Annotated in this window: 36 protein-coding genes; 19 read left to right on the forward strand and 17 right to left on the reverse strand. The window is 65.0% G+C overall.

Annotated features, from left to right (window positions below; translation table 11 throughout):
* Positions 1 to 1,794, reverse strand: a 1,794-nt coding sequence (locus AC1KVE_RS20515; protein WP_481093109.1) for a TonB-dependent receptor, incomplete at its 3' end; no start/stop codon positions are given.
* A gap of 195 nt (positions 1,795 to 1,989) precedes the next feature.
* On the opposite strand from AC1KVE_RS20515, the gene AC1KVE_RS20520 reads away from it, so the two are divergent.
* Entirely contained in the window at positions 1,990 to 2,850 is an 861-nt protein-coding gene (locus AC1KVE_RS20520; RefSeq protein ID WP_481092493.1) for an acid phosphatase, read from the forward strand.
* Between the two features lie 161 nt (positions 2,851 to 3,011).
* Here AC1KVE_RS20520 and mnmE read toward each other — a convergent pair whose 3' ends face one another.
* From mnmE to rpmH, 5 genes are all read right to left on the reverse strand, one after another.
* Positions 3,012 to 4,352: a tRNA uridine-5-carboxymethylaminomethyl(34) synthesis GTPase MnmE gene (gene mnmE, locus AC1KVE_RS20525; protein ID WP_481092494.1), complete on the reverse strand. Its 1,341-nt coding sequence runs from the start codon at positions 4,350 to 4,352 to the stop codon at positions 3,012 to 3,014.
* Positions 4,353 to 4,372: 20 nt separating this feature from the next.
* Positions 4,373 to 7,075 (reverse strand): polysaccharide deacetylase family protein, encoded by a 2,703-nt coding sequence (locus AC1KVE_RS20530; protein WP_481092495.1) that lies wholly within the window; start codon positions 7,073 to 7,075, stop codon positions 4,373 to 4,375.
* Positions 7,076 to 7,168: 93 nt separating this feature from the next.
* Positions 7,169 to 8,890 (reverse strand): membrane protein insertase YidC, encoded by a 1,722-nt coding sequence (gene yidC, locus AC1KVE_RS20535; protein ID WP_481092496.1) that lies wholly within the window; start codon positions 8,888 to 8,890, stop codon positions 7,169 to 7,171.
* Between the two features lie 15 nt (positions 8,891 to 8,905).
* Positions 8,906 to 9,352, reverse strand: a complete 447-nt coding sequence (rnpA, locus tag AC1KVE_RS20540; protein ID WP_039512801.1) for a ribonuclease P protein component — start codon at positions 9,350 to 9,352, stop codon at positions 8,906 to 8,908.
* A gap of 38 nt (positions 9,353 to 9,390) precedes the next feature.
* Positions 9,391 to 9,531: a 50S ribosomal protein L34 gene (gene rpmH, locus AC1KVE_RS20545; RefSeq protein ID WP_002805908.1), complete on the reverse strand. Its 141-nt coding sequence runs from the start codon at positions 9,529 to 9,531 to the stop codon at positions 9,391 to 9,393.
* A gap of 242 nt (positions 9,532 to 9,773) precedes the next feature.
* Between rpmH and dnaA the strand changes: the two genes are divergently transcribed.
* From dnaA to AC1KVE_RS20605, 12 genes are all read left to right on the forward strand, one after another.
* On the forward strand, positions 9,774 to 11,102 hold the full coding sequence (dnaA, locus tag AC1KVE_RS20550; RefSeq protein ID WP_024939149.1) for a chromosomal replication initiator protein DnaA: 1,329 nt from the start codon (positions 9,774 to 9,776) through the stop codon (positions 11,100 to 11,102).
* 277 nt (positions 11,103 to 11,379) lie between these two features.
* Positions 11,380 to 12,480 (forward strand): DNA polymerase III subunit beta, encoded by a 1,101-nt coding sequence (gene dnaN / locus AC1KVE_RS20555; RefSeq protein ID WP_016901842.1) that lies wholly within the window; start codon positions 11,380 to 11,382, stop codon positions 12,478 to 12,480.
* A gap of 1,088 nt (positions 12,481 to 13,568) precedes the next feature.
* The gene (gene recF, locus AC1KVE_RS20560; RefSeq protein WP_481092497.1) at positions 13,569 to 14,675 is read left to right on the forward strand and encodes a DNA replication/repair protein RecF; all 1,107 of its coding nucleotides are present in this window, start codon (positions 13,569 to 13,571) and stop codon (positions 14,673 to 14,675) included.
* 114 nt (positions 14,676 to 14,789) lie between these two features.
* Positions 14,790 to 17,234 (forward strand): DNA topoisomerase (ATP-hydrolyzing) subunit B, encoded by a 2,445-nt coding sequence (gene gyrB / locus AC1KVE_RS20565; protein ID WP_016901840.1) that lies wholly within the window; start codon positions 14,790 to 14,792, stop codon positions 17,232 to 17,234.
* Positions 17,235 to 17,301: 67 nt separating this feature from the next.
* Entirely contained in the window at positions 17,302 to 18,138 is an 837-nt protein-coding gene (locus AC1KVE_RS20570) for a CPBP family intramembrane glutamic endopeptidase (protein WP_102255252.1), read from the forward strand.
* Between the two features lie 62 nt (positions 18,139 to 18,200).
* Entirely contained in the window at positions 18,201 to 19,007 is an 807-nt protein-coding gene (locus AC1KVE_RS20575) for a M48 family metallopeptidase (protein ID WP_016901838.1), read from the forward strand.
* Positions 19,008 to 19,159: 152 nt separating this feature from the next.
* The gene (locus tag AC1KVE_RS20580) at positions 19,160 to 20,356 is read left to right on the forward strand and encodes a tetratricopeptide repeat protein (RefSeq protein ID WP_481092498.1); all 1,197 of its coding nucleotides are present in this window, start codon (positions 19,160 to 19,162) and stop codon (positions 20,354 to 20,356) included.
* Positions 20,357 to 20,509: 153 nt separating this feature from the next.
* On the forward strand, positions 20,510 to 21,181 hold the full coding sequence (locus AC1KVE_RS20585; protein WP_046345197.1) for an energy transducer TonB: 672 nt from the start codon (positions 20,510 to 20,512) through the stop codon (positions 21,179 to 21,181).
* A gap of 85 nt (positions 21,182 to 21,266) precedes the next feature.
* Entirely contained in the window at positions 21,267 to 22,028 is a 762-nt protein-coding gene (gene exbB, locus AC1KVE_RS20590) for a TonB-system energizer ExbB (protein WP_005912445.1), read from the forward strand.
* Between the two features lie 45 nt (positions 22,029 to 22,073).
* On the forward strand, positions 22,074 to 22,496 hold the full coding sequence (locus tag AC1KVE_RS20595) for an ExbD/TolR family protein (protein ID WP_011035268.1): 423 nt from the start codon (positions 22,074 to 22,076) through the stop codon (positions 22,494 to 22,496).
* 3 nt (positions 22,497 to 22,499) lie between these two features.
* Positions 22,500 to 22,910, forward strand: a complete 411-nt coding sequence (locus AC1KVE_RS20600) for an ExbD/TolR family protein (RefSeq protein ID WP_011035269.1) — start codon at positions 22,500 to 22,502, stop codon at positions 22,908 to 22,910.
* Between the two features lie 354 nt (positions 22,911 to 23,264).
* A complete protein-coding gene (locus AC1KVE_RS20605; RefSeq protein WP_184614941.1) occupies positions 23,265 to 23,672 on the forward strand; it encodes an ExbD/TolR family protein in 408 nt (135 codons plus the stop codon).
* Between the two features lie 127 nt (positions 23,673 to 23,799).
* Here the strand turns inward: AC1KVE_RS20605 and AC1KVE_RS20610 are convergent, their stop codons facing one another.
* The 3 genes from AC1KVE_RS20610 to cls all read right to left on the reverse strand — a co-directional run bounded on the left by AC1KVE_RS20610 (position 23,800) and on the right by cls (position 26,382).
* Positions 23,800 to 24,567, reverse strand: a complete 768-nt coding sequence (locus tag AC1KVE_RS20610; RefSeq protein WP_184614939.1) for a pyridoxine 5'-phosphate synthase — start codon at positions 24,565 to 24,567, stop codon at positions 23,800 to 23,802.
* Between the two features lie 10 nt (positions 24,568 to 24,577).
* Entirely contained in the window at positions 24,578 to 24,847 is a 270-nt protein-coding gene (locus tag AC1KVE_RS20615) for a hypothetical protein (RefSeq protein ID WP_024939143.1), read from the reverse strand.
* A gap of 74 nt (positions 24,848 to 24,921) precedes the next feature.
* Positions 24,922 to 26,382 (reverse strand): cardiolipin synthase, encoded by a 1,461-nt coding sequence (gene cls / locus AC1KVE_RS20620; RefSeq protein WP_046345200.1) that lies wholly within the window; start codon positions 26,380 to 26,382, stop codon positions 24,922 to 24,924.
* Positions 26,383 to 26,517: 135 nt separating this feature from the next.
* Here cls and AC1KVE_RS20625 point away from each other — a divergent pair, with 135 nt between their 5' ends.
* Positions 26,518 to 27,612, forward strand: coding sequence for a PA0069 family radical SAM protein (locus AC1KVE_RS20625; protein ID WP_481092499.1), 1,095 nt, complete (start codon positions 26,518 to 26,520; stop codon positions 27,610 to 27,612).
* Between the two features lie 85 nt (positions 27,613 to 27,697).
* Here AC1KVE_RS20625 and AC1KVE_RS20630 read toward each other — a convergent pair whose 3' ends face one another.
* Positions 27,698 to 28,402 carry a 2OG-Fe(II) oxygenase gene (locus AC1KVE_RS20630; protein WP_481092500.1) on the reverse strand — a complete coding sequence of 235 codons (705 nt, stop codon included), beginning with the start codon at positions 28,400 to 28,402 and terminating at the stop codon, positions 27,698 to 27,700.
* Positions 28,403 to 28,522: 120 nt separating this feature from the next.
* Positions 28,523 to 29,863, reverse strand: a complete 1,341-nt coding sequence (locus tag AC1KVE_RS20635; protein WP_024939140.1) for an outer membrane protein transport protein — start codon at positions 29,861 to 29,863, stop codon at positions 28,523 to 28,525.
* Positions 29,864 to 30,080: 217 nt separating this feature from the next.
* Here AC1KVE_RS20635 and AC1KVE_RS20640 point away from each other — a divergent pair, with 217 nt between their 5' ends.
* The 3 genes from AC1KVE_RS20640 to AC1KVE_RS20650 all read left to right on the forward strand — a co-directional run bounded on the left by AC1KVE_RS20640 (position 30,081) and on the right by AC1KVE_RS20650 (position 32,171).
* Entirely contained in the window at positions 30,081 to 30,773 is a 693-nt protein-coding gene (locus AC1KVE_RS20640) for a rhomboid family intramembrane serine protease (protein ID WP_024939139.1), read from the forward strand.
* Positions 30,774 to 30,864: 91 nt separating this feature from the next.
* On the forward strand, positions 30,865 to 31,185 hold the full coding sequence (locus tag AC1KVE_RS20645; RefSeq protein WP_016901574.1) for a DUF1820 family protein: 321 nt from the start codon (positions 30,865 to 30,867) through the stop codon (positions 31,183 to 31,185).
* The gene (locus AC1KVE_RS20650; RefSeq protein WP_481092501.1) at positions 31,185 to 32,171 is read left to right on the forward strand and encodes a D-2-hydroxyacid dehydrogenase family protein; all 987 of its coding nucleotides are present in this window, start codon (positions 31,185 to 31,187) and stop codon (positions 32,169 to 32,171) included. Before AC1KVE_RS20645 ends, AC1KVE_RS20650 begins: the two co-directional genes overlap by 1 nt.
* A gap of 203 nt (positions 32,172 to 32,374) precedes the next feature.
* On the opposite strand, the gene AC1KVE_RS20655 is transcribed toward AC1KVE_RS20650, so the two are convergent.
* Positions 32,375 to 33,883 carry a S41 family peptidase gene (locus AC1KVE_RS20655; protein ID WP_481092502.1) on the reverse strand — a complete coding sequence of 503 codons (1,509 nt, stop codon included), beginning with the start codon at positions 33,881 to 33,883 and terminating at the stop codon, positions 32,375 to 32,377.
* Positions 33,884 to 34,024: 141 nt separating this feature from the next.
* The gene (locus AC1KVE_RS20660) at positions 34,025 to 35,323 is read right to left on the reverse strand and encodes a murein hydrolase activator EnvC family protein (RefSeq protein ID WP_180969530.1); all 1,299 of its coding nucleotides are present in this window, start codon (positions 35,321 to 35,323) and stop codon (positions 34,025 to 34,027) included.
* Positions 35,324 to 35,420: 97 nt separating this feature from the next.
* Here AC1KVE_RS20660 and AC1KVE_RS20665 point away from each other — a divergent pair, with 97 nt between their 5' ends.
* Positions 35,421 to 36,077 (forward strand): DUF4097 family beta strand repeat-containing protein, encoded by a 657-nt coding sequence (locus AC1KVE_RS20665; protein ID WP_046345204.1) that lies wholly within the window; start codon positions 35,421 to 35,423, stop codon positions 36,075 to 36,077.
* 60 nt (positions 36,078 to 36,137) lie between these two features.
* Complete coding sequence (locus AC1KVE_RS20670) at positions 36,138 to 37,934, forward strand: M28 family metallopeptidase (RefSeq protein ID WP_102250631.1); 1,797 nt, start codon at positions 36,138 to 36,140, stop codon at positions 37,932 to 37,934.
* A 362-nt stretch (positions 37,935 to 38,296) separates the two neighbouring features.
* Here AC1KVE_RS20670 and AC1KVE_RS20675 read toward each other — a convergent pair whose 3' ends face one another.
* The 4 genes from AC1KVE_RS20675 to AC1KVE_RS20690 form a co-directional block, all read right to left on the reverse strand.
* Positions 38,297 to 38,746, reverse strand: coding sequence for a PepSY domain-containing protein (locus AC1KVE_RS20675; protein ID WP_065033291.1), 450 nt, complete (start codon positions 38,744 to 38,746; stop codon positions 38,297 to 38,299).
* Positions 38,747 to 39,083: 337 nt separating this feature from the next.
* The gene (locus AC1KVE_RS20680) at positions 39,084 to 40,145 is read right to left on the reverse strand and encodes a glycoside hydrolase family 5 protein (RefSeq protein ID WP_054591745.1); all 1,062 of its coding nucleotides are present in this window, start codon (positions 40,143 to 40,145) and stop codon (positions 39,084 to 39,086) included.
* Between the two features lie 513 nt (positions 40,146 to 40,658).
* Positions 40,659 to 41,648, reverse strand: coding sequence for a glycoside hydrolase family 5 protein (locus tag AC1KVE_RS20685; RefSeq protein WP_481092521.1), 990 nt, complete (start codon positions 41,646 to 41,648; stop codon positions 40,659 to 40,661).
* Positions 41,649 to 42,450: 802 nt separating this feature from the next.
* On the reverse strand, positions 42,451 to 43,515 hold a 1,065-nt coding region (locus tag AC1KVE_RS20690; protein ID WP_481093110.1), incomplete at its 5' end, for a glycoside hydrolase family 5 protein.

Genomic DNA, 43,515 nt, shown 5'->3' on the forward strand with positions numbered 1-43,515 from the left:
GCGCGTGGTGCAGGCCGGCGTGGTGCCCTGCTGGATGCTGGCGCAGGGATTGAGCGAGAGCAGGCGGTTGTCGAAGGTCACGTCGTAACCCACCAGCGAGGCTTCGAAGCGGTCACGCACGAAGCGGTAACCGGCTTCCACGGTGCGCGACTTTTCCGGCTCCAGGGCGCCGACGCTGGCATCGAAGGAGGCCTGCGTCACCAGCAACGGACCACCGGCGCCGCCGCCCTGGAACGCGGCGATGTTTTCCGCGTACGAGGCGAACACTTCCTGCCCGTCTGCGATGCGATAGCCCAGACCGACCTGCGGCAGCACCGACTCGCTGGCCTTGATCGAACCGGTCGCCACCGGCGCTTCCACCGCCAGCCCCGGCGTTTCGCGCGCGGTCATTTCGGTGCTCGGGCTCTTGATGCCCAGATCCACGCTCAGGCGCTCGTCGAGGAACTTGAAGTTGCCCTGCACGTAGAACTGCCGCGTGGTGATGATGTAGTTCTGCGAGAACAGCCTGCGGTCGGGATCCTGCAGGAACTTGTCGTCGCTGACCGGCCCGTCTATCCAGTAGAAATTGCGCTCCACATCGTGGTGATTGCGCTCGTACCACAGCCCGGCTTCGAGGTGATGCGGGCCCAGGTTCCAGCCGAGCGAGGCGATGCCGCCGGTGCGGTTGATCCAGTAATTGGTGCTGCGGATGGAGATCGGCAATGCCTGCGGCGTGCCCGGGTTGGACGCCTGGCCCGGCGACCACCAGTGGCCCTGACCCTTGTTTTCGTGGTGGTAGACCTGGGTGTGCAGGCTGATCGCATCGTTGGGCTGGAAGTCGCCGGCCACATAGAACAGATCGTCGTCGCGCAACGCGCGGCTCTGGTAGTACGCATCGTCGATGTTGTCCACGCCGCCGCTGAAACCGCAGCGCGCCGCATTGCGCGTGGCCGGTGCGCAGTACGCCGCGGCCAACGCCCGGTTCCAGTCCGGTGCGTACAGGTTCCAGTCCCAGCCCAGGCCACGCGCCATGCCGCTCTTGGACAGATACGAATAATCGGCCTGCGAGGTCCGCGAGGTGTCGGCGAACGCGGTCAGCTTGCCGCCATCGAACTGGTACACGCCCTTGGCATTGAACTGGCGCGTGGTGGTCGGCGACTCCGGACGCGCCCACATGTCGGCTTCGGCATTGATGCCGGACAGATACGCCGAAAACCCGTTGTAGTCGCCGGTGTCCACGCGCAGGAAGGTGCGCCGGTTGGCATCGGAGCCCACCGTCTGCGACAGCTGCCCGCCGAACACGCTGGACGGATCGGCCGAGTAGTACTGGATGGTGCCGCCCAGGTTGCTGGTGGACGCGGTGCCCAGTGCGCCGATGCCCGATGCCAGCTCCACGCCGCCGAAGTTTTCCGCAATCAGGGCGCGGCTGATATTGAGGCCGTTGTAGTTGCCGTAGGCGTTGTCACCCAGCGGCAGGCCGTCGAGCGTATAGCCCAGGCGCGTGCCGTTGAAGCCACGCAGGCTGATCGTCTGCGACTCCTCGTTGGCACCGAAGGCATCGTTGGATTGCACGTTGACGCCCGGCATGCGGTTGAGCAGCTTCTGGATGCTGGTGCCCGGCGGCAACACCGGAATGTCCTGCTGGGTGATGCGCTGCACCTGACGCGTTTCGCCCTGGCCGATCACCGAGACCGCGTCGAGTTGCTGCACGGTCGTGCCGGTATCGGCAGTCACCTCGGGATCGGCGGCATGCGCGGCCGGCGACAGCACGAGCGCGGTAAGGACGGCGGCACTTAACAGATGGGTCTTGGGCATGAGCGGCAGGGGGGACGAGTCAAAAGATGACGGCAAGCGTGCGACAGCTGTCTTGCGTCGATGCGACCGGGACATGACAGTGCTGCGACAGCTGCTGCGCATTCCGCGCCGCAGCTGCGTTGCGCTGGCATGCAGATGTCATCTGCGCGTCGTAATCTGCGCCCTCATCCATCCGTGTTGTCCGAGGGTTGCTGCATGTCCGATCGCATTGCTCGCGCTTGTTTCCGGACGCTGACCAGCGTCGCCATCGTGGTGCTGGCATGGGGATGCGGCAGTGCGAGCGCCCGCGACAAGGCGGCTCCGGCGGGCTCGGTGATCGCCACCGATGCACACGGCTACCTGGAAAAAGCACAGGTGCCCGACAGCCTGCGCCTGGTACCGCCACCGCCACAGGACGGCAGCGCCGCGCTCGCCAACGATCAGGCCATCGCCACATCCATGCTTGCCCTGCGCGGCACACCACGCTGGGACCTGGCCACACAGGACGCTGCGCTGAGTTTCCCGGCGGCCGCCAATCACTTCAGTTGCGCGCTCGGCATCCAGATCGACCAGGCGCACACCCCGCACCTGCTGCGCCTGCTCGAACGCAGCATGCGCGACGCCAGCACCAGCACCAGCGCAGCCAAGGCCCGTTACCAGCGGCCACGCCCGTTCATGCGCAACGAACAGCCGATGTGCACGCCCGACGACGACGCGGCGCTGCGCAAGAACGGCTCCTACCCCTCCGGCCACACCGCCATCGGCTGGAGCTGGGGCCTGATCCTGGCCGAGCTGGCCCCCGCCCAGCGCGACGCCCTGCTCGCCCGCGGCCGCGCCTTCGGCGACAGCCGCCTGGTCTGCAACGTGCACTGGCAGAGTGACGTCCTGCAGGGCCGCATCATGGGCGCCGCCACCGTCGCCGCGCTGCACGACAACCCCGAGTTCCAGAAGGATCTAGCCGCTGCGCGCCGCGAGATCGACAAGGCACGTGCGAAGCAACCTGCCACCGCCGCGGCATCGCCAGCCTGCGATGCCGAGAACGCGGCGTTGCAGACGGTGTTGCCGGGTGTGATGTGACGCGTTTTGCGGCGCAGTTGCGGGCGCTCGCTTCGAGTTTCGGTATCGGCATGTGGCCCGCTGTACAAGCGTTGCGCTTGTCGCCGTCCCTGATCCTTGATGCAGAACACCAATAGCCAGCGTCTGCATCGGCTCGTCATGCGTCGCGGCAGGTAAGCGGTCTACTTGCCGATACAAAAACTCGAAAAGATCTTGCCCAGCAATTCGTCGGCGCTCAGCTTGCCGGTGATCTCGCCGAGTGCTTCCTGTGCCAGGCGCAATTCTTCGGCGGCCAGTTCGAGCTGTTCGAAGCCCAGCTCCAGATCCGCTGCGTCTGCATGCTGTTCGGCGCGGCGCAATGCCTCGACATGCCGCGTGCGTGCGGAGAATTCGCCTTCCACGCTGTCCACTCCGTCGCCCAGCGCAAGCTCGCGCAACCGGGCGTGCAACTGCTCCAGTCCCAGCCCGGTCACCGCCGAGACCGCGACCGCGTCGCGATCGAGCGCTGTGGCTTCGGCCAGCAGATCGCATTTGTTGTGGATCCACAGCTGACGCGGCACCGTATCGATGGCATCGCCGATCGCATCGCGCGCGGCTTGCGGGTCGCGTGCATCCAGTACCACCAGCGCCAGGTCTGCGCGCTGCAACTCCGCACGCGCGCGCCGCATGCCCTCGCGCTCGATCGCATCACCGCCTTCGCGCAGGCCGGCGGTGTCGACCAACACGAGTTCGAAACCATCGAGCTGGATGGCTTCCTGCAAGGTATCGCGCGTGGTGCCGGCGACATCGGTGACGATGGCGCGCTCGCTACCGGCCAATGCATTGAGCAAGGAACTCTTGCCGGCATTGGGCGGGCCGATCAGCACCGCGTGCAGGCCGTCGCGCAGCTTGCGCCCGCGCTCGGCATCGCGCAGCAGTTGCGCCAGCAATGCGCGCGCCTGCTGTAGCCCGTCGCGCACCTGCGCCCCTCCCAGGGTGTCGAGCGGCTCGTCGGCAAAGTCGATTGCCGCTTCCACATGGATGCGTAGCCGGGTGAGGCTGTCGCTGAGCGCATCGACCCGTTGCGAAAACACACCGTCCAAGGATCTGCGCGCAGCGCGTGCCGCGCGCAGATCGCCGGCGGCGATCAGATCGGCGATGGCTTCGGCCTGCGCCAGATCGAGTTTGCCATTGAGAAAGGCGCGCTCGCTGAACTCGCCCGCGCGTGCCTGCCGCGCGCCCAGCGCAATGCAACGCGCCACCAGCTGCCGCAACAGCACCGGGCTGCCGTGTCCCTGCAGTTCCACCACCGCCTCGCCGGTGAAGCTGTGCGGCGCCGGAAACCACAAGGCAATGCCATCGTCGATCACCCCGCCCTGCGCATCGCGAAAGCGCGCGTAGCGTGCCTGCCGTGGCTGCAGATTCGGGACACCCAGCTCGGCGGCGATCTGCGCCGCCTGCGGCCCGGACAGGCGCACGATGCCGATGCCTCCGGTTCCGGCGGCGCTGGCGATGGCAACAATGGTCGATGGCGAAGAAGACATAGGCAGACAGGTTGCGCGGATCAGAGACGTTGCAGTTGCGTGCGTGCCTGCTCGGCGCCGCTGCCTTGCGGCTGCAGTTCCAGATAGGTGGCGTAGGCCTTGCGTGCCTTGTCGCGATCGCCGGCTTTTGCGTAGGCATCGCCGAGATTGAGATAGGCCACCGCACGCGACGGATCGATTTTCAAGGTATTTTCCAGCCAGCGCGCCGATTCGGCAAAGCGTTCCTGGCGGTAGTACACAAAGCCCAGGTTGTTGGCGGCCAAGGCGAAATCCGGGCGCAGCTTCAAGGCTTCGGCAAACTGCTCGGCCGCTTCGGCGTAGCGTTTTTCCTTGTACAACTGCAGGCCGCGCTCGTTGGCCAGCTGCGCACGTTGGCGGTCGCTGCTCTTCACCGCGGTCGGCAAGACCAGCCTGGCTTCGCCGCCTTGCAGCGTCTTGACCGTCACCGGCGCCGCAGCTGTTGCAGCACCGCTGGTGGTGGCGGCAGGACGCGCCGCATCCACGCGGCCGTTGAGTGCGATCGCATCGGCAGACAACTGCGCGGTACCGGCGGTCAGGAACTCCTCGCCACTCGGTACCTGGAACACGAACTCCCCGCCCTGCGAGCCGGGCAGGCTGCCGAATGCCGGGGTCTGCGCCGACACTGCCGACACTGCCGGTGCGACATAGGCCGCCAGTTCGGTCCCGGTGATCAGGCCATCGCCATTGAGGTCGCCCTTGCCCGCCAGCGCCTGCAGCAGCACCCAGGTAAATACCGAATGCCCGTTCGGGCCGCTGTCGGCCACCTGCTGATCGGCACCGCCGGCAGTGAGCATCTGGCGGGCGATGCGTCGCGCGTTCTCGCGCAGGTAGGCGCCGGACGTCGGCCCGCCGCGCGTCAGCCCCAATCCGCTATAGCAGGCATCCATCACGAACAGCACATGCTTGGCCTGCAGGCTTTCGGCGATGTTCTGCAGGTCGCTCATCGCGATCGCATCGCTGGCCAGTTGCTGCGGATCCGAGTCGACCGGAATGATGTAGCCCAGGTCGCGCCCGGATGCCAGCCGGCGCGTGGCGCCGTGCCCGGCGAAGAACACGAACACACGGTCGTTGGTCTGCGCGCGTCCCTCGCCGAGGCGATCGTGGAATGCCGCAAGAATATTGTTGCGCGTGGCCTGCCCGTTCTTGAGCACGATCACCTGCGAGGACGGAAACCCCAACGGGCCGGTCAAGGTGCTGGCGATGGCCTGCGCGTCGTTGGCGGCATATTCGAGCTTGGGCCAGTGCGCGTAGTCGTCGATCCCGATCACGATCGCCCAGGAGTTGGCGTAGCCGGTGGTCACGGTTGCCTCGGCCGCCGCGCTGGGCGCGTGCGCCACCGAAAACTCGCGGCCATTCCAGCCGGCGAACTGGTAGCCATCGGCGATCAGGCGATCCAGGATCTGCGGCAGCGCCTTCACTGCACGGTCGTGGATGTCATGGAACAACACGATGCCGCGCTGCTCCTTGTTCACTTGGTCGAGCACGCGCTGCACGATCGACTCGGGTACCGGGTCGGCCCAGTCCATCGAGTCGATGTTCCACATGATCGACTTCAGGCCTGCCTCGCCCAGCAGCTGCAAGCCTTCGGCATTGCGCGCCCCGTACGGAAACCGGAACAACGGCGCACGCTTGTCGTCCACCGCCCGCAACAACGTGTCGGTGTCCAGCACCTGGCTGCGCAACGCATCGCCAGTGGTCTTGGACAACTGCGCATGGGTCAGGCTGTGGTTGCCCACCGCATAACCTTCTTCCATCAGCGCGTGGCTGATCTTGGATAACGGCGCGAGTGTCGGCTTGCCCTGCGCGTCCAGGCTGCCCAGGTTGCGGCCCACTTCGAAGAACACGCCCGGCACGTCGTAGCGTTTGAGGATGGCCACGATCTCCTCGGTATAGGCCTTGTGCGGGCCGTCGTCGAAGGTCAGCACCACCGTCCTGGGCGGCAGGTCGCGGCCGAAGATCTCACTGTCGCTATCGCGTGCGGAGAACGGGTACGGCTCCACCACGCCATGATCGCGCAGGATCTTTTCGCGCGTGTACACGCTGCGCAGATGCGCCACGTAGTCGTCCCACTTCTCGCGCTTGGGCACGATCGCGCGGCTGCGATCGAAGCGGCTGAAAATCTGCGTCAGTTCCTTGTTGTAGCTGCGCTCGATCTCGTCCAGCGCTTCCAGATCCTCGCCGATGCGCTGATGCAGCTTCACCGCCGGCAATGCCGAATCGCGGCCAATGCGTGCGTGCAGGTCGCGCAACACTTCGGCAAACGCCAGGCGGTCGGCATCGTAGAGATCCGGTGCCGATTCGATCTCGTCCAGCACCGTGGCGATCGTTGCGAAGCGACGCGCTGCGTTCGACGTCAGCACCGTCTCGAATCGCGCAGCGATGCGCTCGCGCTGCTGGAGGTTTTCATGGAACAGCTGCTGCCCCACGCTGCTGGAGGTGGCGCGGTCGCGTGGCGTCTGGGCATCCGCATCGGCCAGCAACACGATGATGCGGCGATGCCGGTCCAGTTGCTCGCGCAGCTGCGCGATCAGTGCGCGTGCGTCGTCGCTGTCGGTTTCGGCTGCCGCACCAGTGGCTGCAGGCGTAGCGGTGCTGGCAGCAGACGCTGCCTCGCCGGCGGTCTGCTTGCCGCAGCCGGCCATCGCCAGCATTCCGGCGCAAGCGGCGCACAGCCACAGGCGATACAGCGGCGATGACATCACGACGGCGTCCTTGGCGATGAAGACAACAGGGCAGACAGCAACTGCGGCGACATGCAGAAAGCCCGCCTTGCGGCGGGCTCTGTGCAACTGCGCTTACTTGGCGTTGGCCTGGATGATCTTGCTCGGCTTCTCGCCGTGCTGGCGGATCATCCACCACTGGATCAGCAGACCCAGGCCGCCGTTGACCACCCAGTACAGCACCAGGCCGGCCGGCATGAAGGCCATCATGACGCCGAACACCAGCGGCATGAACTGCATCATCTTGGCCTGCATCGGGTCCATGCCCGGGGTCGGGGTCAGCTTCTGCGTGGCCCACATGATGGCGATGTTGAGCACCGGCAGGATGAAGTACGGGTCGCGCGCGGTCAGATCCTGGATCCAGCCCAGCCACGGCGCCTGGCGCAGTTCCACCGATTCCACCAGCACCCAGTACAGCGCGAAGAAGATCGGCATCTGGATCAGCAGCGGCAGGCAGCCGCCCATCGGGTTGATCTTTTCCTTCTTGAACAGCTCCATCGTCGCCTGCTGGTACTTGACGCGATCGTCGCCGTAACGCTCCTTCAGCTGCGCCAGGCGCGGCTGGAAGCGGCGCATCTTGGCACCGGACTTGTACTGCGCAGCCGACAGCGGATACAGCGCCAGACGCAGCAGCACCACCAGGCCGATGATGGCCCAGCCCCAGTTGTGCAGGAAGCTGTGCAGATGGCTCAGCACCCAGAACAGGCCCTGGCCGATGATGGCCATGATCGAGAAGCGGCTGTAGTCGACCACGCGGTCCAGCCCCTTCACGTCTTCCTTGGCGATCAGGCTGACCAGCTTCGGGCCCACCCACAGGCGCGCTTCGGTGGTCGCGGTCTGGCCCGGCGCCACGGTGAAGGCCGGGCCACGCAGTTCGGCCACGTCGCGCGGGCCGTCCTGGTTCAGCACGTACAGCGAGGCCTGGTCCTTCTGCGGAATCCACGCGGTAAAGAAGTGGTGCTGCAGCAACGCCACCCAGCCGGCGGTGATCTGGCGATTGAGGCCGCCGTCGTCCATGTAGTCCTTGAACGCGCGACGCTCGTAGCCTTCCTGCGGGCTGTACCAGGTCGCTCCGTTGAAGCTGAAGGAATCCGGGTTGGTCATGCCGCGGCTGAGGATGGTCGGCACCCGGCTCAGCTTGCGGAACACGTAGCCGTTCCACGGCGCGCCACTCTTGTTGATCACCTCGTCCTTGATCGAGATCGCATAGCGACCGCGCTCCAGGGTGAAGGTGCGGCGGATTGACACGCCGTTGGGGCCATTCCACACAAACGGCACCACCAGGGTGTTCTGGCCCTTGGCCAGTTCGAACGCGGTGCCCGGCTGTTCGGCGCGGAAGCCGCCCACGCCCGGTACCGGCGAATGCTCGCTGGCCCAACCGCTGGTGGCGTTATAGGGATGCGCGGCATCTTCGGTCAGCAGGCTGACCGGCGCGGTGCCGTCCTTGGTCTGCGGAAACTGCAGCAGTTCGGCATCGAGCACGCTGCGGCCGTCCAGCTTCAGGCGCAGCACGTCCGAGGTCAAGGTGATCACCGGCGCAGCACCGGCAGCGGCCGGCGTCGCGGCAGTCGTGCTGGTCGCCGGTACGGCGCCCGGCACACCCGCCTGCGGAATGGCCTGGGCCGCCGGCACATTGGCCGACGGTGCCGCAGCGTCCAGATCGCGCGCAGCCGGCACCGACTGCGTCGCCGCAACCACCGGCGCATTGGCGGCGGCCTTGTCCTTGCCCCACTCCATCCACAGCAGCGCCGCGACCATCAGCCAGGCAAAAATCAGGAAAACACGGGTCTGGTTCATCGGGCAGCAACTCGCTCAGTCGGAACTGGGTTCCGGCTCTGTCGGGGAAAGGGAGGATGGGTGCATCGTCCTGGCGGGCGGCATTGTGCCGGGCGCAGCAGGCAGGGGCAATGCGCCGGCACGGCGCAGCAGACGCAGGAAAGCGTCGCGAATCTGTGGATTGGTCGCTTTTGCGGCTGCGGAGCGCGCCACAATCACGTAATCGCCGCCGGCAAGCTCGGGCAGCAGATGCCGCATGGCATCGCGCAATACGCGTTTGATCCGGTTACGTCCCACCGCACGCGTGTCGACCTTGCGCGACACCGCCATGCCCAGGCGCGGCGGCGTATCGCCGGTCCGCCAGTGCAGGCTGAGCAACGGGTCCGAGGTACGACGTGCAGTATCGAAAACGACCGTATATTGCGCACGCGTACGAACCCGCGCAGAGCGAGGAAATCGCCTGCACGGGTTGGATGCGTTCACGTTAGGGACTGCCTCGGCCGCAGGGAGCGGCGCGGCAATCAAGCGCTCAGGCGCTTGCGGCCCTTGGCGCGGCGGCGAGCCAGGATCTTGCGGCCGTCGGCAGTTGCCATACGTGCGCGGAAGCCATGGTCGCGTGCTCGCTTGAGGTTGCTGGGTTGGAAAGTACGCTTGGTGGCCATGGGGCCCTCTGCATGAATGGAGACGAATAGAACCGGCAATTCTATAGGGCCATCAGGGGCCGGGTCAACTCCCCGCAGATGTTAGCGGAGGTGATGGCGGTCAAGCCCTGTGGATGGACCTGTGAATAAGTCTGGGAAAACCCTGTCCTCGGTGCTAGTCTGGCGCATCCTCTTTTCACTACCGGGCTGCGAGCACGGCGCTTTTCTGCGCGCCGCAGCCAGCAACAGATGATCATACTTTGATGGATGCTTGGCCCCGCTGTCTGGAACGTCTCGAAGCCGAATTCCCGCCCGAGGACGTCCACACCTGGTTGAAACCCCTGCAAGCCGAAGACCGCGGCGACAGCATCGTGCTGTATGCGCCGAACGCCTTCATCGTCGACCAGGTCCGCGAGCGCTACCTGCCGCGGATCCGCGAGCTGGTGGCGTATTTCGTCGGCAACGGCGAAGTGGCGCTGGCGGTCGGCTCCCGCCCGCGTGCGCCGGAACCGCAGCCGGCACCGATGGCCACGCCCAGCGCACCGGTTGCCGCGCCGATCGTGCCGTTCGCCGGCAATCTGGATTCGCACTACACCTTCGCCAACTTCGTCGAGGGTCGCAGCAACCAGCTTGGTCTGGCCGCCGCGATCCAGGCAGCGCAGAAGCCGGGTGACCGCGCCCACAACCCGCTGCTGCTGTACGGCAGCACCGGCCTTGGCAAGACCCACCTGATGTTTGCCGCCGGCAACGCGCTGCGCCAGGCCAATCCGGCCGCCAAGGTGATGTATCTGCGCTCGGAACAGTTCTTCAGCGCGATGATCCGTGCGCTGCAGGACAAGGCGATGGACCAGTTCAAGCGCCAGTTCCAGCAGATCGATGCGCTGCTGATCGACGACATCCAGTTCTTCGCCGGCAAGGACCGCACGCAGGAGGAGTTCTTCCACACCTTCAACGCGCTGTTCGATGGCCGCCAGCAGATCATCCTGACCTGCGACCGCTATCCGCGTGAGGTCGAAGGCCTGGAGCCGCGGCTGAAGTCGCGCCTGGCCTGGGGCCTGTCGGTGGCGATCGACCCGCCCGATTTCGAGACCCGCGCGGCGATCGTGCTGGCCAAGGCGCGCGAGCGCGGCGCCGAGATTCCGGACGACGTGGCGTTTTTGATCGCCAAGAAGATGCGCTCCAACGTGCGCGACCTGGAAGGTGCGCTCAACACGCTGGTGGCACGCGCCAACTTCACCGGCCGCTCGATCACGGTGGAATTTGCCCAGGAGACGCTGCGCGACCTGTTGCGCGCCCAGCAGCAGGCGATCGGCATCCCCAACATCCAGAAGACCGTGGCGGACTACTACGGCCTGCAGATGAAGGACCTGCTCTCCAAGCGACGCACCCGCTCGCTGGCGCGTCCGCGCCAGGTGGCGATGGCGCTGGCCAAGGAGCTGACCGAACACAGTCTGCCCGAGATCGGCGACGCCTTCGCCGGCCGCGACCACACCACCGTGCTGCATGCCTGCCGGCAGATCCGCACGCTGATGGAGGCCGACGGCAAGCTGCGCGAGGACTGGGAAAAGCTGATTCGTAAGCTCAGCGAGTAAGCCGGCAACGGTCTTGACGGCCCGCTTGGAGAAAAGCGTGGAAACGTTGGGGTCAAATGCGGGAGAATCTGTGGATAACGTTGCCTCGCAGGTCGGGCGGAAAACTATCCACAGGTTTTACCGCCAGACCAGGGGCACTAGTCCAACGACTTTCAGGCGCTAATTTGTCTTTGGAAACAAACAGTTATGGTGGTTATCCGCTGAAAACGGCCCTACCATCACCACCAAGCTTTTGATTTATTCCATTATCTTTTAAAGCATAGGGGCACGGAACCACATGCGTTTTACACTGCAGCGCGAAGCCTTCCTCAAACCATTGGCCCAGGTGGTCAATGTGGTCGAACGCCGTCAAACCCTGCCGGTTCTGGCCAATCTGCTGGTGCAGGTCAAGGACGGGCAGGTCTCCTTGACCGGTACCGACCTGGAAGTGGAAATGATCTCGCGCACGATGGTGGAAGACGCGCAGGACGGCGAAACCACGATTCCGGCGCGCAAGTTGTTCGACATCCTGCGCGCCCTGCCCGACGGCAGCCGCGTCACCATCTCGCAGACCGGCGACAAGGTCACGGTGCAGGCCGGGCGTAGCCGCTTCACCCTGGCCACGCTGCCTGCTAACGATTTCCCGTCGGTGGACGAAGTCGAAGCCACCGAGCGCGTTGCGGTGCCAGAGGCGGCGTTGAAGGAGCTGATCGAGCGCACCGCGTTCGCCATGGCCCAGCAGGACGTGCGCTACTACCTCAACGGCTTGCTGTTTGATCTGCGCGAGGGTTTGCTGCGGTGCGTAGCCACCGATGGCCACCGTCTGGCACTGTGCGAGACCGAGCTGGAGAAATCCGGCGGTGCCAAGCGCCAGATCATCGTGCCGCGCAAGGGCGTGACCGAGCTGCTGCGCCTGCTAGAAGCGGCAGACCGCGAAGTGGAGCTGGAAGTCGGTCGTAGCCATATCCGCGTCAAGCGTGGCGATGTGACCTTCACCTCCAAGCTGATCGACGGCCGCTTCCCGGATTACGAGGCGGTGATCCCGATCGGCGCCGATCGCGAGGTCAAGGTGGACCGTGAAGCGCTGCGTGCATCGCTGCAGCGTGCGGCAATCCTGTCGAACGAGAAGTACCGTGGCGTGCGGGTGGAAGTGTCACCGGGTCAGCTGAAGATCAGCGCACACAACCCGGAGCAGGAAGAAGCTCAGGAAGAAATCGAGGCCGACACCAAGGTCGACGATCTGGCCATCGGCTTCAACGTCAACTATCTGCTCGACGCGCTGTCTGCACTGCGCGATGAGCACGTGGTCATTCAGCTGCGCGATGCGAACTCGTCGGCACTGGTCCGTGAGGCTAGCAGCGAGAAGTCGCGTCATGTGGTGATGCCGCTGCGTCTCTGACGCCGCGTTCCACGTGGAACACGAAGAGCCCGGCGAAAGCCGGGCTTTTTCGTTTTCAAGATTGAGAGTGCTGAAGTCGTTGCGGTGTAAGGCTTTGGGAGGCTTGAGCGTCCTTGGGCATCCGCTCTGCGCTGGTATTGGGTGCCCAGATGCGTCGGTGCCTTACCCGGAGCTACTTTGCCTTCGGGCATGAGCCTCAGAGCATCAATGCCGCACGTTTACCAAGCCAAGAACGGTTCGATAGACGCCACTCACGGATAGTCAGACTTCGACGACCGGACAAGGGCATTGGTTCGTTTGCTTGGATTGACGAGCGTGAGTAGGAACACGAGCGATATCAAAAAACTGGCATCAGCCCGGTGCGCTGCTGTCGTCAGCACGGATACTTTGCCCATCTGTGTTTCAGACATGCCCAAGGATCAGTGAGCTGTCTTGCCTAGGGAACGCGCCGCGTGCGATCGCTGCGCTCTGGGCAAGCAGCCAAACCCAACCGCGACCTGTCGAGTTACGAAGGCGTTGTTGGCAGGTCCACGGGATACACGTGGAACAACGTGCTTTCTCCTCGTGTCACTCACCGCATTGGGGCAAGCTGGTTTTGTGGCAGCTCCCGTGAGATTAGTTGGTCATACACGTTGCGGTTTGTCGTCCAGCGAAGTCGCACTGACTGGAGCCAGCCTGAATCAGTTCATAAAAGACACCGTGGTCCGCTCCGAACGAGTACGTACAGCTGCGTCTGGCGTGAGCGTCCTTGAGCCGGTTTTTGAGTTATGCACATCGCGCTTTGCTTTTAAATCTATAAATAATTTAAGAGCTTGGTGGTGATGGTAGGGCCAGATTTCGCCGGAAAATACCCTATGTGTTTGTTTTTAAACTACTTTTAGGCCTCGAAACCCTGTGTCTAGACCCGTGTAGAGAGGTCCGCAACCTGTGGATAAGCGGGAGCGGCTGCTCTGGCCTGGTTTTTATCCACAGGTTGTCCCCTGCCTGTCCCTAGGGTCGCCTCACGTCTGCACGGGCAGGATCCGCATCGATCACGTATCCTCCGCTCCGACCGGGATGCCGGATCACAGCGCAGAGCAGACCGATCGATGCACGTAGTGCGGTTGTCCATCCATCGACTTCGTCGTTTCGAGACCGTCGACCTCCACCCCGCCAGTTCCTTGAACCTACTGACCGGCGATAACGGCGCGGGCAAGACCAGCGTGCTGGAAGCATTGCATCTGATGGCCTACGGCCGCAGCTTTCGTGGCCGTGTACGCGACGGGCTGATCCAGCAAGGTGCCAGCGATCTGGAAGTCTTCGTGGAGTGGCGCGAGGGAACCGCCGCGATTGGCGAACGCACGCGGCGGGCGGGGTTGCGCCATAGCGGCCAGGAATGGACGGGGCGGCTGGATGGCGAAGATGTCGCCCAGCTGGGTGCCTTGTGTGCCGCGCTGGCTGTCGTGACCTTCGAGCCCGGCAGCCATGTGTTGATTAGTGGCGGCGGTGAGCCGCGGCGGCGCTTCCTCGATTGGGGGCTGTTCCACGTGGAACCTGACTTCCTGGCGCTGTGGCGGCGCTACGCGCGAGCGCTCAAACAGCGAAATGCCTTGCTCAAACAGGGCGCACAACCGCGCATGCTCGATGCCTGGGATCATGAACTCGCCGAATCCGGCGAAACGCTCACATCGCGTCGTCTTCGCTACCTGGAGCGCCTGCAGGAGCGACTGATTCCGGTCGCCACCGTAATCGCTCCGTCGCTCGGGCTATCCGCGCTGACGTTCGCACCGGGCTGGAAGCGCCATGAGGTGTCGTTGGCCGACGCGCTGCTATTGGCACGCGAGCGTGATCGCCAGAACGGCTACACCTCGCAGGGACCGCACCGAGCCGATTGGGCGCCAGCCTTCGATGCATTGCCGGGCAAGGATGCGCTCTCCCGCGGCCAGGCAAAGCTCACCGCCCTCGCCTGCCTGCTGGCGCAGGCCGAAGACTTCGCCCATGAGCGCGGCGAATGGCCAGTGATCGCTCTGGACGACCTGGGTTCGGAGCTGGACCGCCACCACCAGGCACGCGTGTTGCAGCGCCTCGCGTCCGCGCCAGCGCAGGTGTTGATCACCGCAACCGAAATGCCGCCCGGTCTGGCCGAATCCGGCAAGCTGCTGCATCGGTTCCACGTGGAACACGGCAATGTGGCCGTGCTGACGCCCTCCGCGTAACCGTCGGCGGCGCAGGTGGGCCGACTGGTATAATTTCCGGGCTATCCCCCTTTTCCCACGGTGCGATGCGGCTCCTGCCGCCTGCGCCCGTGTTGTGGAGCTAACGGCACACGCATGACCGACGAACAAAACACCTCGCCCACCCCCAACGGCACCTACGACTCCAGCAAGATCACTGTGCTGCGTGGCCTGGAAGCCGTCCGCAAGCGCCCCGGCATGTACATCGGCGATGTCCATGACGGCACCGGCCTGCATCATATGGTGTTCGAGGTGGTCGACAACTCGGTCGACGAAGCCCTGGCCGGCCATGCCGACGACATCGTGGTCAAGATCCTGGTCGATGGATCGGTTGCGGTGTCCGACAACGGCCGTGGCGTGCCGGTCGACATTCATAAGGAAGAAGGCGTCTCCGCGGCGGAGGTGATCCTCACCGTTTTGCATGCCGGCGGCAAGTTCGACGACAACAGCTACAAGGTATCCGGCGGCCTGCACGGCGTGGGCGTGTCGGTGGTCAATGCGCTGTCCGAGCACCTGTGGCTGGACATCTGGCGCGACGGCTTCCACTACCAGCAGGAATACGCGCTGGGCGAGCCGCAGTACCCGCTCAAGCAGCTGGAAGCCTCGACCAAGCGCGGTACCACGCTGCGCTTCAAGCCATCCGTGGCGATCTTCAGCGACGTCGAGTTCCATTACGACATCCTGGCGCGCCGCCTGCGCGAGCTGTCGTTCCTCAATTCGGGCGTCAAGATCACCCTGATCGACGAGCGCGGCGACGGCCGTCGCGACGATTTCCACTACGAAGGAGGCATCCGCAGCTTCGTCGAGCATCTGGCGCAGCTCAAGTCGCCGTTGCACCCGAACGTGATCTCGGTGACCGGCGAGCACAATGGCATCGTGGTGGACGTGGCCCTGCAGTGGACCGACGCCTACCAGGAAACCATGTACTGCTTCACCAACAACATCCCGCAGAAGGATGGCGGCACCCACCTGGCCGGCTTCCGCGCCGCGCTGACGCGTGTGCTGAGCACCTACATCGAGCAGAACGGCATCGCCAAGCAGGCCAAGGTCGCGCTCACCGGCGACGACATGCGCGAAGGCATGATCGCGGTGCTCTCGGTCAAGGTGCCCGACCCCAGCTTCTCCTCGCAGACCAAGGAAAAGCTGGTCAGCTCGGATGTGCGTCCGGCGGTGGAAAACGCCTTCGGTGCGCGCCTGCAGGAATTCCTGCAGGAGAATCCGAACGAAGCCAAGGCCATCACCGGCAAGATCGTCGACGCCGCCCGTGCGCGCGAAGCCGCCCGCAAGGCGCGCGACCTGACCCGCCGCAAGGGCGCGCTGGACATCGCCGGCCTGCCCGGCAAGCTGGCCGACTGCCAGGAAAAAGACCCGGCGCTGTCCGAACTGTTCATCGTCGAGGGTGACTCGGCAGGTGGCTCGGCCAAGCAAGGCCGCAACCGCAAGAATCAGGCGGTGCTGCCGCTGCGCGGCAAGATCCTCAATGTTGAACGCGCGCGTTTTGACCGCATGCTGGCCTCCGACCAGGTCGGCACGCTGATCACCGCGCTGGGCACCGGCATCGGCCGCGACGAGTACAACCCAGACAAGCTGCGTTACCACCGCATCATCCTGATGACCGACGCCGACGTCGACGGCTCGCACATCCGGACCCTGCTGCTGACCTTCTTCTACCGGCAGATGCCGGAGCTGATCGAGCGCGGCTACATCTACATTGGCCTGCCGCCGCTGTACAAGCTCAAGCAGGGCAAGAGCGAGCTGTACCTGAAGGACGATGCAGCGCTCAATGCCTACCTGGCCAGCAACGCGGTCGAAGGCGCGGCGCTGATCCCCGCCACCGACGAGCCGCCGATCACCGGCGAGGCGCTGGAAAAGCTGTTGATGCTGTTCACCAGCGCCAACGAGGCGATCGCGCGCAACGCACACCGCTACGACCCGGCGCTGCTCACCGCGCTGATCGACCTGCCGCCGTTGGATGTGGACAAGCTGCAGGCCGAAGGCGAGGTGCATCCCACCCTGGATGCGCTGCAGGCGGTGCTCAACCGCGGCACCCTGGGTACGGCGCGCTACCAGCTGCGCTTCGACCCGGCCACCGATGGCGCCTCGGCGTCGCTGGTGGCGGTGCGCAGGCACATGGGCGAGGAATTCACCCAGGTATTGCCGATGGGCGCGTTCGAAAGCGGCGAGCTGCGTCCGCTGCGTGAGGTCTCGCTGGCCCTGCACGATCTGGTGCGCGAAGGCGCGCAGATCGTGCGCGGCAACAAGACCCACCCGATCACCAGCTTCGCCCAGGCGCATGCCTGGCTGCTAGAAGAGGCCAAGCGCGGCCGCCAGGTACAGCGCTTCAAGGGCCTGGGCGAAATGAACGCCGAACAGCTGTGGGAAACCACGGTCAATCCGGACACGCGTCGCCTGTTGCAGGTGCGTATCGAAGATGCCGTGGCCGCCGATCAGATCTTCAGCACCTTGATGGGCGATGTGGTCGAGCCACGCCGCGACTTCATCGAGGACAACGCGCTGAAGGTGTCCAACCTGGACATCTGAGCCACCGTTGCCCGTCGGCGCACCGCTCAGGCGTTGCGTCGACGCCTGCGGTTTTTTCAGGACGACGATGAGCGCAGATCCTTCCCCGCGGCCGGTACCGACGCCGGCCGCCGGCACCGCCCCGCTGTTGCCGCCATTGCTCGGCTTCGGCATCGATGTGCTGATCGCCACCGGCCTGCTGCTGTCGCTGAGCGTGGCCGGGTTTGCGCTCTGGGGCGTGTTCCGCGGCGTCAGTGCCGTGCAGGCTGCCAAGGCGCAGGGCCTGACGCTGTCCTCGAGCGAGATCATGGCCACCATCGGCCAACCCGGCGTGCTGGTGCAATTGCTCACCGCGTTGGTCAGCACCGCCTCGCCGGCGCTGCTGCTGTATTACTGGCGCCGCCGTGCGACCGCAGACGAACACCGGGCCTCGCGCGCCGCCGCGAGGCGTGCCTCCACCTGGGGTTGGACCGCGCTGATCGCGGTTGGCGTGTTCCTGCTCAGCAATCTGGTCAGCGTCGCGGCGTCGGCGTTGGGCATCAAACCGGTGCCGACCAACCTGCCGCTGATGGAAGAAGCCATCAGGCAATGGCCGCTGGCGCTGGTGGTGTTTGCCGTGGCGATCGCCCCGGCGTACGAAGAATTGCTGTTCCGTCGCGTCTTGTTCGGCCGCCTGCTCGCCGCCGGCCGGCCCTGGCTGGGCATCGCGCTGAGCAGCGCGATCTTTGCGCTGGTGCACGAAGTGCCTGGCGTCAGCGGCAACGGACCGGCTGCCATCGCGCAGCTATGGCTGGTGTACGGCGGCATGGGCGCGGCGTTCGCATGGCTGTACTGGCGCACCGGCACGCTATGGGCACCGATCGTGGCGCATGGCGTCAACAACGCCACCGCCCTGGCGGCGCTGTACTTTTTTGGCATCGGCTGAGCCGTTTGACGAAAAGTTAAGACGAGCCTGCCAAAATGCCCCCAGAGTTCAAGGGGGATTGAATGAAAGCCAGGCTGTTGATCGTTGTCGCCGTCTTTGCACTGACGGCATGTGCCACCACAACCTCGCCGACCGGCCGCCGACAGGTGGTGGGAGGCGTCACGCAGGACCAGCTCGACAAGCTTGGCGCCGAATCGTTCGCGCAGACCAAGGCCAAGGAAAAAGTCAGCACCGACGGCAAGCAGAACGCCTACGTGCAGTGCGTGGTCAATGCGCTGGTGGCGCAGCTGCCGCCGCAGTGGCGCGAAACCCGCTGGGAAACCGCGCTGTTCGTGGATAACGAAGCCAACGCCTTTGCGCTGCCCGGTGGCAAGGTCGGCGTGAATACCGGAATCTTCACTGTCGCCAAGACGCAGGATCAGCTGGCTGCCGTGCTCGGGCACGAAATCGGGCATGTGATCTCCCGCCATCACGAAGAGCGCATCACCCGCCAGCTCGGCGCGCAGACCGGCCTGGGCATCATTGGCGCGCTAGCTGGTGCGGCCTACGGCGACGGCGCCGCTAGTGCGGTCAACCAGGTCGGCGGGATGACTGCCCAGACCGTGTTCCTGCTGCCCGGCTCGCGCACCCAGGAAAGCGAGGCCGATGTGGTCGGCCAGCGCCTGATGGCCCAGGCCGGCTTCGACCCTGCCCAGGCAGTCACGCTGTGGCAGAACATGATGGCCGCCAGCGGCAATCGCCAGCCGCAGTGGCTGTCCACCCACCCCGACCCCGCCAATCGCATCCGCGAACTGCAGGCAGACGTCAATCAACTCGAACCGGTTTACCAGCAGGCGCGACAGGACGGGCGCGTGCCGCGTTGCGGCTGATATCGCAGCGCTCACGTACCGAATGTCGCAACACAGCATGGAAACCGTTTTCGGGAACTGAGACTTTCTGCTAAGTTTGCCGGCTCAGATTTTTCGTACAGCGTTTATTCCGCTTTTCGTACCGCCCGACGGCGGCTCGTCCGAGGTGAAACATGAAACTGCTCAACCGCAAGCAAGCCCTGTTGTCCCTGTTCATCGCCGCGTCCCTGGGCGGGGCTGTCGTCACCGACGCGGTTGCGCAGTCGGATCGGTCGTCCGAGCGTGCCAGCCGCAAGTCCAAGAACAGCGGCAAGGCCGAAGAGTTGTATCCGCAGTCCACCCGCGCCGCGCCGACGATCAAGCCCTCCTCCAAGATGGGCAGCAAGCTGCAGAAGCTGATCGAAACCTTCAACAAGGGCGAAGACTTCCCGGCCGTGCGCAGCCAGGCCGACGAGATCCTCGCCAATGGCTCGGCCAACGAAGCCGATAAGGCGCTGGCGTCGCAGCTGGCCGCCCAGGCGGCGTACAACATGGACGACACTGCTGCTGCCAAGAAGTACCTGCAGCAGGCGATCGGCCTGAATGCGCTGGACAACAACGGCCAGTTCCAGTCGATGCTGATGCTGGCGCAGTTGCAGATGCAGGACGACCAGCAGGCCGAAGGCCTGGCCACGCTGGACAAGTATCTGGAAGAGAGCAAGTCGCAGCGCCCGGAAGACCTGATCCTCAAGGGCCAGGCGCTGTACCAGGCCGAGCGCTACAAGGAAGCCATTCCGGTGCTGAAGCAGGCCATCGCCGCCTCGCCCGAGCCGAAGGACACCTGGAACCAGTTGCTGATGGCGTCCTACGCCGAAGCCGGCCAGGCCGGTGAAGCGGTGGCCGCTGCCGAAGCGCTCGCCGCCAAGACCCCGAACGACAAGAAGGCCCAGCTCAACCTGGCCAGCATGTATATGCAGGCCGACCAGATGGACAAGGCCGCCGCAGTGATGGACAAGCTGCGCGCTGCCGGGCAGTTGACCGAAGAAAAGGAGTACAAGCAGTTGTATTCCATCTACGCCAACACCGAGAACAAGGAAAAGGACGTCATCGCGGTCATCAATGAAGGTATGCAAAAAGGCATCCTTAAACCCGATTATCAGACATACCTTGCGCTGGCACAGTCGTATTACTACAGCGACGACGTGCCCAAGGCGATCGAGAATTGGCAAAAGGCCGCACCGCTTTCCAAGGACGGCGAGACCTATCTGAATCTGGCCAAGGTGCTGCATTCGGAAGGTCGCATCCCGGAGGCCAAGCAGGCCGCGCAGCAGGCAATCGCCAAGGGTGTCAAAAAACCTGATGACGCCAAGAAGATCATCAATCTGAAGTAAAAAAGAAAATAAACCCCCGAAATCCCTGTGTTTTTAGTGGTTACAGGACTCGGGATTGGTATAAGCTTGGGGGTTCCTGCGGTGTCAAAGCCGTCCGAAAACCTGGGGATCATCACAGTGATCCGGGGCCCCCACTGAAAGAGCCATTGGCGCATGACGGAACAACTCGTTATCCACAGGCATGACTATGATGCCGGGAACCAGGGTCTGAGCTGGGCCCGCATTATCGGCATTGCTTTCGTAATTGCCTTGCACCTCACTGCACTGATGATGTTGCTGATCCCTGCAGTGGCGCCGAAGGCTCCGGCAGAGAAGGAGCGCACCACCATGGTTACCTTGGTGGATGCACCGCCTCCTCCCCCGCCGCCGCCGCCGCCGCCGCCGCCGGAAGACAAGCCGCCACCGCCGGTCAAGAATCTGTCGCCGCCGAAGCCGTCACCGGTTCCGCCGCCGCCGGAAGCTCCGGTTGTCGATGTTCCCGAACCGCGTCCCAGCGATATCGTCACGCCGCCGAGCCCGCCGGCTCCGCCGCAACCGCCGAGTGACATCGGCGCCAGTGTCGATATCTCGTCCAAGAACATGAACCCGCCGAAGTACCCGCCGGCTGCATTCCGTGCCGGTGTCCAAGGTGAGGTCATCCTGATCGTGGATGTGGATGCCAACGGCAACGTGACCAATGTGTCGGTCGAAAAGTCCAGCCGCAACCGCGACCTTGACCGTGCCGCGATGGACGCAGCACGCAAGTGGAAGTTCAACGCCTCCACTGTCAACGGGCAGAAAGCCGCCGGACGTGTCCGCGTCCCGGTCAACTTTGCTCTGAACTGATCCCACGGGCCGGCCACGGTCGGCCCAGGATCCTGTCTTCCTTTCGCTCCACCCTTCATCACCACACACAACAAAGGTAAGCGTCATGCTGCAGGAATTCTTTATCGCCGCCGCTGCAGGGGGCTCCAATCCGTCGGCCGCCCTGTCGCAGATGGGCTTCGAGCACTTGATCACTGAAATGACGTCCAGCCCCGGCGATTTCGCCGTGTCCTGGGTCGTTCTGATCACCCTGATCGCCATGTCCGCTGCCTCCTGGTACTGGACTGTCATCAACATCTTCCGTGCCACCCGTCTGAAGAGCGCGGCTGACCGCGTCACCACCGCGTTCTGGGATGCCCCGAATGCACAGGACGCCATCCGCGCCATGGAAGAGCAGCCGGCTTCCGAGCCGTTCTCCAAGATCGCACTGGACGCAGCGCAGGCTGCTGCTCACCACCAGCGCGCCGAAGGCAGCACCGGTGGCCTGGGCGAGAGCCTGAGCCGTTCGGAATTCGTCGATCGCGCCCTGCGTCAGGCCGTGACCCGCGAAAGCACCAAGCTGCAGTCGGGCATGACCCTGCTGGCCACCGTCGGTGCGACCGCGCCGTTCGTCGGTCTGCTCGGTACGGTGTGGGGCATCTACGGCGCGCTGATCAAGATCGGTGCAACCGGTTCGGCCTCCATCGACGCCGTTGCCGGCCCGGTGGGTGAAGCGCTGATCATGACCGCGATCGGTCTGTTCGTCGCCATCCCGGCCGTGTTCGCGTTCAACTTCTTCTCCAAGGTCAACAGCTCGGTGATCGCCAAGTTCGACACCTTTGCCCACGACCTGCACGACTTCTTCGCCACTGGTTCGCGCGTTCGCTAATCCGTAGTAAAGAACGACTTCGCAACGATTTAGACGGAGCCCGTTATGGCCTTCAGTAGTGGAAACAGCGGTGGCCCGATGGCCGACATCAACGTGACGCCCCTCGTGGACGTGATGTTGGTGCTGCTGATCATCTTCATCATTACGGCACCGCTGATGTCCCATAAGGTCAAGGTGGAGCTGCCAGAGGCCAACCTGATCCAGAAGGAAGATGCGGAGAAACGCGCCGCGCCGATCACCCTGGCCGTCAAGGAAGACGGGTCGCTGTACTGGAACGACGAGCCGATTTCCAAGGAAGCCTTGGAATCGCGCCTGTCCACCGCCGCACAGCAGACACCGCAGCCGCCGCTCAATTTGCGTGGCGACCGCACGACCAAGATGCGTACGATCAACGAGATCACCAAGATCGCGCAGGGTCAGGGCATGTTGGACGTCGGCTTCGTCGCAACCAAAGAGAAGGGGCAGTAAGCCATGGCATTCAGTACCGGTGGAAACCGCGGCCCAATGGCCGACATCAATGTCACGCCCCTGGTGGACGTGATGTTGGTGCTGCTGATCATCTTCATCGTGACCGCGCCGATCATGACCTACCCGATCGCCGTGGATCTGCCGCAGCGGGTGCTCAACCCGCCACCGCAGACAACCGAACCGCCGCCGCCGATCGAGTTGCGGATCGACGCCAGCAACCAGGTGTTCTGGAACAACAGCCCGACCCCGGTCGCGCAGTTGCAGCAGAAGATGGAAGAAGTGGTGCAGGCCGATCCGACCAATCAGCCGGAACTGCGCATCGACGCCAATGAAGATGCGGAGTACGAAGTGATGGCCAAGGTCCTCGCTGCGGCGAAGAACTCGCAGATGAAGAAAATCGGCTTCATGCAGTAAGACATCGCAAGACCGCAACACAACAGTCATGACGCGACTGCAACGCCACCGGAAACGGTGGCGTTTTTTTATGCTCGATCAATGGGATGGTTGCTGCCGCTATGTTCGACGCGCATGCATGCGGCCGGCTGTTTGCCAGGACGCGATATCCGTTTCCCGGGTACCGGGCGAGTGATGCATGCAGTGACCCGCAGGTCGTCCGCGCAAGCAAACCGCCGGAGCTGCAGCGGCAAGTCGCAACGGCATGCTTCGGAGCTCTGCCCGCCAGAGGCGTCTGCCCTGCCCTTCCCTGACTGCCGACCAGGTGTATGCTCTGAGCGCACAGCACCCACGCTCATAGCACAGGAGGCAGTCATGGCTTTCAGTACGGCAGGCAATCGGGGACCGCTGGCGGAGATCAATGTCACGCCGCTGGTGGATGTCATGTTGGTGTTGTTGATCATCTTCATCGTCACCGCTCCGATGCTGGCGCGGCCAATCACGGTGGACCTGCCACAGCGCAGCGAGCAGGCCCAGTCACGCAGGGACCCGCCTGCACCGATCGGGTTGCGTGTGGACGCCAGCGGGCAAGTGTTCTGGAATGCCAGCCCGATAACGCTGCAGCAATTGCAGCCCAGGTTGATCGAACAGATGCGCCAGGCAGCCGGCAATCAGCCAGAGCTGCGCATCACCGCCAGTGCGGATGCCGAATACGCGGTGATGGCCAAGGTGCTGGCTGCAGCCAAGAATGCGCAGGTGGATCGCATCAGTTTTGTGCAGTAAATGGGTGATTAACCAGCCTGGTAAATCAGCTGTAAGTTATCGATAACGATTGAAACGGGGCAGAGACCCTGCCCCGTTTCAATATCCGATAATCAAGCAACGCATTGACATCATCGACTTGATTATCTCAAGCGCTGATCGATGCGCCGCGCAGTATCTCCAGATACGCGCGCACGGTCGCATCCAGGCCTTGATACAAGGCTTCGCTGATCAATGCATGACCGATCGAGACTTCGAGCACGCCGGGGACAGCGATCAGAAAGTCGCCGAGATTGGCCTGCGACAAATCGTGGCCGGCATTGATGCCCAGACCTGCGGCCGCGGCGCGCTGCGCTGCGTGGGAAAACAGCTTGAATGCAGCATCCGGCTGGCCGCTCAGATGTGCCTGCGCATATGGGCCGGTGTACAACTCGATCCGGTCTGCGCCGAGTGCTGCCGCCTGCGCGATAGCGGGATTTTCGGCATCGACAAACAGGCTGACGCGAGCACCGATGGCCTTGAACGAGGTGATCAGCGTGGCCAGTTGGGCGGTGTCCTGGGCAAAATCGAAACCGTGGTCGGACGTCAGTTGTCCATCGCCATCCGGCACCAGGGTGACCTGTTCGGGGCGGGTGGCACGACATAGTTCCAGCAGGCCCGGATAACCGTCGCGCGGCGGTGCGAACGGGTTGCCTTCGATATTGAATTCGACGCCGTGCTCGCGTGTCAGTGCGCTCAGCGCCAGCACATCGTCGGCGCGGATATGCCGCTGGTCCGGGCGCGGGTGCACGGTGATGCCGTGTGCACCGGCGGCAATGCAGGTGCGTGCGGCCTGCACCACATCCGGATCGTGGCCGCCGCGCGAATTGCGCAACACCGCGATCTTGTTGACGTTGACGCTGAGCTGGGTGGTCACTGCGTCGGTCTCAGGCCTGCGGCTCGCCGTCGCGCGTGGCGTTGAGGGCGGCCGCCTTGCGGGCTTCGGCGATCTCGCGCAGGCGGCGCAGCTCGGCCGGGTCGATCAGGCTACTGGTGTCGCGCTGGGTATCGCCCATGCGCGAGGCGAACCAGCCGCGCGTCCACAGCAACAGCAACAGCAGTGCCACCAGCAGCGAGGCCACCAGCAACCACACGTGCGGCGTGCTGAACGCCAGCACCAGCGCACCCAATGCCATAAGCAGAAACAGCCAGTGCATGACGAGCTCCCCGATCAGTGGCGGCAGTGTAGCGCCGCGCCCGGCATGGTTCCACGTGGGCGCGGCGATGCGGCTCAGAGCAGCGGTGACAGCAGCCGTGCGCAGGCTTCGGGCAGCCGCGATCGCCACAATGGCCGGTGGCGGGCGAAGCGCACTTCCTGCGCCTGCTGCAGGTCGGCGTCGATCAAACCGGCCAGCTCGGCGGCCACCGCCTGGTCGCGGAACAGCATCGACAGCTCGAAATTCAGGCGAAAGCTGCGGCTGTCGAAATTGGCGCTGCCGACGATGCAGACCTCGTCGTCGGCCAGCAACGCCTTGGTGTGCAGCATGCGCGGGCCGTATTCGTAGATGCGCACGCCGGCCTCGAGCAGCTCGTCGAAATACGAACGCGCCGCGTAGGTGACCAGACGCGAGTCGCTGACACGCGGCACCAGCAGGCGCACGTCCAGTCCGCCCAGTGCGGCCGAGGTCAGCGCCATGCGCGCGGCCTCGCCGGGCACGAAATACGGCGTGACCAGCCAGACCCGATGCCGGGCTTCGTGAATCGCAGCGACCATCAGCCGGTGGATGGACTCCCACGACGAATCCGGGCCGGAGACCAGCACCTGCGCGTCGACATCGCCCTGCGCACGGCTCGGCACGTCCTCGGGCCATAGCTGCTGGCCGTGGAAGGCCGCGCGGCCCTGCCCGGTGGCGTACAGCCAGTCTTCCAGGAACACCAGCTGCAGGCTCCGCACCACGTGGCCCTGCAGGCGCATGTGCAGGTCGCGGTAGGCATCGCTGCGGACCTGCTCGTTCTCTTCGTCGGTGACGTTGATGCCGCCGGTGAAGCCGATCCTACCGTCGACCACGACCACTTTGCGGTGGGTGCGCAGGTTCAACCACGGCCGCTTGAACGGCTTGAGCAGCTGGGATGGATGGAACCAGGCGGTCTCCACCCCGGCCGCGCGCAGCGTGCGCAAGCTGCGCCGGGTCATCGCCGACGAACCCACCGCGTCCATCAGCAGACGCACCTTGACCCCGGCGCGTGCGCGCTCCATCAGCGCATCGCAGATCGCGGTGCCGCTGTGGTCGGGCTGGAAGATGTAGTACTGCAGATGGATATGGTCGCGCGCACCGCGGATGGCCTCGATGATGGCCGCATAGGTGGCCGCGCCATCGACCAGCCAGTGCACCTCGGTGGCGCTGCTGGGGGCCAGCCCGGTGGTGGACTGGGCGATCTTGGCCAGCTCGGTGCAGTCCGCATCCGGCGGGCAGACGCTGCTGTAGCTCTCCATGCCCGAGCGCGAACGGCCGCGCCGTAGCCGTTGGCGTTTGACCTTCTGCGGGCCGAGCCAGTAATAGATCAACAGGCCCAGGTACGGCAGCGCCGCCAGCGACAGCACCCAGCTGAGCGTGGCCACCGGCTCGCGCTTCTGCAGCACGATCCAGCTGGCGATCCACAGCAGGTACAGCACGTAGGCGGCGAGGAGAAGCGCTTCGAGGTGGGGAATGGTGGCCAGCCACTCCCAGGCGCCCTGTACGGATGCGAGCATGCGCGGATTCTACGGGGCGCACGCACCACTGCGGTGAGCGTGGGGACGATGCGATCGCCGCGCCGGGTCTGAAAGCTTCATCGTGGCGCGCCCCTGGTCGCATCGATTGAGACCCGCCGGCCGTACGATGCGGCGATGGCAACTGCGATCAAGGGCCGTGGCACGACCGGCCATCTGCCCGGACGCTTCGAAACCACCACCCAACAACCGGTGGACGATGGCTGGTACGCCGACGACGGCGAGGAGTTCGCCGCGCCGGCATTGCGCACCCAGGTCACCGAGGAAACCGCGCGCAGCATCATCAGCCGCAATCAATCGCCGGACATCGGCTTTTCGCAATCGGTCAATCCGTATCGTGGGTGCGAGCATGGCTGCAGCTACTGCTTTGCGCGGCCTTCGCATGCCTATCTCAATCTGTCGCCCGGGCTGGATTTCGAGACCAAGCTGTTCGCCAAGACCAACGCGCCGGAGCTGTTGCGCCGCGAATTGTCGCGCCCGGGCTATGTGCCCAGCCCGATCGCACTGGGCATCAACACCGATGCCTACCAGCCGATCGAGCGCAAACGCGCACTGACGCGGCGCCTGATCGAGGTGCTGTGGGAGACCCGGCACCCGTTCACGCTGATCACCAAGAATGCGTTGGTCACCCGCGATCTGGACCTGCTCGCACCGCTGGCACGCGAGGGCCTGGTCAACGTGCATTTTTCGGTGACCACGCTGGACCCGCATCTGTCGGCCAGGCTGGAACCGCGCGCGTCCGCACCGCATGCCCGCCTGCGCGCGATGCGGGCACTGCACGAGGCCGGCGTGCCGGTCGGGGTGATGGCCGCGCCGGTGATCCCGTGGATCAACGACCATGAGCTGGAAGCGATCCTGCAGGCCGCGTCCGATGCCGGCGCGCACAGTGCCGGCTATGTGTTGTTGCGGCTACCGCACGAAGTGGCGCCACTGTTCCGCGACTGGTTGCAGACCCATCACCCGCAACGCGCCGGGCACGTGATGAGCACGATCCAGCAACTGCGCGGCGGCAAGGATTACGACAGCGCCTTCGGCACACGCCTGCGCGGCCAGGGCGTCTACGCGGAGTTGCTGGCACGCCGCTTCGCCCTGGCCCACCGCCGCAGCGGTTTCGACGCACGCGACATGCCGGCATTGGACACGACCAAGTTCCGCCGCCCCGCTCCGCCGGCCAAGCCGGTGCCGCAATCGCCGCAAGGCAGTCTGTTCTAGGGGCGGGGATTGGGGATTTGGGATTGGGGATTCGTAACAGCAGACGCACTGCAATGACCGGCCCTTACCAATCCCCAATCCCCAATCACGAATCCCCGCCGTACAAGGCACTCGCCGACTGGAACAGGATCCAGCTGGTGGCGATGAACTTGTCGCCGCCGACCGGGCGGTTGCCGCGGTGGGTGTGGGTGAAGGCGGTGGGGGCGATCAGCAGGCTGCCGGTGCGCGGGCGGGCCTTGCGCTGCTGGAACAGGAATTCGGTCTCGCCCTGTTCGAACTCGTCGTTGAGGTACAGCGTCCACAGCAGATGCCGGTGCAATGTGTCGGCGCTGGCATCGCGTGGATACAGCTCGCAATGCCAGTAGGGATAGCCGCCCTGGTCGGCGGTGTACCACTGCAGGTTGATCGCGCCCGGGCGCAGGCAGGTACGGGCCAGGTCGCCCAGCGCCTGGTCGCTCATCTGCGCGATGTCCTCGGCCACCAGCCGGTGCGGGCTGCCGTCGGCAGTGGTGACCTGCAGCATCAGCGGTGAGATCAGGGCTTGTGGATAATGCCGCAGATAGGTCAGTACGCCTTCGAACACCGCTTGCTGCAGGCGGTTTTCCACCGCCGCCCACTCGGCTACACCGCTGATGCGCAGGTCGCGGCTGTGTTTGAGTTCGGGAAACACGCCGCCACCGATACGGCCGGGATGCAGCTGCTGGCTGTCGCGCATGCGTTGCACGATGGCGGCGCAATCCTCGCGCGAGACGGCGCTGTCGGTGATCTGGATGAAGTCGGGTTGGCTCATGCGCACGACCATAGCAATCTGCGCTACCGCCTGCACAGCGCGCCCGGCGGCGCACGCAAGGCAGCAAAGAAAAACCCCGCCGAAGCGGGGTTTTTCGTTACACGCGTGGTGCTACGACGATCAGAACTTGTAGTTGACCGAAGCGGCCAGCACGTCGCCCTTCACCTTGTAGCTGCCCGCCAGGCGGTCGCCGGTGGCACTGCGGGTGTCGCTGGTCGGGTCGCTGGTGAACAGGTGGGTGTAACCGAAGTTGTATTCGGCCTGCTGCGACGGACGCCAGCTCAGACCCAGCGAGACCCACTTGCGGCTCGCATCCGGCACGCGCACGTCGCGGTGCTCGGCGGTGGTCGGGGTCTGGTCGTACGCCAGGCCGCCACGCAGGGTCAGCGTCTCGCTCATGCGGTAGTCGGCACCGATCGAGGCGAAGGTGGTGTCGCGGTAGGAGAAGTCCAGCACGCTGTCGGGCTGGTTGGAGGCGAAGTCCACGGTCACCTGGTCGAACTTGCTCCAGGCGGTGCGGGTGACGTCGGCCATGATCGACCACTGCTCGTTCACGTTGTGGGTGAAGCTGGCGGTGGCGCTGGCCGGCAGCTTGACGGTGGCGCGACCCTTGGTGTCGACGAAGGTGCCCGGCGCGGCAACGCCCAGGACTGCCGCAGCCGGACCCGGCACGGTGAAGTCGGCATCGCCGTCGGTGATCTTGTGCTCTACTTCCGAGCGGTAGCTGAAGCCGATGTGGGTGTTCTCGTCGATGCTGAACAAGCCGCCGAGGGTGAAGCCCACTTCGGTGCTGTCGCCCTTGATGCGCGAGTAGCCATCGGCATTGCCCGGCGCGAAGCCCGGCACGCGGCGCGCGGCCAGCACGCTGCCGAAGTCGACCGCATTGGCCAGGTCGATATCCAGACGCTCGGCGAACACCGAGGCACCGAAGGACACGTACGGGTTCACGTCATAGGAGAACGCGACATTGAAGTCGATCGCCTGCAGCTCGGTCTTGGTGCCGTGGTAGCGGCCGACCCAGTCGCGGTCGTATTCGGTCTTGAAGCCGAACGGCACGGTCAGCGAGGTACCCAGGTGCATGTTGTCGTTCTCGCCGAACGGCACGTGGAAGTACATCGCCGGGACCGGCGCGATCATGCCGGCGTCGCCGCCATTGCCGCCGGAGACCGGGGCGCCGTTGGCGTAGGTGGCGGTGTCGGGCTGGAACTTGGCCGAGAAGCTGATGGCGCTGACGTCGGCCTGGAACAGGCGACCGTCCAGCTGGCGCATGCCGGCCGGGTTGTTGGCGATGATCGAGGCATCGTCCGGGGCGCTGCCCGAACCGGCGAAGGCACGGCCAAGACCCTTGGCGCTGTTTTCCTTCAGCTGGAAGGCGGCGCCGTGGGCCTGGCCAACGGCGAGTACGCCGGCAATACCGACGGCCAACAGGGTGGCGCGGCTGAGAGTGGAAGCGGTAGACATAACGTGGTGCTCTCCGGATAAAGACTGCAGTGGTCGGTACAGCGCCCGCGCCCAGCGCCAAGTGGCTGCTGGAGCGCGCCGGAGACCCCCCCCCGACATACGACGCCGTACGCAGTATACCCACCACAATTAACCGAACAATAACGAAGCACGTTTTGATCGTCTGGACAGGTTAGGGATGGGTTCAGGAGCGTGAACCCGCTAGAGTGCCACTCCGATGTTCGTCTCTCTCCCTTCCCGCAAGAAACCCACCCCGCGCTGGGCAGTGCCGTTGCTGTTCGCAGCCGTCTGGCTGGCCTACCTGTGGTCGATCAGCCGGCCCGGCGAGGCACGCAATACGCTGTGGCTGGACTGGGGCGCGCTGTCCAGCGGCGTGTCCAACCTTGGCGACTGGTGGGCGACGCTGCGCGACGGCAGCGTGCTGCGGCTGTTCACCGCGTTGTTCCTGCATGCGGACTGGTCGCACCTGCTCGGCAACCTGGTGTTCCTGCTGATCTTCGGGCTGCCGGCCGAGCGCATCCTCGGGCCGTGGCGCCTGCTGTTGCTGTTCCTGGTCGGCGGCGCGGCCTCCAATCTGGCGGCGATCTTCGCGATCGGCACGCCGGACCGGGTGATCATCGGCGCCTCGGGCGCGGTGTCGGCGTTGATCGGCACCTATCTGGCACTGTTTCCCGGCGCCAAGCTGGGCGTGGTGCTGCCGCTGGGGCTGTTTCTGGAATTCATCCGGGTACCGGCGCCGTTGCTGATCGGCGCCTGGGCGCTGCTGCAGGTGGTGTTCGCCTATATCGGCCCGGCCTTCGGCATGGTGGCGTGGTCGGCGCATATCGCCGGGTTCGTGTTCGGCATCGTGTACGGGCTGTATGTGCGCGCGGCGATCGCGCGGCGGCTGCGCAAGCGCCACGGGTTCTAGCGCGGCGGCAATCGTACAAGGTGCACCGGGGCGCCGTGTTGCGCCGGCCGCGCGCTGCGTCGCTGCGCGGTGGCGCGCCTATAATTGCCGCATGTCCAAGCCTCTGTACAAAGTCACCTTCCTCAATCACGGCAAGGTCTACGAGCTCTATGCCCGCCAGGTCACCGGCAGCCATCTGTGGGGCTTCAACCAGATCGGCGAGCTGGTATTCGACGTGCACGACGGGCTGGTGGTCGACCCCACCGAAGAGCGCCTGCGCGAAGAGTTCGGCAACACCAAGACGCTGCACCTGCCGATGCAGAGCATCGTGCGCATCGAGGAAGTCGAGAAGAAGGGCCAGTCGGTGATCCGCGATGCCACCACCGGCGACAAGGTGGTCACGCCGTTCCCGCTGCCGACCAAGCCGCGCTGATGCGCATCCTGGTGCCCGACGATTACCAGGGCGCCGTGCGTCACCTGCCCTGCCTGCAGCGCCTGCACGGCCACGATGTGCAGGTGCTGGGCGCGCTGGCCACCGACCCCAACGAATGGGCCGAGCGGCTGGTCGAAGCCGATGCGCTGCTGCTGATCCGCGAACGCACCCGCGTGGACGCCACGCTGTTGCGGCGACTGCCGCGACTCAAGTTGATTAGCCAGACCGGCCGGATCGGTGCGCATGTGGATGTGGCCGCGTGCACCGAGTTCGGGGTGGCGGTGGCCGAAGGCGTCGGCTCGCCGGTGGCGCCGGCCGAACTGACCTGGGCCTTGATCCTGTCGGCCAGCCGGCGCCTGGGCGAGTACCAGCGCGCGCTGCACCAGGGCCGCTGGCAGGCGCTGGGCGATCCCGGCCTGGGGCGCGCGTTGCATGGGCGCACGTTGGGCATCTGGAGTTACGGGCGGATCGGCCAGCGCGTGGCCGGCTTCGGGCGTGCGTTCGGCATGCAGGTGCTGGTGTGGGGCGGCGAGGCCTCGTGCGCACAGGCCGCGCGCGATGGCTTCGACATCGCCGCCAGCCGGCAGGACCTGTTCGAACGCAGCGATGTGCTGTCGCTGCATCGGCGCCTGACCGCGCAGACCCGCTACCAGATCAACGCCCAGGATCTGGCCTGGATGCGTCCGGATGCGTTGCTGGTCAACACCAGCCGCGCCGAACTGATCGCGCCCGGCGCCTTGCTGGCCGCGCTGGATGCAGGCCGGCCGGCACAGGCGGCGGTGGATGTATTCGAACGCGAGCCGGTGCTGGATCCGCGCGACCCGCTGCTGCTGGATCCGCGCGTGCTGGCGACGCCGCATCTGGGCTACGTGGAAAGCGACAGCTATGCGCTGTACTTCGAAGCGGCGTTCGACAATGTGCTGGCATTTGCCGCCGGTGCGCCGCGCAACCTGGTCAATCCCGAGGCATTGGCGATTACGCGATAGCGCGTGGTTGACGCGGTGGTGATCGTGCGCTTGGGGAGGCTTGTCGCGACCGGGGTCGCTCCTACAAGCGCCTTGGGCCCAAACCCGCCGGCGCTGTGGCGGTCGGGTGATCCAGGGATGCGTGCAGGTGGCGTGGCAGTGCCGATGCGTAGCGATCGGGCCTGGCGCGCAGCGGGTGATTCACCCGCTGCGCTGTGGCCGGATTATTTGACCGGTTCGGCTGGCGCAGGCGCGGCAGGTTCCACCGGCGGCGCGGGCTTGGCTTTGTCGGCCGGTTCGCTCGGCTTGTCGGCAGGCTTGGACTTGTCGGCTGCTGCCGGGCGCGCGGCGGCCGGCCTGGGCTCGGCTGCGGTCTTGGCGGCCTTGGCCTTCTGCGCTGCCTGTGCCTTGGCCTTGAGCGCGGCTTGCGCCTTGGCCGCCGAGCCGGGCTGCTTGAGCTCGGCCAGCGCGGAGGCGATCGGGCCATCGCCCGGCAGCACGTCGCCGGCTGTGTAGCCCTCCTCGCCTTCGGCATCGCCACGCAGATGGCCCGGCAGCGTGGCTTCGCTGAAGTCGGCCAGGCTGGCCGGCACGTCGGCATCGCCGGGCTGCGGTTCGGGGGTGAGCAGCACTTCCGGCACGATGCCGCTGGCCTGGATCGACTTGCCACTGGGGGTGTAATAGCGCGCGGTGGTCAGCTTGACCGAGTCGCCGTTGTCCAGCGGCAGCACGGTCTGCACCGAGCCCTTGCCGAAGGTGCGGCTGCCGATGATGCGCGCGCGCTGGTTGTCGCGCAGCGCGCCGGCCAGCACTTCCGAGGCACTGGCCGAGCCGGCGTCCACCAGCACCACCACCGGCGCGCCGCCGAGCAGATCGCCCGGGGTGGCGTCGAACTTGGCATCGCTGATGGAGATGCGCCCGCGCGTGCTGACGATGTTGCCCTTGTCGAGCAGGTCGTCGGCCACCTGCACCGCCGAGGTCAGCAGACCGCCCGGGTTGCTGCGCAGGTCCAGCACCAGGCCGCGCAACTTGCCGCTGGCCTGCAGCTGCTTGAGGTTCTTCTGGAAGTCGGCACCGGTGTCGGCCTGGAAGGTGCTGATGCGGATATAGCCATAGCCCGGCTCCAGCAGCTTGCTGCGCACGCTGGCCACGCGGATGGTCTGCCGCTGCAGGGTCACGTCGAACGGCTTGGGCGCCTTGTCGCGCACGATGGTCAGCACGACCTTGCTGCCGGATTCGCCGCGCAGCGGCTCCATCGCCTTGCTGGCGTCGATCGGCTTGCCGTCGATGGCCACGATGACGTCGCCGGCGCGGATGCCGGCACGTGCGGCCGGGGTGTCGTCGATCGGCGCGATCACCTTGAGCGTGTTGTCCTGCTGCTGCAGCAATTCCACGCCGATGCCGTCGTAGGCGCCGGTGGCCTGCTCGTCGAAGGCTTCGGCATCTTCCTTGTCGAAATAGGTGCTGTGCGGGTCCAGATCCGAGAGCAGGCCGCGCACTGCGGCGTGCATCAGCTTCTTGTCCTCGACCGGGTCGACGTAGGCCTGCTTGACCGCGTTGTACACCGCCACGAAGCGGCGGATCTCGTCCAGCGGCACCTTGGAGACGGCGGCTTCGTTGGCTTCCGGATCGTCCGCAGTGGCCTGGGCGGCGGCGGGACTGGCTTTCTGCGCCCAACCGGGTGAGGCGAACAACGCCAGCGACAGGGCAACGGACAGGACGGCTACGCGCATGAAGCACTCCGACAAAGAGATAAGACGCCCCGCAACGGAGCAGCCTGGATTATGCGCGAAGCCGCGGTAAATCCGCGTTGACTCGGCGGGGCCAGGTATGGCGGCGGTCATGCACCGGCACGCGCGCGGCGTGCGCGCCACTCAGCGGCGCTGCAACCAGCTCGACGGATCCACCGGCTGCCCGTTGCGACGCAGTTCGAAGTACAGCGCCGGCACGCCCTGCCCGCCCGAGCTGCCGACCTTGGCCACCGCTTCGCCGCGCTTGATCGACGCGCCGGCATCGCGCAACAGCGTGTCGTTGTGCGCGTAAAGGCTCATGTAGCCGTTGCCGTGGTCCACGATCAGGATCATGCCGTAGCCGGTCATCCAGTCGGAGAACACCACCGTGCCATCGGCCACCGCGGTGACGGTGCTGCCCTTGGGCGCGCCGATCAGCACGCCCTTGCTGGTATGGCCATCGGGCAAGGTGGCATTGAAGCGCGCCAGCAGGTTGCCCGCCACCGGCCAGCTCAGGCCGCCGACCTTGGGTGCCGGCGCACTGGCGATGACCTTGGGCGGGGTCTTGCCGGGACGCTCGGGGCGCTCGGTCTTGCTGCGTTTGGCCTGCGCGGCGGCTTCGGCGGCGGCACGTTTGGCGGCGGCGCGCCGTTCGGCCTCGGCCTTGGCAGCGGCCGCGCGCAGGTTGGCGAGCAGCTGCTCCAGCGATTTGGCGTCCTGGCCCAGGGCTTTTTCGCGTTCGGCGCGCTGTTTGTAGCGGTCATCCAGCTGCGCGACCGTCGCCGCCTGCTGCGAGCGATCCTTCTGCAGCAATGCGGCCTGCGCCTTTTGCTGCGCACGCGCCGCATCCAGTGCCTGGCGACGGTTGGCGATGTCCTGCTCCACCTTGGTCAGCGCATCCAGCTGCGTGGTCAGTGCCTGGATGCGCTGTGCACGCGCGTTCTGCACGTAGCGATGATCGGCCAGCATGCGCGTGGCATCGCCCACGGTGTCCTGCGACAACAACACCTTCAACGGCGCGTTGCGGCCGACCTGGTCGGCGGCGCGCAATAGCGCAGCCAGCTGCACGCGCTGGTTCTGCAGGCCGCGCTGCAGCTGCGCACGCTCCTGCTGCAGCTTGCCCAGATGCTGTTCCTGCTCGCGCATCGCCGTTTCGGTCTCGCTCAACGCGCGCGAGGTCCTGGCCACCTTCTCATCGGCCTGGCGCAGTTGCTGGGCGGCAGTGCCGCGCTTGCCTTCCAGCTCGCGACGGTCGGCGCTGATGGTCTTGAGTTCGTCGCGCAGCTGCTGCAGTTTGCGCTCGGTTTCGCGCTGGCTTTGCGCACCGGCCGCGGTGCTGCCCAGCAGCGTGCAGGCCAGCACGGTCGCTGCCAGCCACGCGCGGCAGCGACCGGTGGCGGGGGCGGACGGCAGGCGCGAGCGCGGGGCGGGCGACAGGGGCAACGAAAGGTCCAGTGACTTCAGGCAGGTGCGCGATTGTAGCCAAGCATGGTGTGATCACCGCCACGCCCAAGACAGCCGCCGCCGCGCAAGGTTCAGCATGAAGCCCCAGCATCTTCTTCTGGCATTGTCCCTGGTCTGCGCAAGCGCCTGGGCCGACGAGGACATCAGCAAGGTCAACGGCCGCATCAGCGCCGAGGCCGGCAAGGTCTATGGCGGGCTGGACACCGTCAATGGCTCCATCGAGGTCGGCGCCGGCGCGCAGACCCGGAGCGTGGAAACGGTCAACGGCAGTATCCAGATCGGCGACAACGCCCGCACCGGCGATGTCTCCACGGTCAATGGCGCGATCACGCTGGGGCAGAAGGTGGTGGTGTCCGGCGGGCTGGAGACGGTCAACGGCAGCGTGCTGGTGGAGCGCGGCAGCCGCATCAGCGGCGGTGTGGAAACCGTCAACGGCAGTATCGGCCTGGTGGAAACCGAGCTCGGCAAGGGCATCGAGACCGTCAACGGCGACATTACCGTTGGGGTGCGCTCGCATGTGCATGGCGGGATCGAGGTCACCAAGCCGAACTTCAGCTTTTCGTTCAAGCCTGCGCGCAAGCCGCGCGTGGTGATCGGCCCGGATGCGGTGGTCGATGGCCCGCTGGAGTTCGAGCGCGAGGTCAGCCTGTACGTGCACCGCACTGCGAAGATCGGTGCCGTCACCGGCGCCACCGCGCGCAGCTTCGACAGCGACGTGGCACCCAAGGACTGACGCGCTCACCACGGGGCCAGCGCCTAGAATCGGGGGACCTTCGCCGCACGAGGAGTCCCGATGCCCCGCAAGATCCTGTTGTGCCTGGCCGCGACGCTGGCCCTGGCCGGCTGCAAGCGCGAATCCGCCGACGCACCAAGCGCGCCCGCCGCACAGGCGCCGGTGGACACGGCGGCCAGCGCACCGGTCAGCCGCCACACCTTTTCGCCGGAGCTGACCGGCGACGACTTTGCCGAGCTGGTCAAGACGCTGGCCTCGGACGAATTCGAAGGACGCGGCCCCGGCACGCCGGGCGAAGAGAAGACCGTCACCTATATCCGCGATCAGATGCAGCGCATCGGCCTGCAGCCGGGCAACGGCGACAGCTGGTTCCAGGACGTGCCGATGGTGGAAACCACCGCCGATGCGGCCACCGCACCCAGCCTGCGCAGCGGCGAGCAGACCCGCACCCTGGCCTTCGGCACCGACATCGTGGTCGGCACCCGCACCGGCCAGGCCGAGGTCAAGCTGGACAACAGCGAGCTGGTATTCGTCGGCTACGGCGTGGATGCGCCCGAACAGCAGTGGAACGATTACGCCGGCCAGGACTGGAAGGGCAAGACGGTGGTGATGTTCGTCAACGATCCCGGCTTCCATACCGGCGATGCCAAGCTGTTCGACGGCAAGCGCATGACTTATTACGGGCGCTGGACCTACAAATTCGAGGAAGCCGCCCGCAAGGGCGCGGCCGCCGCGCTGATCGTGCACGACACCCCGGGCGCCAGCTATGGCTGGGACGTGGTCAAAAATTCCTGGGCCGGCCCGCAATACGACCTGCCGGCCAAGGACGATCCCGATCCGCGCCTGCCGGTACAGGGCTGGATCAGCGCCGAGACCGCCAAGCAGCTGTTCGCCAATGCCGGGCTGGATCTGGCGCAGGCCTACAAGGACGCCAGCAAGCGTGGCTTCAAGCCGGTGCCGTTGAAGGCGAGCTGGTCGGTGGACCTGAAGAGCACGATCGCGGAGAAATCCTCGCGCAACGTCGTCGGCGTGCTGCCGGGCAGCAGCCATGCCGACGAGGCGGTGCTGTACATGGCGCACTGGGATCACCTGGGCAAACACCCGGGCGAGAGCGGCGACAACATCTATAACGGCGCGGTGGACAACGCCACCGGCGTGGCCGGCATTCTCGAGATTGCCGACGCGTTTGCGCATCAGGATCCCAAGCCGGCGCGGTCGGTGGTGTTCGTTGCGGTGACGCTGGAAGAATCCGGCCTGCTCGGTTCCAAGTACTACGTGGCCAACCCGAGCTTTCCGCTGGACAAGATCGCGGCGGTGATCAACCTGGATGCGATGTCGGTGGCCGGGCGCGCACGCGATGTCACCGTGGTGGGCATGGGCAGTTCGGAGCTGGAAGACATCCTCAAGCCGATCGCCGCGATGCAGGGCCGCACCCTGCATGCCGAAGCCACGCCGCAAAGCGGCTCGTATTTCCGCTCGGATCACTTCAACTTCGCCAAGGCCGGCGTGCCGGCGCTGTATGCCGATGGCGGCGAAGACCTGCGCGAGGGCGGTACTGCGGCCGGGCGCGCCGCCGCCGAAGACTATGGGCGCAATCGCTATCACGCCCCGGGCGACGAATACGATGCGGCCAGCTGGAAGCTCGATGGCACCATCGAAGACCTGCAGGCAGTGTATGGCGTGGGCAAGGAGGTGGCCGCCGGCCAGCGCTGGCCCAACTGGTATGCCGGCAACCCGTTCAAGGCTGCGCGCGATCGCATGATGGCCGGCAAGCCCGCTGCGGGTGCCGCAGCAGCGGCGCCTGACGCCGAAAAGGATACCGCTGCCGAGGGCAAGAAGGCGGCGCCGGCGCGTTGACCGACGCCAGCACCGCATGCGATGTCATGCAGCCGATGCATGGCGTCGCGATGCGGCCTGCAAGGTGAGCGGCAGCGGCGCGCCCGCGTATCGCGATCAACACAAAGGGCCTCCTGTTGGAGGCCCTTTGTGTTAGTTCGTCCTGATCGTGACGGTTGCGGACGAGCTCACGATCCGTGTCGATGCAGTGCGTCGATACGTCGGATCACGTGCCGCCTCCCACTAAAGGATGTCTGTTCGTTGGTGCTCTTCTGAGAGAGGATGCCACCGGCCTGGGAGATGCCTTCAATCGTGCTGACGGCAATGCCTTGCCATCAGCATGGCCGTTCTGTCGGCACGCCGGCGCCCCCGAGATGCGATGGTCAATCGTTATCCACGCTCACCACGTGACCGTCATCCGGATCGACGTGCAGATCCACCTTCTGCCCACCGCGTTGCTCGGCATCGGCCTTCCACAAGCCGTCTTCGAACTTGAGGTCGTGCACGTTGGAATAGCCGCCGGCCGACAGCGCGGCGCGGATATCTGCCTCGCTCAGTTTGGAAGTGGTCTGATCGCCGTACACGCGGCCGGTCACCGGATCGATACGCACATCCACGTCCTTGCCGTCGCCGCTGCGTGCGTCGGCGGTCCACACGCCATGTTCGAACTTGACGTCGTGCACCTTGGTATAGCCCTTGTCGGTCAGCATGCTGGTGACCTCGCGGGCGGTCAGCGCCTTGGCCGGCTTGTCGGCGGCGGCCTGCGCAAACGCGCCCTGCGCTGCCAAAGCGAGTGCGCCGATCAGCGCGGTCTTCATCAGTCGATGTGCCATGTGATGCTCCTGCAGTGAAGTGCGCCCATGCTGGACGCGGTCTTATCGCTGCCAGGTGAATGGCCGTCAGAAGCCGCAGCAAGAGTTCAGTGAGCTCAAGTTTCGGTGATGATGCGCTCGGGGTACGTCCGATGGCGCACGCACGTTCGTACGTTCATCAGCCAGTGGTTTGCGGCATTGCGGCGCAATGGGCGCGTAGTGTGCTGGGAGCGACGTAAACGGTGTCACATCGAAACCGTCCTGCCCGGCCTGTCATCCAATAGATAGCCAGTGCGAAGATGCAAAAGAAGCGAGCCGCCTTGCGGCGGCTCGCTCGACTCAACCCATCTGCCTCACATCACGGAATGGCACGTGTGGCGCGTACCGCCTGCGGCGAGAGGATGGACATCTGCGGCTTGTCGGTGCCGTCCTTGTTGGGATGCACGCTGTACTGATAGCTGACGTTCCACCACGAACCGGCGGCCCACCAGGTCCAGCCCGACCAGACATCTGCATTGGCATCGATATAGCGGAGCATGCCGCGCAGTGCCTCATTGCAGACGGGGTTGTTGGCGGTGCCGAATTCGCCCAGAAACCCGCGCCTGTGGTTGGTGCGCAGCCACTCGGTGAAACTACGCAGACGCTCGACACCGATGGTGGCACTGACGCAGACATTGGTGGTGCCGCTGGAATCGGCATCCAGGTATTGATGCACTTCGAACGCGTAGCGATCGAGCGGATCGTAGATCGAAACCAGTGCGGTTGCGTTGGAATAGCCGTCGTTGGTGGGCGAATACCAGCTGTGCGCACCGGTCCATAATGCGCCCGGCACCAGAATCAGGTTGTTCGCACCGGTGGCACGAATCGCATTGATGCCTGCCTGTGCAGTGGCAGCCCAGGCGCTGGCCGAGACGCCATTGGGCTCATTCATCAGCCCGAAGATCACCGCGTTGTCACTGGGAAATGCCAGCGCAAGGCGGCGCCACAAATCGGCGAATGTGGCGATCGGCACTTCGTCGCCACCGATCTTGTAACCGTAGTATTTGCCGTAATTGTGGATGTCCAGCACCAGATACATGCCCGACGCCTTGGCGCGTGCCACGGCTTGCTGCACCAGGGCCAGTTGGGTCGGATCCAGTTCACCGCGTGCACTGGGCTGCAGACGTTCCCACAGCACCGGCAGGCGGATCGTGTTCATGCCGACGCCGGCGAAATAGGTGTAATCGCTGGCCGAGGCATACATATAGTCCTTATTGAGGACGCCGGGTTTTTTGGACGATGCGAATTCGGCGCCGGATAAATTGACGCCGGCATACGTCAGTGCGCGTGTTTGTGCGTAGACGGGTGCGAATGTGCCGAACAGAATGCAGAGCAGAGCGCAGCGGAAAACGGTGCGCAGCGTTTGAGAGACAGCAGACATGAAACAACTCCTTCGACGACGGGGATGGTGTGTCGCAGCGGTTTGCGTGCGATCTGCGCGAGGTGCGCCACACCTGTCGTAACCAATGCATCTGCCGTGCCTAAACGCTCACCACATCGAATGTGAATTAAATGTGTAGGCTGGGTCGCAGTCACTTACCGCAAGGGTCACGTTCTGGAACAGCACGCTGTGACGCGCCGCGCTGAAAAGCGGTCGCGCACGCTTGTCGACACCGCCATCGCATGCATGGCGCTGTCGAAAAATCGGCGGACGGATGCGCTCGCCGTCAACGGCGCGACGTCGGATCACTGACGTTGCACCGCTGTTGCGCGCGCGCACGTAGCGAGCGCTAGAGTGCGCGCTGAGTGCTGGCGTTTTATTGCGTGAGGACAGTGCTCACCGCGGCTGGGCACGGCTGCTGCCTGGCATCGGCATGTACCGGGCGTACATGCGTGAGCTGGGTGTTTGCTGCGCAGCGTGCGACGGTTACCCATCGCACGCTGCTTGCTCCGACTACTGGGTGATGCGTTTTGCGCGCGCGCTCAGGATCGACATCTGCGGCTTGTCGCGGCCCTGCGCATCGGGCTGCACGTTGAAGGGGTAGCTGCGGTTCCACCACGCGCCGGCGGCCCACCAGGTCCAGCCCACCCATACGTCGCGGTTGGTTTCCAGATAGCCCAGCATGCCGTTGAGTGCGCTATTGCAGGTGGCGTTGTTGCCGGTGCCGAACTCGCCGAGAAAGCCCTGCTTGTGATTCAGACGCAGCCATTGGGTGAAATTGCGCAGGCGTTCGGCACCGGCGGTGCTGCTGACGCAGCCGGCACTGGTGCCGCTGGAGTCCGTGTCCAGGTACTGATGCACTTCGATCGCGTAGCGATTGAGGGGGTCGCGAATGGAGGCCAGCGCCACTGCGTTGGACTGGCCGGCAACGGTGGAATACCAGCTGTGCGCGCCACTCCATAGCGCGCCGGGCACCAGGATCAGATTGTTGGCACCGGTCTTGCGGATGGTGTCGATCGATGCCTGCGCGGCGTTGGCCCAGGATTGCGGATTGATGTCGTAAGGCTCGTTCATCAGCCCGAAGATCACGCTGTTGTCGTTCTTGAAGGCGATCGCCAGGCGTCGCCACAGATCGTTGAAGGTGCTGATCGGCACGCGCGCGCTGCCGATCTTGTTGCCGTAATACCGGGCGTAGTTGTGGATATCCAGGATCAGGTACACCTTGGCCGCCTTCGCGTTGGCCACGGCCTGGCGGATCAGTGCCAGCTGCGCCGCATCCAGCTCGCCACCGGCCTTGGGTTGCAGGCGCTCCCACAGGATGGGCAGCCGGACGATGTTCATGTGTTTGCCGGCGAAGTAGCGGTAATCGCTGGCAGCCGGATACAGATAGTCGACGTTGAGCACCCCGGGCTTTTGCGAGGATTTGATTTCGGCACCGGAAAGATTGACGCCTGCGTACTTCAGGCGGTTCTGTGCCTGTGCGAACGGCACACCTGCAAGCAGCACGATGACAAGCAGCAGCAATGACAACGCACGGCTGGACAGCCGGCGCGTCGGCGTGGGGGAGGGCAGCATGGGTGACTCCTGAAACATTCGCGGGGGAGATGCATTGCCCTGGCATGGACCTGCCACGTGCATGACGACACTGCATCGCGTTTCACCCTAAGCGCATCGAGACATTCAAACTACGAATGCGAGCTATCACTTAATTGGAGCTGTGAGCGACTTCGCGTTTATTGCCAAACATGCGCACGCTTTGTTGTGGTAAGGCGACACCGCACGGTCACGCGCATTGCATGCCGATTGCAATCTGCGCCGAATCGCTGCGGAAATACGCCGCTTCCCGCATCGCTGGACCGCCATGGTGCGATCGCAACGCTGCAGGTCGATGGCGCCGTGCGCCTGGCAGCGGTGCGCATCGCAATTGCGACGTACGCCGCATTGCGCGGGGAATTATCAGAACGCAACGCGCAACGCGCGGCGCAGCACCTGCAATCGCCACCGCGCTGCTGCGCGATCAACGCGCACGCACATGCAAAAGTCACCTGGTGCGGTCGCGCAACCTCGGCACTTGCCATGTGCACCGCGCACTAGGTGTGGGCGGCGTCATGCTTTCGGCAGCGGGCAGCCAGTGCACCTGGTGCAATAAGAAGATCGGATTGCGGCTGAGATGGATGCGGCGCGCGGTCTGCAATCGCTGGTGGATGTCATCGGTGACGCGTGGCAGGACAGGGCGCATGGCGCGCAAAAAAAACGGTGGCCGCAGCAACCGCTGCGACCACCGTGATCGAGCGGACCGCGCGGCTTACTTGGTCGCGCGGCGGGCGTACTTGCTCAGAATCGACATCTGCGGCTTGTCGCTGCCGTCCTTGCCCGGCTGCACGGTGAAGAAATATTCCGGCTTCCACCATGCACCAGCGGCCCACCAGGTCCAGCCCAGCCACACGTCGCTGTTCTTTTCCATGTAGGTCAGCATGCCTTCCAGCGCCTGGTCGCAGACCGGATTGTTGGCGGTGCCGAACTCGCCCAGAAAGCCCTTCTGCTTGTTCTCGCGCAACCAAGCGGTAAAGCCGCGCAGCTTTTCCTCGCCGACCGTGGCGCTGGTGCATACCGGTTTGGTGCCGCTGTAGTCGTTGTCCAGATATTGGTGCGCTTCGAAGGCCAGGTTATTGCCCGGGTCCTTGAGGATTTCCAGCGCCTTGGCATTGGAGACGCCATAGTTGGAGCTGCGCCAGCTGTGCGCGCCGCTGTAGGCGGTGCCCGGCACCAGGATCAGGTTTCTGGCGCCGGTCTTGCGGATCGCGTTGATCGCACCTTGCGCCGCACTCGCCCAATCGGTGGCGGAAATGCCGTTGGGCTCGTTCATCAGCCCGAAGATCACCGACTTGTCGTCCTTGAATTCGAGCGCCAGCCGGCGCCACAGATCCGCCACCGCGGCGGTGGGCACCTCGCTGCTGCCGATGCGCTTGCCGTTGTACTTGGCGTAGTTGTGCACATCCAGGATCAGGTACTGCTTGTTGGCCTTGGCCGCATCCACCGATTTCTTCAGCAGCGCCAGTTGCGCCGGATCCAGATCGCCGTTGAGCTGTGGCTGCAGGCGTTCCCACAGGAACGGCAGGCGAATCGTATTCATGCCCTTGCCGGCGAAATAACTGAAGTCCGACGCGGCCGGGTAGGTGTAGTCCTTGAACAGCGTGCCGGGCTTCTTGCGTGAGTTGAACTCGGCGCCGGACAGATTGACGCCGACATACTTCAGGCCGCTGGATTCCTTTCCGGGGCGCGCAGGCTCCTTGGCGTGCGCCAGCGGCAGTGCGGCCAACAAGGTCAGTGCGAGTGCGGCACTGCGCAAGGATGGGAGGTTGGGGGGAGA

This window comes from Xanthomonas sp. NCPPB 2864, from assembly GCF_056675615.1.

What these genes read in the sequence shown, in the direction of transcription:
- AC1KVE_RS20520 (WP_481092493.1), top strand. Translation starts at nt 1,990, where the DNA reads ATGTCCGATCGCATTGCTCGCGCTTGTTTCCGGACGCTGACCAGCGTC.
- mnmE (WP_481092494.1), bottom strand. Translation starts at nt 4,352, where the DNA reads ATGTCTTCTTCGCCATCGACCATTGTTGCCATCGCCAGCGCCGCCGGA.
- yidC (WP_481092496.1), bottom strand. Translation starts at nt 8,890, where the DNA reads ATGAACCAGACCCGTGTTTTCCTGATTTTTGCCTGGCTGATGGTCGCG.
- rpmH (WP_002805908.1), bottom strand. Translation starts at nt 9,531, where the DNA reads ATGGCCACCAAGCGTACTTTCCAACCCAGCAACCTCAAGCGAGCACGC.
- dnaA (WP_024939149.1), top strand. Translation starts at nt 9,774, where the DNA reads ATGGATGCTTGGCCCCGCTGTCTGGAACGTCTCGAAGCCGAATTCCCG.
- dnaN (WP_016901842.1), top strand. Translation starts at nt 11,380, where the DNA reads ATGCGTTTTACACTGCAGCGCGAAGCCTTCCTCAAACCATTGGCCCAG.
- recF (WP_481092497.1), top strand. Translation starts at nt 13,569, where the DNA reads ATGCACGTAGTGCGGTTGTCCATCCATCGACTTCGTCGTTTCGAGACC.
- gyrB (WP_016901840.1), top strand. Translation starts at nt 14,790, where the DNA reads ATGACCGACGAACAAAACACCTCGCCCACCCCCAACGGCACCTACGAC.
- AC1KVE_RS20570 (WP_102255252.1), top strand. Translation starts at nt 17,302, where the DNA reads ATGAGCGCAGATCCTTCCCCGCGGCCGGTACCGACGCCGGCCGCCGGC.
- AC1KVE_RS20575 (WP_016901838.1), top strand. Translation starts at nt 18,201, where the DNA reads ATGAAAGCCAGGCTGTTGATCGTTGTCGCCGTCTTTGCACTGACGGCA.
- AC1KVE_RS20580 (WP_481092498.1), top strand. Translation starts at nt 19,160, where the DNA reads ATGAAACTGCTCAACCGCAAGCAAGCCCTGTTGTCCCTGTTCATCGCC.
- AC1KVE_RS20585 (WP_046345197.1), top strand. Translation starts at nt 20,510, where the DNA reads ATGACGGAACAACTCGTTATCCACAGGCATGACTATGATGCCGGGAAC.
- exbB (WP_005912445.1), top strand. Translation starts at nt 21,267, where the DNA reads ATGCTGCAGGAATTCTTTATCGCCGCCGCTGCAGGGGGCTCCAATCCG.
- AC1KVE_RS20595 (WP_011035268.1), top strand. Translation starts at nt 22,074, where the DNA reads ATGGCCTTCAGTAGTGGAAACAGCGGTGGCCCGATGGCCGACATCAAC.
- AC1KVE_RS20600 (WP_011035269.1), top strand. Translation starts at nt 22,500, where the DNA reads ATGGCATTCAGTACCGGTGGAAACCGCGGCCCAATGGCCGACATCAAT.
- AC1KVE_RS20605 (WP_184614941.1), top strand. Translation starts at nt 23,265, where the DNA reads ATGGCTTTCAGTACGGCAGGCAATCGGGGACCGCTGGCGGAGATCAAT.
- AC1KVE_RS20615 (WP_024939143.1), bottom strand. Translation starts at nt 24,847, where the DNA reads ATGCACTGGCTGTTTCTGCTTATGGCATTGGGTGCGCTGGTGCTGGCG.
- cls (WP_046345200.1), bottom strand. Translation starts at nt 26,382, where the DNA reads ATGCTCGCATCCGTACAGGGCGCCTGGGAGTGGCTGGCCACCATTCCC.
- AC1KVE_RS20625 (WP_481092499.1), top strand. Translation starts at nt 26,518, where the DNA reads ATGGCAACTGCGATCAAGGGCCGTGGCACGACCGGCCATCTGCCCGGA.
- AC1KVE_RS20630 (WP_481092500.1), bottom strand. Translation starts at nt 28,402, where the DNA reads ATGAGCCAACCCGACTTCATCCAGATCACCGACAGCGCCGTCTCGCGC.
- AC1KVE_RS20635 (WP_024939140.1), bottom strand. Translation starts at nt 29,863, where the DNA reads ATGTCTACCGCTTCCACTCTCAGCCGCGCCACCCTGTTGGCCGTCGGT.
- AC1KVE_RS20640 (WP_024939139.1), top strand. Translation starts at nt 30,081, where the DNA reads ATGTTCGTCTCTCTCCCTTCCCGCAAGAAACCCACCCCGCGCTGGGCA.
- AC1KVE_RS20645 (WP_016901574.1), top strand. Translation starts at nt 30,865, where the DNA reads ATGTCCAAGCCTCTGTACAAAGTCACCTTCCTCAATCACGGCAAGGTC.
- AC1KVE_RS20650 (WP_481092501.1), top strand. Translation starts at nt 31,185, where the DNA reads ATGCGCATCCTGGTGCCCGACGATTACCAGGGCGCCGTGCGTCACCTG.
- AC1KVE_RS20655 (WP_481092502.1), bottom strand. Translation starts at nt 33,883, where the DNA reads ATGCGCGTAGCCGTCCTGTCCGTTGCCCTGTCGCTGGCGTTGTTCGCC.
- AC1KVE_RS20665 (WP_046345204.1), top strand. Translation starts at nt 35,421, where the DNA reads ATGAAGCCCCAGCATCTTCTTCTGGCATTGTCCCTGGTCTGCGCAAGC.
- AC1KVE_RS20670 (WP_102250631.1), top strand. Translation starts at nt 36,138, where the DNA reads ATGCCCCGCAAGATCCTGTTGTGCCTGGCCGCGACGCTGGCCCTGGCC.
- AC1KVE_RS20675 (WP_065033291.1), bottom strand. Translation starts at nt 38,746, where the DNA reads ATGGCACATCGACTGATGAAGACCGCGCTGATCGGCGCACTCGCTTTG.
- AC1KVE_RS20680 (WP_054591745.1), bottom strand. Translation starts at nt 40,145, where the DNA reads ATGTCTGCTGTCTCTCAAACGCTGCGCACCGTTTTCCGCTGCGCTCTG.